Origin of the sequence: Hallella bergensis DSM 17361 (genome assembly GCF_000160535.1) — a bacterium.
In the GTDB taxonomy this organism is placed as follows: Bacteria; Bacteroidota; Bacteroidia; order Bacteroidales; family Bacteroidaceae; genus Prevotella; species Prevotella bergensis.
In genome coordinates this window covers 882,059-939,729 of record NZ_GG704780.1, presented here as the reverse complement: position 1 = coordinate 939,729, position 57,671 = coordinate 882,059, and the positions used below count along the sequence as shown (strand labels likewise).

Annotated in this window: 37 protein-coding genes (1 of these 37 cut by a window edge); 17 read left to right on the top strand and 20 right to left on the bottom strand. The window is 50.5% G+C overall.

Features of this window, described 5'->3' with window-relative positions; all coding sequences use genetic code 11:
• The 4 genes in view from HMPREF0645_RS03520 to HMPREF0645_RS03505 are tightly spaced (at most 20 nt apart) and all read left to right on the top strand, a layout consistent with a single transcriptional unit that may run on beyond the window.
• Positions 1-177, top strand: the end of a protein-coding gene (locus HMPREF0645_RS03520) for a SusC/RagA family TonB-linked outer membrane protein (protein WP_007173485.1). Its footprint begins 2,955 nt before the window's first position; 177 of the gene's 3,132 nt are visible here — the last part of the coding sequence; its start codon lies off the left edge, out of view; its stop codon occupies positions 175-177.
• Positions 178-187: 10 nt separating this feature from the next.
• Positions 188-2,029: a RagB/SusD family nutrient uptake outer membrane protein gene (locus tag HMPREF0645_RS03515; RefSeq protein ID WP_044123172.1), complete on the top strand. Its 1,842-nt coding sequence runs from the start codon at positions 188-190 to the stop codon at positions 2,027-2,029.
• Between the two features lie 20 nt (positions 2,030-2,049).
• Positions 2,050-4,815 carry a SusC/RagA family TonB-linked outer membrane protein gene (locus HMPREF0645_RS03510; RefSeq protein ID WP_245543992.1) on the top strand — a complete coding sequence of 922 codons (2,766 nt, stop codon included), beginning with the start codon at positions 2,050-2,052 and terminating at the stop codon, positions 4,813-4,815.
• A gap of 19 nt (positions 4,816-4,834) precedes the next feature.
• Positions 4,835-6,517: a RagB/SusD family nutrient uptake outer membrane protein gene (locus HMPREF0645_RS03505; protein WP_007173482.1), complete on the top strand. Its 1,683-nt coding sequence runs from the start codon at positions 4,835-4,837 to the stop codon at positions 6,515-6,517.
• Positions 6,518-6,824: 307 nt separating this feature from the next.
• Here HMPREF0645_RS03505 and HMPREF0645_RS03500 read toward each other — a convergent pair whose 3' ends face one another.
• The 4 genes from HMPREF0645_RS03500 to HMPREF0645_RS03485 form a co-directional block, all read right to left on the bottom strand.
• Entirely contained in the window at positions 6,825-8,240 is a 1,416-nt protein-coding gene (locus HMPREF0645_RS03500) for a calcineurin-like phosphoesterase C-terminal domain-containing protein (RefSeq protein WP_007173481.1), read from the bottom strand.
• Positions 8,228-9,709: a SusD/RagB family nutrient-binding outer membrane lipoprotein gene (locus HMPREF0645_RS03495; RefSeq protein WP_007173480.1), complete on the bottom strand. Its 1,482-nt coding sequence runs from the start codon at positions 9,707-9,709 to the stop codon at positions 8,228-8,230. The genes HMPREF0645_RS03500 and HMPREF0645_RS03495 overlap by 13 nt, the downstream gene beginning before the upstream one ends.
• A gap of 11 nt (positions 9,710-9,720) precedes the next feature.
• Positions 9,721-12,921, bottom strand: coding sequence for a SusC/RagA family TonB-linked outer membrane protein (locus tag HMPREF0645_RS03490; protein ID WP_044123171.1), 3,201 nt, complete (start codon positions 12,919-12,921; stop codon positions 9,721-9,723).
• A 75-nt stretch (positions 12,922-12,996) separates the two neighbouring features.
• Positions 12,997-13,500: a hypothetical protein gene (locus tag HMPREF0645_RS03485; RefSeq protein ID WP_007173478.1), complete on the bottom strand. Its 504-nt coding sequence runs from the start codon at positions 13,498-13,500 to the stop codon at positions 12,997-12,999.
• A gap of 229 nt (positions 13,501-13,729) precedes the next feature.
• On the opposite strand from HMPREF0645_RS03485, the gene HMPREF0645_RS03480 reads away from it, so the two are divergent.
• The 11 genes from HMPREF0645_RS03480 (at position 13,730) to HMPREF0645_RS03425 (ending at position 29,143) form a co-directional block, all read left to right on the top strand.
• A complete protein-coding gene (locus HMPREF0645_RS03480; RefSeq protein ID WP_007173477.1) occupies positions 13,730-17,080 on the top strand; it encodes a hemoblobin-interacting domain-containing protein in 3,351 nt (1,116 codons plus the stop codon).
• Positions 17,081-18,497: 1,417 nt separating this feature from the next.
• Entirely contained in the window at positions 18,498-20,804 is a 2,307-nt protein-coding gene (locus HMPREF0645_RS12955) for a leucine-rich repeat domain-containing protein (RefSeq protein WP_169305448.1), read from the top strand.
• A 1-nt stretch (position 20,805) separates the two neighbouring features.
• A complete protein-coding gene (locus HMPREF0645_RS03465) occupies positions 20,806-21,048 on the top strand; it encodes a hypothetical protein (protein WP_007173472.1) in 243 nt (80 codons plus the stop codon).
• A gap of 1,028 nt (positions 21,049-22,076) precedes the next feature.
• Entirely contained in the window at positions 22,077-22,874 is a 798-nt protein-coding gene (locus HMPREF0645_RS03460; protein WP_245543991.1) for a threonine/serine exporter family protein, read from the top strand.
• 76 nt (positions 22,875-22,950) lie between these two features.
• Complete coding sequence (locus HMPREF0645_RS03455; RefSeq protein ID WP_007173469.1) at positions 22,951-23,448, top strand: threonine/serine exporter family protein; 498 nt, start codon at positions 22,951-22,953, stop codon at positions 23,446-23,448.
• Positions 23,449-23,462: 14 nt separating this feature from the next.
• The gene (locus tag HMPREF0645_RS03450) at positions 23,463-24,368 is read left to right on the top strand and encodes a LysR substrate-binding domain-containing protein (RefSeq protein ID WP_044123264.1); all 906 of its coding nucleotides are present in this window, start codon (positions 23,463-23,465) and stop codon (positions 24,366-24,368) included.
• A gap of 135 nt (positions 24,369-24,503) precedes the next feature.
• Complete coding sequence (locus HMPREF0645_RS03445) at positions 24,504-25,118, top strand: hypothetical protein (protein WP_007173467.1); 615 nt, start codon at positions 24,504-24,506, stop codon at positions 25,116-25,118.
• Between the two features lie 218 nt (positions 25,119-25,336).
• Positions 25,337-26,134, top strand: coding sequence for a PASTA domain-containing protein (locus HMPREF0645_RS03440; RefSeq protein WP_007173465.1), 798 nt, complete (start codon positions 25,337-25,339; stop codon positions 26,132-26,134).
• A complete protein-coding gene (locus HMPREF0645_RS03435) occupies positions 26,131-27,234 on the top strand; it encodes an RluA family pseudouridine synthase (RefSeq protein ID WP_007173464.1) in 1,104 nt (367 codons plus the stop codon). Before HMPREF0645_RS03440 ends, HMPREF0645_RS03435 begins: the two co-directional genes overlap by 4 nt.
• 48 nt (positions 27,235-27,282) lie before the next feature.
• Positions 27,283-28,284, top strand: coding sequence for a D-alanine--D-alanine ligase (locus HMPREF0645_RS03430; RefSeq protein WP_007173463.1), 1,002 nt, complete (start codon positions 27,283-27,285; stop codon positions 28,282-28,284).
• Between the two features lie 139 nt (positions 28,285-28,423).
• Positions 28,424-29,143, top strand: a complete 720-nt coding sequence (locus HMPREF0645_RS03425; protein ID WP_156777830.1) for a NigD1/NigD2 family lipoprotein — start codon at positions 28,424-28,426, stop codon at positions 29,141-29,143.
• Here the strand turns inward: HMPREF0645_RS03425 and HMPREF0645_RS03420 are convergent.
• The 9 genes from HMPREF0645_RS03420 to glpA form a co-directional block, all read right to left on the bottom strand.
• The gene (locus HMPREF0645_RS03420; protein ID WP_007173461.1) at positions 29,099-30,151 is read right to left on the bottom strand and encodes a threonine aldolase family protein; all 1,053 of its coding nucleotides are present in this window, start codon (positions 30,149-30,151) and stop codon (positions 29,099-29,101) included. The two genes, HMPREF0645_RS03425 and HMPREF0645_RS03420, sit on opposite strands and share 45 nt — an antisense overlap.
• 706 nt (positions 30,152-30,857) lie before the next feature.
• A complete protein-coding gene (locus tag HMPREF0645_RS03410) occupies positions 30,858-32,198 on the bottom strand; it encodes a porin (RefSeq protein WP_007173459.1) in 1,341 nt (446 codons plus the stop codon).
• Between the two features lie 37 nt (positions 32,199-32,235).
• Positions 32,236-33,927, bottom strand: coding sequence for a glycerophosphodiester phosphodiesterase family protein (locus HMPREF0645_RS03405; RefSeq protein ID WP_044123169.1), 1,692 nt, complete (start codon positions 33,925-33,927; stop codon positions 32,236-32,238).
• A gap of 232 nt (positions 33,928-34,159) precedes the next feature.
• Positions 34,160-35,560 (bottom strand): MFS transporter, encoded by a 1,401-nt coding sequence (locus tag HMPREF0645_RS03400; RefSeq protein ID WP_007173457.1) that lies wholly within the window; start codon positions 35,558-35,560, stop codon positions 34,160-34,162.
• A gap of 23 nt (positions 35,561-35,583) precedes the next feature.
• Entirely contained in the window at positions 35,584-36,555 is a 972-nt protein-coding gene (locus tag HMPREF0645_RS03395; protein ID WP_007173456.1) for a YncE family protein, read from the bottom strand.
• Positions 36,556-36,584: 29 nt separating this feature from the next.
• A complete protein-coding gene (locus HMPREF0645_RS03390; RefSeq protein WP_007173455.1) occupies positions 36,585-37,700 on the bottom strand; it encodes a porin in 1,116 nt (371 codons plus the stop codon).
• A 113-nt stretch (positions 37,701-37,813) separates the two neighbouring features.
• A complete protein-coding gene (gene glpC / locus HMPREF0645_RS03385) occupies positions 37,814-39,091 on the bottom strand; it encodes an anaerobic glycerol-3-phosphate dehydrogenase subunit GlpC (RefSeq protein ID WP_007173454.1) in 1,278 nt (425 codons plus the stop codon).
• A 71-nt stretch (positions 39,092-39,162) separates the two neighbouring features.
• Positions 39,163-40,404 carry a glycerol-3-phosphate dehydrogenase subunit GlpB gene (glpB, locus tag HMPREF0645_RS03380; protein WP_007173453.1) on the bottom strand — a complete coding sequence of 414 codons (1,242 nt, stop codon included), beginning with the start codon at positions 40,402-40,404 and terminating at the stop codon, positions 39,163-39,165.
• Positions 40,405-40,416: 12 nt separating this feature from the next.
• On the bottom strand, positions 40,417-42,006 hold the full coding sequence (glpA, locus tag HMPREF0645_RS03375) for an anaerobic glycerol-3-phosphate dehydrogenase subunit A (protein ID WP_007173452.1): 1,590 nt from the start codon (positions 42,004-42,006) through the stop codon (positions 40,417-40,419).
• 573 nt (positions 42,007-42,579) lie between these two features.
• On the opposite strand from glpA, the gene HMPREF0645_RS03370 reads away from it, so the two are divergent.
• The gene (locus HMPREF0645_RS03370; RefSeq protein WP_044123168.1) at positions 42,580-43,353 is read left to right on the top strand and encodes a DeoR/GlpR family DNA-binding transcription regulator; all 774 of its coding nucleotides are present in this window, start codon (positions 42,580-42,582) and stop codon (positions 43,351-43,353) included.
• A 39-nt stretch (positions 43,354-43,392) separates the two neighbouring features.
• Positions 43,393-44,598 carry a 1-acyl-sn-glycerol-3-phosphate acyltransferase gene (locus tag HMPREF0645_RS03365; RefSeq protein WP_007173449.1) on the top strand — a complete coding sequence of 402 codons (1,206 nt, stop codon included), beginning with the start codon at positions 43,393-43,395 and terminating at the stop codon, positions 44,596-44,598.
• 771 nt (positions 44,599-45,369) lie between these two features.
• On the opposite strand, the gene HMPREF0645_RS03360 is transcribed toward HMPREF0645_RS03365, so the two are convergent.
• The 7 genes from HMPREF0645_RS03360 to HMPREF0645_RS03335 form a co-directional block, all read right to left on the bottom strand.
• On the bottom strand, positions 45,370-48,813 hold the full coding sequence (locus HMPREF0645_RS03360; protein WP_044123167.1) for a GH92 family glycosyl hydrolase: 3,444 nt from the start codon (positions 48,811-48,813) through the stop codon (positions 45,370-45,372).
• A gap of 25 nt (positions 48,814-48,838) precedes the next feature.
• Entirely contained in the window at positions 48,839-48,961 is a 123-nt protein-coding gene (locus tag HMPREF0645_RS14320) for a hypothetical protein (RefSeq protein ID WP_272866889.1), read from the bottom strand.
• A 17-nt stretch (positions 48,962-48,978) separates the two neighbouring features.
• On the bottom strand, positions 48,979-50,610 hold the full coding sequence (locus HMPREF0645_RS03355) for a RagB/SusD family nutrient uptake outer membrane protein (protein WP_044123262.1): 1,632 nt from the start codon (positions 50,608-50,610) through the stop codon (positions 48,979-48,981).
• Between the two features lie 14 nt (positions 50,611-50,624).
• Positions 50,625-53,621, bottom strand: coding sequence for a SusC/RagA family TonB-linked outer membrane protein (locus HMPREF0645_RS03350; RefSeq protein ID WP_044123166.1), 2,997 nt, complete (start codon positions 53,619-53,621; stop codon positions 50,625-50,627).
• Positions 53,622-53,703: 82 nt separating this feature from the next.
• The gene (locus HMPREF0645_RS03345; protein WP_007173445.1) at positions 53,704-55,023 is read right to left on the bottom strand and encodes a glycoside hydrolase family 28 protein; all 1,320 of its coding nucleotides are present in this window, start codon (positions 55,021-55,023) and stop codon (positions 53,704-53,706) included.
• 957 nt (positions 55,024-55,980) lie between these two features.
• On the bottom strand, positions 55,981-56,676 hold the full coding sequence (locus HMPREF0645_RS03340; RefSeq protein WP_007173444.1) for an LrgB family protein: 696 nt from the start codon (positions 56,674-56,676) through the stop codon (positions 55,981-55,983).
• Positions 56,677-56,714: 38 nt separating this feature from the next.
• The gene (locus HMPREF0645_RS03335) at positions 56,715-57,146 is read right to left on the bottom strand and encodes a CidA/LrgA family protein (RefSeq protein WP_007173443.1); all 432 of its coding nucleotides are present in this window, start codon (positions 57,144-57,146) and stop codon (positions 56,715-56,717) included.
• Positions 57,147-57,671 lie beyond the last annotated feature (525 nt).

The following is a 57,671-nucleotide window of genomic DNA, read 5'->3' as shown; positions in this document are numbered from 1 at the left end:
TCTTTCCCCAAGAAGATGATTCGGCCGCTACACATCTCATCGCTCAGACTGGCGCTGTCGGGATACAACTTGTTGACTTTCGATAGTTTCAAGGTGACCGACCCGGAGGCCAACCCCAACGGAAAAGCCTATCCGCTGATTAAGATTGTTAACTTTGGAGTAAGAGTTGGATTTTAAAATTGGAATCATGAAAAGTTTAAAGAAAACACTATATAATGGTATTTTGGCTGTTGCCGCAATGACGCTGACAGTGGGATGCGAGGACTTGGCACTGGGGGAGAACTTCCTGCAGAAGCCGCCCAGCACAGACGTCACCATCGATACCATCTTTGGGAAGGCCGAATATGCACAGCGTGTGCTGTGGAAAAGCTACCAGTATCTGCCCTACGGCATGGAAACTCCGGGGTTCTGGACCCAGATGTGCATGAGTACCATCGAGGGACTGACTGATATCAATTATGACAACATTGGCTGGTCGGCTCTGTCGAACACCTATTACCCCGGCCTGTATAATGCGGCCGTGGAGAACGACACCAGAAAGAATTCCAACAGAACCAAGATGCAGTTCTCGCAGTCCGGCTTTTGGACCGGGGTGAGACACGCGTGGCTGTTTGTGCAAAACGTGGATCGGGTGCCCGATATGGACGCCGCCGAGAAGTCGCGCCTGACGGCAGAAGCCAAAATGATGGTGGCTGTGTTCTATGCCCACATGCTCAGGCATTATGGTGCCCTGCCCATCATAGACCATGCCCTGTCGGCAGAGGACGACAAGTTCCCCGCACGTGCAACCTTGCAGGAGACGGTCGACTTCATTGTCAAGCTGCTCGACGAGGCCATTGCCTGCAAGGAGTTCCCATGGAACATCGACGAAAGCGAGCGCGACAACTGGGACGGACGGATGACCAAGGCCGGTGCCATGGCACTGAAAACACGCGTCCTGCTGTTTGTGGCCAGTCCGCTGTTCAACGATGCCAAGCCCTTTGCCGAGGGAGAGGCCTCGGATAAGAAGATGACCTGGTTCGGAGGATATGACAAGGCTAGGTGGAAGCAAGCGGCCGACGCCTGCAAGGACTTTTTCGATGCCCTGAACGCCAACGGTTATTACAAGTTGGTGGAGGCCGGTGACAATGGCATTAGTGATGAGCGTAATGCCTATACCAGTGCCTACTTCGACCGCGGTAACACGGAGACGCTCATCGCCTGCCGCAGACAATACCTCGCCACGAAGAACAACAGTCAGTTTGACAAGGCCCTGCGCTGGGGAGCCTATTGTCCCACCAAGGAGTTTTTCGACATGTTCGAAATGAAGGACGGACGCAAATTCGACTGGAATAATGCCGAGATGAAGAAGAATCCGTTTAAGAACAGAGACCCGCGTCTTTATGAGAACATCATCTTGGACGGTGACAGATATAACGGGCGAAAGGCCGACATGGTGGACCAGAATCCCAAGGACAAAGCCAACTATCCCAAGGGCAAGGACTGGAAGCAGGGCAGAATGCACCAGCTGAGTCTGGCAACCGGATTGGCTTGCCGCAAATGGGGATTGGACAGAAACAACGAAGCCTACAGTCGTCCGGTGCAGTGGCCTATCATGAGAATGGCAGAGGTGTATCTGAACTATGCCGAGGCACTGAACGAATATCACGACGGCCCAACGCCCGAAGCCTACAAATATATCAATGCCGTGCGGGCGCGTGTCGGCATGCCGGGCTTGAAAAGCGGCATGACCAAGCAAGAGTTCAGGGAAGCTGTGTTGCACGAACGCGCTGTCGAGTTTGCTTACGAGGAGGTTAGGTTCTTCGACCTCATCAGGTGGAAGAAGTATGATGTGTTCGAAACGCCGCTTCACGGGCTGCATGTTTACCGGCACAAGAAGACCAAGGCCTATCTGATAGAGCCGTTCAAGCTCACCAAATACTCCCGCGTATGGTGGAAGAGCGGTTGGGAGCCGCGCATGTGTCTCAGCGCCTTCCCATCTAAAGAAGTGAACAAAGGATACGGACTCGTGCAGAATCCGGGATGGTAGTACAAAAAAACAATATCAACATGAAATACATAATATATATAGCGAGTCTGATGCTGCTGCCCGTACAGGCATCTGCGCAAGCCGACAGCATCCTGACGCAGAATGACAATACCATTGAATATGGGAAGAACGTCTCGGTCGATCTCAAGGAGTCAACCACCGCTACGGCTTTCACCACCCAAAAAGCGTTGTCGCACCGCAAGGGCATTAACCCCACCGACGTGTTGTACGGTTTGATTCCCGGACTCCAGGTTAGCCAGAATCAGGGCACTTCATGGGACACTTACGGAGCACTGAACGTAAGAGGTCAAAACACGCTCAATGCCAAGAAGCCCTTGGTGCTTGTCGACGGCTTCGAGCGCGACTTGGGACAGATTTCCGTGGACGAGATAGAGAAGATTACCGTGCTCAAGGATGCTCCCTCGACCGCGTTGTATGGCATGCGTGGTGCCAACGGGGTGATACTCGTTACGACAAAAAGAGGAGTTGAGGGTAAGACCAAGATCAATTTCTCTTATGAGTACAACATGGCCAAGCCTTTCAGAACCCCCGAGCTGGTGGATGGATACACTTATGCTCAGGCGCTGAACGAGGGCTTGCAAAACGACGGCTTCTCCCCCAGATACAGCGACAGGGAGCTGGCCGCATTCAAGGATGGCTCTATCCCCAGCGTCTATCCCAATGTCAATTGGTGGGACGAGGCGTTGAGAGACCACAGCAACGGCAACAATGCCGTGTTCTCGGTAACGGGCGGAGGTCGCTATGTGAAATATTTCACACAGCTGAACTATCTGAACGACAACGGTATATTGAAGCCCACGTCTGACAACGACGGCTATTCCACACAGTTTAAATATTCGAAGCTCAATATCCGAACCAATCTCGATATCGAGTTGACGAAGAATACGCAGGTGAAGCTCAACCTCTTTGGCACATTCTCCGAGCACAACAGACCCAATGCCCCTGTGCGCGACATCTTCCAGGCATTGTACACCGTGCCCGCCGGAGCCTTCCCAATCAAAAACGGACGCAACATTTGGGCGGGAACCACCGACTTCGAAAACAACCCCGTGGCCATGATCTCGGGCACTGGATACGCGCGGTCGCAAAGGCGCAACTTCTATGCCGACATGACTCTCACGCGTCGTTTGGACGCGATACTCCAAGGCCTGTCTGCCAGCGTGAGCGTAGGACTGGACAACAGTGCCTCATACTGGGACTCCAACGCGCGAAAGTATGGCTATGAGCAAACCACGTATGACTGGGAAAAGAAGGAACTTTCTTTCAAGAACCTGCGCAACGAAACCGCACTGAGCGCAAGCCACTCGGTGGGCGCCTCTCAAAACCACTTCTACTTCAACGCTTCTGCCAACTACAAGAACCGTTGGGGAGACCACGCCCTGAGCAGCATGCTCAACTACAGCATGGACAAACTCACGGCCAAGGGACAAAACAATTCGTATGCGTTCATAGACATGGCTGCACAGGCGCACTACAGTTACAAGCAACGCTATATAGCCGACGTGGTTCTCTCTGGTACGGCATCGAGCATTCTCAAGCCCGGGCACAGATGGGGCGTGTTTCCTGCCTTCGGAGCCGGCTGGCTCATTTCAGAAGAGAGCTTTGCCAAATGCAACCTGATCGACCTGCTCAAGCTGAGGGCAAGTTATGGCATCTCGGGAAGGGCAGACTTTGACAACGACTTGTTTGTCGACATGTATGGCAAGGGCGAGAACTTCTTCTTCGGCAAGGCACCCCAGGGTGCTTCCGGCCTGAAGGTAAGTCAGATTGGCATTGCAGACCTGACCTATGAGAAGTCGCACAAATTCAACATCGGTTTCGACCTCAGAGCCTTTGGCAAGTTGTCCGTGGCCATGGATTATTTCTATGACCACCGCACCGACATCCTTGTCGGAGCAGGCGGCACGGTTTCGTCTCTCTTCGGCTTGCCCGTGCCCAAGGAAAACGCGGGGATTGTAGACAACCGAGGCTTTGAAACCGATATACATTGGACTGATTTCTCAGGCGACTTGAAGTATTCCGTTGGTGGTACCTTTAGCTTTGTCCGAAACAAAATCATCGAGCAAAACGAGGAGTACAGACCTTATGAATATCTCAGGCGGACAAACGGCAGAATGGGACAGCTGCGGGGATATGTCGTAGAGGGAATATACCAGGATCAGGCAGACATTGACAACAGAAAAGTGAAGCAAACCCTATCCGAGGTTCGCCCCGGAGACCTGAAATACAAGGACCTCAACAATGACGGCGTGATCGATGCCTTCGACCAGCAGGCTTTGGGCTACAGCAAATTCCCGGAAATCTACTATTCCATGGACTTGAACGTGGAATACAAGGGTTTTGGTGCGTTTGCCCTGTTCCAGGGAATCGGCAATGTGAGCGTGCTGACCAACACGCCGAGCGTTTACCATCCGCTGTATTCCAACAGAACGATATCTACCGAATATTACAACAACCGGTGGACACCCGAAAACAAAAATGCCATCTACCCGAGGCTCACTTCCAAAGGTTCTGTCAACAATTATGCCAACAACTCTCTGTGGGTGAAGAGCGGAGCCTATCTCAAGCTGCGCACGCTCGAACTCTATTATAAGTTCAATGCCCAACAACTGAAACCGCTTAAATACGTTAGCGGTGCCAAGGTGTATGTCAGGGGTTACGACCTCCTGTGCTTTGATGGCATCAAAATCATGGACCCGGAGAATATGGGAATGGGACATCCCTCGATGACAAGATGTGCCATTGGTTTCGACTTAACGTTTTAATCCTTAAAAAAGAAGAACAATGAAGTATATAAAAATATTGATGATAGCTTTGGGCTTCGGCAGTCTCCTTGCAGGTTGCGACTTTTTGGACACCGGGGAGTCCACCTATTATGACAAGAACGAGACGCTTTATGAGCCCTCCAGGGTTTCTCAGCTCTGCACCCAGGTGTACAGCTATCTGCCCAATGGACTGTCTGGTATTTCCGGAGCCATGCACGATGCGGCCACCGACGATGCGGTTCATGTGTACCAGACGGCAGCAATCCAGCGGTTTGTGAACGGCACTTGGTCGCCCAACTACACCGTGGACGATGTCTTCGCCGAATACTACAAGGCCATACACGATGCCAACTTCTATTTGGAGAATTGTGTGGGTCTCACTTTTGAAGATTGGAAAAACTCCGACGGATTCCAAGACACCTATAAGAGTTATCTCAACTATCAGTATGAGGTGCGGTTCCTGCGCGCATTCTACTATTTTGAATTGGTGAAGCGCTATGGCAGTGTGCCGTTGATCACCAAAACCCTGACCAAGCAAGAGGCCAACCAAGTCAGCCCGAGCAGCGTCGAGGACATCTTTAAGTTTATCATCAACGAATGTACAGAGGTGGCCACATTCTTGCCCGACAAGGTGACCTCCTTGCCCGGCGCCAAAGCCAACATGCAGCGGGTAAGCAAGGGTGTGGCACTGGCTCTGAAATCGAGAGCCACGCTCTATTGGGCAAGTCCGCTCTTCAACAAGGATAACGATGAAACCAGGTGGAAAGCTGCTGCCGAGGCCTCCAACGAGCTGATCAGCAAGGCTTCCGACTTCGGCTATGCCCTTGATGCGAACTACAGGAATTTGTTCGGAGCCACCAACAACCAAAGTCCGGAGATGATTTTGTGCCGGCCAGAGGGAAAAGGTACGCGCTTCGAAGCGGCAAACTATCCTATGGGTGTGAAAAACGGATCGGGTAACACCTGTCCTACCGAAAACCTTGTAAGTGCTTACGAGATGAAAGACGGGAGTCGCTTTGACTGGAACAACCCGGCTCACGCGGCAGACCCCTATTCCGGCAGAGACCCGCGCATGAAGATGACTATCGTGCACAACGGCATGAAATGGCCGCAAAAGGTTGCCGTCGAGACGTTCGTTGGCGGCAAAAACGGGCAACCGCTGCTCAATGCCACCACAACAGGATATTATCTCAAGAAATACCTGAACAACCAGGTGACGTTCGAAACCGGAAAGACCACCAACAGCTTCGACCACAACTGGGTCATCTTCCGCTATGCGGAGATACTGCTCAACTATGCCGAGGCCGCCTGTCATGCCTACGGCCCCGACGTGGTGCCTGCCGGTCATGCACTCAGTGCCTTGCAGGCAGTCAATAGGGTGAGGGCGCGCAAGGACGTGAACATGCCCGCCTTTCCGAAGGGAATGTCGAAGGCCGACTTCCTGGCACGCTTGGAGAACGAGCGCCGTGTGGAATTTGCTTTCGAAGACCATCGTTTCTGGGATCTGCGCCGGTGGAAAGAACTTCAGCAGATGAAGGACATCTACAAGGTCAACATCCGCAAGAAGTCAGACGGCACCATGACTTATGCCAAAGACAAGCTGGTGTCCTACGATCTCTCAGACAAGCTCTATTTCTATCCCTTTTCCAATGCGGAGAGATACAAGAACAAGAACTTGCACCAAAACCCGGACTGGGAATGATTTTAATTCACAATTCACAATTTTCAATTCACAATTAGGCTAACGCGGTGAGGTTTTGCAGATATTCTAATATTGTTTGCGTAGCAAACGTAAGGATTTTCTGCGATGAGCGTTTTGTCCATGAAAAGATATTCTCGAGATATTCTAAGATTCGGCGAAGCCGAGTGGAGGAGTTTATAATTCACAATTCACAATTATTCGCAAGCTCATCAACTCGTCACAATTGGCAATTGGTGAAAAAAAGTTAGAGGCGTGGTTTTACCACGCCTCTAAACATATGCCAGTTCGTAATGACATCAGCAGGCTATCATTTTAGGAGTACAGAGTCTTTGTACACGTTTCCGTATGGGTCGATTGCCTCCATTTTGATCGCCCTGGCCGTATTGCTTGGCTTACAGGAGAAGAAGTGATTACTGCGTATGGGCGTATAGTCGGCCGTGGCTAAGCGACCGTCCAAAAACTGCAGGTATTCCGGTGCAAAGCTGTAGAACTGGTTCATTCCACCCATCAGCTTTCCGTCCTCATACCATCGCAGCTGCCAGCGAGAGTCATAATTCCAAATCTTGCAGCATACGGCGTTGGGACGTTCGGCTATCTGCCCCGGCTTATAAATCTGAAACTGTTTTTCCAACGGCCAGCCTGTCGACTTGTACACCTGTTGCCACTCTTTGCCGTCTGCAAGAATCAGCTTATATCCATTTGGTGTGCCGTCGCCGCTGTAGTTGCTTGTCCACCAGTAGCCACACATGGTTCCAAGATTATATTCCCAGATGTCATTGCCCACATAGGTCACGTCGTTGATATGGGTATGCCCGGTAAAGAAGCTCGCGCGGAAGGGCTTGCGTGCCAGCATGGTTTTCAGCTCCTCAGCTCCGTCTACCAGCAGTTTCGTGCCCCCGGGTCGGCATATAGGTGCATGCGCTACGATGAACACATTGTTGTCTTGTTGGAACACGACGTTCAGCAACGTTTTCAGCCATTCCATCTGATGCCCTTGCTGAATGCTGTAAGTGTATCGCTTGTGGCCTTCAAACTTGATATCGTTCAGCACTACATAATAGGTATCTCCGAACTGAAAGGCGTAGTATGTAGGGCCGAAGTCGTCTTCATAGGGAGCGGCATAGTTTGCGCCGCTGCCGGGTGTCACATATTTATCGTAGTCGTGGTTGCCTATCACGGGATAAAGGGGTATGCCTAACTTTTGGGCATATTGCTTGATAAGTTTGTTTTTGCCATACACATCCCATGTGAGGTCGCCGGCCACGAACATGGCCTGCTGTCGGTCGGCATATTCTTTCAGTACTTGCTGCATGTCTGTCAGCGTTTCGTTGAAGAAGCGGCCAACATCGTGATCGGTGTCCAACTGCGGGTCGGAGGATGCTATCATGAGAGTCTTGTCGCTGTTGCCCTTCATCGGGTACAGCTCGAAGTCGTGGCTTTCTTCAGCCTCCCCGATTCGTTGGTAAAACTGAGGCACGCCTGAGGAGTAATCTGCCACATATCCCTTGGGCGTTATCAGATATACAAACTTAGCGTCCTCGGGAGCATCCAATTTGTACGACCCGTCGCTTTTTGTATAAGTAAAGTGAAGACCGTCGGTAACGATGATGTCGGCCATGGGTGTCTTGCCTGTTCTCACGTGGCCGGTAACGACTTTGCCCGATAGAAGAGCAAAGCATCCAGCCATTGCCAATGTAGCTGTCAAGCGTTTTATTCCCACCATAACTTTGTATTTGTATTGTCAGTACCCCCTTGCGCCTGTATTGCGGCGTCATATTGTTGTTTGTTCACAGCCTGCTCGGCTTCAGGATAATAGAATCGCGACGGAATCTGGCTTGCACCCCCGGGATTGCGGTTGTCCATGGGCATTTTCTGTTTGGGCAGTCCTGTGCGCTTAAAGTCGTACCACCCCTCGTAGCCCACGAGGAAGTTGGCCAGCCACTTCTCTTTCATAATCATCTCCAGCGACTTGCTGCTTTGATATTTGTTTTGAGGATTGTTCAGATAGCTTTGGATGTCTGAATCGCCAATCTGCCATTGCCTCATGGAGAGCGTGATGCCCTCTGTATAGAGTTTTCCGGCATCACCGACAGCCCATTTCCGTGCAATCGCTTCTGCCTGGAGAAACTTCACCTCGGCGGCATTCATCACCACCGCATAGACTGCGTCGGGGCGGGTAAATATCTTTCCGAGTTCCGAGAGATTGTTTTGGGTGATGTTCAGTTCTTGCAGCGTTGTGCTCGAGCATCCGTTGGGCACGCCGTCATATATCGGTTTGCCGGAGGCCGCCGAATTTGGGGTAGGTTGAAACCAGACGTGCTTTCGTGGGTCATTGTGGGCATTCATCGCATCAGCCAATTCCTTGCTCATACGTATCACCTCGAACTCCCCTGAACGGAGGTTGAAAATGGGACATCTGTTGGAGGCATCGGAGAGAAACTTCAGCTGGAAGTTGTCTTCGTTCGATTCCATCAGTGGCTTCGACATGCAGTCCGCAATTTGTGTCTTGACATCAAAAACCCGGACATCGTGCATGCGATTGCTGATGCGGATGAGATAACGCAGGCGGAGGGAATTGGCCAATTTGCGCCACTTCATCCGGTTGCCCTCGTATATGATGTCGGAGGGCAGCTGATCTTTGCTGGTTGCCAAGAGGACATCGGCGCGTTGAAGCAACCTGATGATACCCTCCTCACCGGTATAGATGTCTTGTTGTTCGTCATATTTGGGATAGACATTTTTGCTTCCTTGCATGGCCTCGCTGTAGGGCACGTTGCCCCAGTGGTCTGTCAGCTGTGAGCTGCAAAAAGCTTTCAGAATATATCCGATGGCCTCGGCGGAGGGCTGTTCCTGTTTTTTGGCCATGTTGATCATGTCGTCAATGTTCACCAAATTCTGGTAGAGCGAGTTCCAAAGATATTCCGCTGTACCAAACGAATACTGGGCAATCTCGTTGTAGTTGGTCTTGCCAATTTGGTGTGCCAGCAAGGCCCCGTTGTTGAAATCGAATTGTCCGAACGTAATGGAGCGTAGCTGCGCATTGAGTTGCAAGGAGAAATTTCCTGAAGTAGGAACATTGTTGTCTCGGTTGATGTTATCAAAATCGTCTGTACACGAGCCTGTTACTGTGCTCGCTACGATAAGCACCGCAGCGGATAGGGTGGATATGCTGTTTTTGATATGTAGTTTCATACGTTATAAAATTAGAGGGTTACGTGAATAGAGAAACCGATGCTTCGCGTTGACGGATACGACATTTCCTCCACGCCCGGTGTGATTCTGCCGTTTTTATAGTCTACAACTTCCGGGTCTACGGTGTTCTGTCCTTTCGTCCACATCCAGGGATTGCGAACCACGATATCAACACCGAGTTGACGGATGGGCGTTGATCGGAACCAAACAGACGGGAAGGTGTAGCCGAAGCTCAGTTCGCGCAACTTGATGAACGTTGCGGGGAATGTCAACTGCGTCTCATGGAAGCGACGATACAGGTTGCGGTAATAGTCGCGTGGCGACACTTGTTTGGTGTTCTGTATGTACGATTGTGTGGCCTTATCATAGACCTTACCGTCGACAACCATTTTTTCGGGGCGTCGGTCTTCTGTGTCTTTCAACACGCCCGACTCCATACACATGCCGTATGTCCTGCTCACGAACTCGCCACCCTGATGCCAGTCGAACAGGAATTGCAGGTTGAAATCTTTATATGTTATTTTGTTCCACCACCCCAGGATAAAGTCGGGGTTGTAGTTGCCCAGCTTCACGAGTGTCGGGTCGGGCACGGGCAGACCACTGTTGTCCACGATGATGCTTCCATCCTCGGTATGCTTGAATCCGGTGCCGTAGATGTCGCCCATGTGTCCGCCCTCCTTGGCAATGGCATAGACCTTGGAGTCCACGCCGTCATAGGGTGAGCTCCAGGAGTAGACATATTGGTCGTAGCCTTCCGCAAGCTTTTCCACCTTGCCCACGTTGCGCGAGAAGTTGAACCTGCTTTGCCATGTCAGGGAGTTTCCCATCTGCAACGGAACGAGTGAGAGCGTGGCCTCGATACCCTGATTGCGTATTTCGCCGGCATTGACATAACGGGTGGTGTAGCCTGTGGTGGCCGAAATGGGCAGCACAACAATCTGATTGCTGTTAAGTGTGTTGTAGTAAGTGAGGTTCAGTCCTATTCTGCTGTTCAGGAGCGATATGTCGCTGCCAATCTCCCAGGAGTGCATGCGCTCTGGCTTCAGGTCGGCATCTCTCAATGTTGTTGGCAGCACCATACTGGCGACAGATCCGTATTTTGTCGCATAGGCATAGGCTTTTTCCAATCGGTAGGGGTCGGTGTCACTGCCTACCTCTGCATAGCCTGCACGGATGTTCCAATAGTTGATGGCCTTGGGAAGTTTAATCATATCGCTCAGCACCGCGCTGAGGCTGACGGAGGGATAGAAATAGGAGTTGTGTCCCGACCCGTCGGTTCGGGTAAGCGCACTCGACCAGTCGTTGCGTCCCGTGATGTTGAGAAAGAGAATGTCCTTGTAGGATAGCTGCCCGGTGAAAAGCACGCTGTTGATTTGCTTTTTAGAATCTCTCTCAATGTAGTTGACAATGCCCGATGCGTTGCCCAGATTGTAGACTCCGGGTACCGACAGTCCGTTGGCAAAGCCGTAATCGTATCGGTTTTTCTGAACCATGCTGTTCAAGCCTCCTGTCAGATCCAGCGAAAGAACGGGCGACAGGGTTGTGGTGTATTGCAACAGCACGTCGCTGTTCCATTCCGAGAAATATACATTTTCACGCTTATAGGCACCCGTTGGGAAACGCTGGGTGCTGTAGGCACGCTTGCCCTGCCTCAGCTCGTTGGAATAGTCGATACCCGTGCGTGCCGTCAGCGTAAGGTTGGGCAGCAGGTCATAGCTGAGCATGATGTTGCCATACATGCGGTTTTTGTCAAAGCCGTTGGTGTTCTCATACATGATGAGGAAGGGGTTGTCGTTCCATCCGCTGTTCGTGTGAAACTGCTTCAGTCCTTCGTATCCCCGTTGCCAATATTCGCGTTCAGCATCAATATTCATGTTGCGCGCACACCAGGCAAACATATACATTGGGTTTTCTGGCCCATAGCCTGTGCTCGGCCGGTTGTTGCTGTGCTCATTGATATAGTTTACGACGGCTCTGGCATGAAAGCGGTCGGTAAAGTCGTAGGTTGTGTTGAGACTGAACGTGTTGCGCTTCAGGTCCACATTGGGGATGGCCCCCTTGCTGTAGAGGTTGGTGTAAGAGAGTCGGTAGCTCCCCCTGTTGTTGTTCGCACTGAGTGCGATGTTTGTGTTTTGCGTCACACCGGTTTCGAAGAAATCTCTCACGTTATCCGGATGTGGTACAAGTGGAGTGGGAGTGATTTCTGCCCCGTTGCGTGCCAGCACGTCGCCACCACGCAGCTGTTCACCGTTGGGACCCGTAGAGGGGGAGTCGTACTGTGGAACCAACGATCCGTCCATCTCCCTGCCCCATGACATGTCCTGATGATCCTGGCCACCCCGGCCATTGGCACCATCCCAATATTCGAATATGCCGTTCAGTCCCTGGCTGTATTTGTCTTGGTATTTGGGCAGTCGGGATACGTTTTCAAAAGTAGTGGTACTGTTGAATTCTACCTTGAATTTGTCTTTGCCGCCACCGTTCTTGGTTGTGATCAGGATAACCCCGTTGGCAGCGCGCGAACCATATAAAGCTGCAGCGTTGGCCCCTTTCAGCACCGTTACGCTGGCAATGTCGTCGGCATTCAGCGATCCGGCTCCGTTACCATAGTCTATTTGCTGTGGTGTTCCGGCAAGAAGAGAGTAGTTGTTGTTTTCGATAGGCACGCCGTCGACAACAAACAGTGGTTGGTTGTTGGTGCTGAGTGAACTCTCTCCGCGTATCACCACCCGGCTGGTGCTGCCTGCACCGCTGTTGCCTGCCGTAATCTGTACGCCCGCCACCTTACCGGTCAGCTGGTTGAGCACGTTCGTCTCATTGCCCACTTTCAGGTCCTGATTGTCTACTTGTTGGGTGGAGTATCCGAGCGAACGTCGGTTGCGCTTGATGTTCAGTGCGGTTACCACCACCTCGTCCATTTGCTGCAGGTCTTCCGACAGCTTGATGTTCAGCGTTTGGTCTTGGCTGCCCACTTTCTTTTTCACAGGAATAAATCCTACGTAAGTAAATAGTATTGTGGAACGAGCAGGAGCTTGGATGGTATAATTCCCATCAATGTTTGTAATGGCTTTGACAGACGTTCCCACCACCTGCGCGGTCGCGCCGATGATGGGGTCCTTCCCATCGGTAATCTGCCCGGTAACGGTTACGTTCTGTGCCCGACCCGACAACAGGCAGACCACAAAACCAAGCAACATAAATAATCTTCTCATTTCTGTATAAACTAAGAATTAATGAATAGACAATAAAAAAGGACTGAACCTTGAGGTTTCAGCCCTCGTATGATGTTACGATTTCAATACAACGTTGTTAAACAGCTCGATCAGTTTTTTGTAATCCTTGCGGTTGGCGTACAGAGTTTCTTCAAACGCCTCACTGTTGTCATCATAGAATGCCGAGATGGCCACCCTTGTCACTCTTTCGAGTGTTTCACTTGCCATTTTTCTTTGGTTTTGGTTGTTCCTTACAACTTTCATTAGGTTCTTGTGAATGTTTTTCACGGCATTGTAAATGTTCACCTTGCGCGTCACGGTGCGCTGGAGCGTCTCGCCCGGTATCATATTCTCGCGCACGAACGTACAGTCTTTCAGCTTGTCTTCAAAATAGGCCGACAGCTTGCTCTCTATTTCGTCGGTCTCTATATGCTGAAGCTCTTCGGAGGGAGGTGTCGACAGCACTTCGTAGAATTCAAAACGGAGAGCTTCTGCTTCTTTGCCATTCTTGCCTGCGGCAAAGGTATGAAGGTTGAAGGCAACTATCAGAGTTGACAATACAAATAATACTTTTCTCATTTTTTCCTATTTTTGATGTTCGGTGCAAATTTAGACATTACGTATTTCTAAGTTGTTTCAGGCGAATGAAGATGAAATGACAACACTGTTATCAGCTGTTTGAACAACCCTTTCGTGTGATCCTTGTCTCGGAATCACTTCTGCTTTTTTCATGGCTTTGTCATTACTGCTTAATAGCAGTGTTACATGGTGATGATAATTTTGCAGTACAATTTTAAAAATAACAACGATGAGAGAATTTTACAAAGGAGTAGTACTGCTACTCGCTGTTTTGTTAAGGTTTCAAGCTTATGCTCCTGCAAAACTTGTCGACACCAAGACGATGGGGATGAGCGAAACGATGAACTTCACGGTACCGACAGAGGGTGTCCGATCTGTTAGGTGGCTGTCGCCCCATGGTTTCAAAATTATGTCAGGACAAGGCACGGGAACCATCATGTTGCAATCGTCATTTCTGGCGCAGGACGGGAAGCTGAGTGCCGTCCGCCTTTTTGAGGATGGGCACAACGACACACTTTCTTACGCCATACAAGTCTATAGAAAGGTGGATAAGGTCGAGGACCATACCATCAGCGAGGGACAGGAAATCTTTCTCGCCGGAGCCATGCGGACCAAGGCTGACATCTATTATGAACAGACCGGCGAGCGTGATGGGAGACCACTCTATACGGCCCACAGGCTCACGGTGCTTCCTCCAGACCACGTCGAATATTCACAACCGGTTCTGCAGACCGTGACGGCCAATTCAGTATGGGTTACCTGGCGCACCAGCACCCTGCAACCCTCGAAGGTGAGCTATGGCATACAACCACTGGATAAGGAAGCGGAGGGAACAGCCGAGAAAATGGGTGTAAACTACTACTGGCACTCGGTGGAACTCAAGGGCTTGCAGCCCAACACCACCTACAGCTATAAAATAACTGCCGGAGGCTCGCCGGAAACCTATCGCTTCCACACGCCCCCGGTTATCGGCAGCAAGCAGAAAATGCGCATCCTGCTTATGGGCGATCATCAGATCAAGTCGAGAAGCGGATACGAATGGCTCTTCCAGGCTGCGAAGAGAAAGGTGGAAGAACGCTATGGCGACGTTGCCGAGAACATACAGATGATTATGAATGTCGGCGACCAGGTGGATGCCGGCACGCTGCAACAATACGAGCAAATACATGTCTACAAGTCGAAGCTCCTGTCGCCCTATCTCCCCACGATGACGGTGGTGGGAAATCATGAGACCTATAGCGACCCAGGCATGAAAAACTATGCGGCACACTATCACTACGAGAATCTTTCGTATCGGGGAGTAACAAGCGGCACGGAGAATTACTATGCCTATCAGGTCGGACGGGTGCTTTTTGTATGCCTGAGCACTGAGCACGCCGGAAACGCGCAAAAGTCCTGGGTGAAAAAGGTGGCTGATGAGGCCAAGGCTGACGAAACGGTGGACTTCATCATCAGCGTGAACCACAGACCCATTCAGGCAGAACAATACATCGGCGACATCTCTGCATGGGTGCGCAACGAGGCTGTGCCCATCCTGAACACCACGGGCAAACACGTGCTTAACTTTGGCGGGCATCATCACCTCTATCATCGCGGACAGAAGCCGGAGGCGCCGCTCTACCACATCATCAACGGCGGAGCATCCTGGAACCAACTCTGGGGAATGTCGTCTGAGCAAGATTTTGACGATGTGCAGAAGACCATCGACTATTGGGGCTACCAGATATTGGAGTTTACCTACGACGATGAGCCAAAGATGACGGCAGAATGTTACGCCATCGGCAACAAGGATATCGTGAGGGATAATCTCCTTATTGATACGTTCCATCGTCAGTACGGTCAGCCTGCGCCACAAAAGCCCAGCCTGGCACCTGTAGACGAGACGGTAACGCTGCCCTATACGTTCAAGGGAAGTCCATATGTTTCAGCGGGAAAGGACTCGCTCAACACCGTGGAATATCAAATCTCCACAACCGAGGACTTCTCGTCGATTGTCGTTGACAACATCCGCGACGTAGAAAACCTCTACGGTTCCACCCATTCGCCGCTCCACATCCCCCTCGATATCAACGAAAACGTGGACATCACACAGCTCACCATTCCGGAGAATGGCATTAAGAACGGCGTGAACTATGTCCGGGTGCGCTACCGCGATGCAAACCTGGAGTGGTCTGAATGGTCCGACGTTCAGAAATTCACGGTCAAGGGTAGCATCGATGGCGACCCCGTGATCACGATGGATGTGAAGCGCGTTGATGTGGGCCAGGAATTCACCGTGAGCTACAACTATGCGCCGGTGGGCAAGAATGCCTGGATAGGGATTTTCCGCAAGGGTCAGGTGCCCGGTCCCATCCCGTCTGTTACATGGGCGTATACCACAGGTGTGAGCGGCACGCTGAAGTTTACCCTGTCCAGTGCCGATGAGTATTTCGCGGTGTTGTTCCGGGACGGAGGATATAAGGAGGCTGCGCCAAGAATCAAATTCTTTGTGGGCGCAGAGCTGAAATACAACATCGACAAGAAGGTCTATAAAGAAGGAGAACCTGTTCGTGTGACCTATACGAATGCACCCGCTCTGAGAGACGACTGGTTTGGCGTCTACAGAATGGGCGAAACGCCGGGCAACGGAACGGACCTGAGCGACTCGTGGTCATACGTTGACCGGGGAGTGTCCGACGGACTCATCACGCTCGCTACCGGCAGTGGCTTTGCCTACAGTCTGCCCAAGGGATATTATTTCATCTCCTATTTCAGCCGTGGCAAATATTTCGAGCCGTTTGAACGGCAGTACTTCTCAGTGGGCAGCGAGATATCCTCTGTTGCATCGCACAAGGACAACTACTTGCCCGGCGATGACATCAAAATAGACTATGCCGACGGACCAGGTACGCCGAAAGACTGGATCGGTTTCTACCGTGAGGGAAAGCAGGTGGGAATTGACGAACTCGACGGCTTTTTCTACACCTACAGTGCCACTGATGGTACGATTACGATCCCCGCAGGCAAGCTCCCCGTAGGCAACTATGACGTGTCTCTCTACATCAACGACAGTTATGATGCGGTTTCAAACACCATCCATCTGTCCATTGCGAAAGCACCACTGTTGACATTAGAGTCGTACAACGATGGACGGATAGCCATGAGCTTTGAGGACAGCAAGGCATGGCGAGACTCGATCAGCAGTATCTTGGTGGACGGCAGAGAGATGCCCGTCGGCAGTTACTCCATAGACAATGGGCACCTCGTCATTAGTGCGCCGGAGCTTGGCAGCAACGCGTCTGTGGTTGTCATTAAGGCCAAGGGATGGCAGGACAACACCTTGGCGCTCTCGACAACTGGTATCAGGTCAACTGAGCAGCAGAGCAGTTGGCAATACGATGCTGCGACCCGCACGCTCTCCCTTGATGCGGTGCACGAAGGAACCCTACGCGTCATCTCGGCCGATGGAAGATTGTTGACAGAGCGACGGGTCAGGACAGGCGCCAACCGGATATCCCTCGAGGGTATGGCCAGGCAAATGGTTATCGTCTCATGGCTTGACCAGAACGGAAAACCCCTAAATATCAAAATACGACTCTAAGCCCAAAGTGCTCATACTTCTCCATGTGTTCTCGGCGGAAACAGGATATCCTGTTTCCATCGAGAACACTTTTTTTAATCCCTTGCGACCCCAATTTTGAAACAAATATGAGGTTTGTTTTTTTGACAACCACCCCTCTATTTTTCGATTATTTGAAAACACCACCCTCTCCGCTCCGAAATTCGAGAAATTCGCGTAATTCGTAGTGCCCTAACAATCAGCCGTTTAGTAAGCCGCCCTTCGTGGCATCCGTTTCAACATCTGCGATTGACTATCGAATCGCAGTACGGTTAAAGCTTATTCATCCGATGATTGAGCCTTCGCCGCGTGGCCTTCAAGTCCAAGTCGCATCATCATTGCGTATCAATCACAACACACTTGAGGTTTTCCACTCATCCAGGTTGGTTTTTACCGCAGAAACATGGCGCATTTTTCGCTGGATGACCTGAAAGTCATCACCGGTTTTTTTGTCATACGATTTTACATTTTTGAGAAGCAGCAAAGAGGGAAGAATGAAGAGTTAAGAGAGAAGAGTGAAGTATCAGCGCGCAGCCAATTATGAATTATGAATTGTGAATTATGAATTATAACCTCCTCTCGGCTTCGCCGAATCTTAGAATATCTGGAGAATATCTTTTCATGGACAAAGAGCTCATCGCAAAATATATTTGCGTTTGCTGCGCAAACAATATTAGAATATCACCAATACCTCTGTCTATCCGGGTCTAAATCATTACATTTCGTAGGGGCGTGATTTATCACGTTCCGCCTCACATACGAGTGAAGCCAAACGCAAGCGGAGCGTGATGAATCACGCCCCTACGATTTCTGAATTACACCGCGCCAGCTAATTGTGAATTGAAAATTGTGACGAGTTGATGAGCTTGCGAATAATTGTGAATTAGGTTATAGGTTAAATGAACGAAAAAAAAGCAGGGAAAAGTTTTGTTGGGTCAATACTTTAGCGTATCTTTGTCTCGAATTATGAAAATTAATCAGGGAATGCATCAAATAGGTCTTACACAGGTATTTGCACGCAGACAACATGATGCGCATGTTGACGTGGTAGCGTTAAGAAACGTTGCTACTCGTCCCGATTTCTTCACTTTAGTTCACAAAAACATGTTCCGCGCACTGCCCTTTACCCTTTTGGCGGGCATAAATTCGTACACATGACTTATGCTGTAAGTCATGTGTAGCATCGTGAGCGCACTATCCAACTGTATAAAATACAACAACATAATTATTATTTAAGTTTATGAGAAAAGAATACAACAACAAGACAAAGCTTCGCAGCGCATGGTTTGCGTTTGTGTTGCTGATGATAACAGCTCTGCCTATCACCGCGCAGAACGTGGGCGAAAGGTTCCAAGTCGATATCCTTTGGTATGAGGTGGTGGATGCCACGAACCATACAGTGAAAGTGACATACGCAAGCGAAAGGGCGGCAACTCCAGAAGCCAAAAGATTAGAGCCAACAAGTGCCGAGGATAATCTCACTATCGCTCCCGATTTGCACGGCTACAACAGTACGCTGGAGATAGATGCAGTGATGAATGGCAATAAAGTTCGAACAATAAAAGACGAACGTGCTTACGAATTATATTCAGGAGAGATTTACACCATTACTATTCCAGAAAAGGTCAACTATAATGGCAAGGACTGGACAGTCACAGCCATCGGCTCCAATGCATTCATCAATGAAAGAAGAATCACAAAAATGGTACTTCCTGAAACGATAGAAGCCATTGAGGATGCTGCTTTTTATCAGAGTGGAGTAATGACATTGAATTTTCCAGCCAATCTTAAGACCATCGGTTGGCGCGCCTTCTATAAGAGCAATTTGGCGCCTTTTGAGTTGAAGCCCAGAAAAAGGCCCACCCCCGTAAAGAAGTTTGATAGTAAAAATATGCCGATTGATATTCCAGGCTCAACTGCCATAGGTCCCCAAGCCTTTGAGGGATGTTTTTCAACGTCAAAATTTGAGTGTTCAAATATAACATTCGTTGGCTATCAGGCTTTCAAAGGATGCAAATTTGATATAACAACACCCATTCCTGCAACAGCGAAGATTGGTGAAGCAACCACAGCAGATGCCACAATTAAAGCGATGTATAAGAATCTCGACCCTGCCGTTACAGACTATCGTTCGGGCGTGGAATCCTTTACAGAATTCACCGGCAAAGTAAGTATGGCTGAAGGTCCGACAACCATCCCTACAGGCATGTTTGAAAAAGCGTTTGAAAGCTTAGATCCATTTGTCATTCCTTCTTCTGTGACTTCCATAGACGAAAGAGCTTTCGCAAAAACGGGTATCAAAAGTTTCAACGACTTGTCTGTAGTAACGAAAATAGGCGCAAGGGCTTTCGAAAATGGCGTTATGTCAGGTGATTTTGTAATTGGAGAGCAAGTTGAGGAAGTAGGCGATGGTGCCTTTGCAGGAAATAGCAACCTGACAGGATTTACCTTGAAGGGCAGTGCCAACTGCAAGATTGGTGCGGGAATTCTTGAAGGCTGTCCTGGATTGGAATATATAGACATGCGAAACATGAAACAGGTATCTGGCAATGAAGACTACCTCAAAAATTTGTCGCGAGCATTTAACACCGATACCAATCCGAACAAGACTATCACGGCAGGATTGCCAACTCACACCGTTGTTTATCTTCCCGATGCAGCGGACATCACCTTTGCAGCAGGTCAGGACGTGAACTTTGTCAAGTTTGACGGTACATGTACCAAGCTGAGCTTGCAGGATCGTGCAGAATATGAGTTCCCTTATGTTATCAAAGCAAGTCAAGCGGTTTACAACAAATGCAATATGACTACTAAAAAAGTCAATATACCGCGTGGGTACAATAATAAACCATTAGATTTTTACCTTTATAATGAAGATAACAACTCACTGACCTCTTACCGCGACTTCTCTAAGTTTGCTGATGGCAAGCACTGCTTCACCATTTTCCTGCCATACGCTGTGAAATTACCAGACGGCATAAGCGCATACAAGTTGGACTATCAGTACAATAAAGATTATTTCACATACGAGCCAGACCTAGAAAACTTTCCAGATTATCCTAACGGTTACCCATTAGATTCAGGTACAGAATTCTATGTTTTCCAGCCAATAGAAAAAGGCAGCACGCTCGAGGCAAACAAACCTTATCTCCTGCGCATCACGAATGCAAACAGCAACAACTCTAACTCTAAGGCATTTACGGCAAACAACGTGGATATAGCTAAGTCACCAACTGATAAGTTTGAAAGAGCAGGAGGACGTTTAAAGCCTATTGGCTTCGACGCCACCAAGCCTGGGCAGTCCTTCAGTTTCCGTGGCAGTACTGAAAAGTTTCCTTTTGAGATTTATGGTGAAGATTATAATAAACAACCTTATGTGCTGGACATAGCAGAGAAGAATACCATAGAAGGAAAGAAGGAGATTGATGTATGGAGACAAATGAAGAATGGTAAGCCTGAAGGTTATCCTATACCTCCATTCCGTGGTTTTGTTTATCTTATCCCGGGAACTTCAGGTGCCAAGCGGTTCATGGTGCTTTCGGAAAGCAAGCCTACGGGCATTAGTAATGTGACAACAGATGCCGATGCACAACAAGACGTACAGCGCATATACACCATGGACGGTCGCTATGTAGGCACCAACTTCGACAGTCTGCCATCGGGCATATATATCATGAAGGGTAAGAAAACATTAAAGACGAAATAAAATGAATAGACAAGATAAGAATATAAGCAACGCTGCCGGCGACAGGCGCACCTACCTCTCGCCACGCACCGAAATCATTAAAATGGCTACAAGCAACCTTATAATGGGAAGTGCTATCGAAATACCAATAGACAGTCCTGGAGCCCTTGATGCCAATGGAAAGAAGTGGCAGGGCGATTTCGACTCGTGGGACGAAGAAAATACCTGGGATGACTCAGAAACATTTGGTACCTATGGGTGGTAAAGCCCGCGGGCGGAAGCCATGACAAAAAAGTTTGGGAGGGAAACTGATCGTTTCCCTCCCAAACTTTTTTTTTAATTCATAATTCAAAATTCATAATTCATAATTTGGCTGCGCGGTGTAATTCAAATTCGTTGCCACACGTAGGGGCGTGATTCATCACGCTCCGATTGCGTTTGGCATCATTCGTGTTTTGTGGCGGAGCGTGATAAATCACGCCCCTACGAATTGTAACGATTTAGGCTCGGATAGGCAGAGGTATTGGTGATATTCTTATATTGTTTGCGCAGCAAACGCAAATATATTTTGCGATGAGCCTTTTTGTTTAAAAAAGATATTCTCCGTATATTCTAAGATACCGCATAGCGGTGCGGAGGAGTTTTCAATTCAAAATTCATAATTCTTAATTCACAATTTGGCTGCGCGTTGCTAATTCATAATTATTCGCAAGCTCATCAACTCGTCATAATTCATAATTGGCTGCGCGCTGATTCTTCACTCTTCCCTCTTAACTCTTATCTCTTCTTTCTTCATTCTTCTCTTCCCCAATCGCTGCTATCTATAATTGCAACAGCCGGAGGTTGCAATTTTGATTGTAAGGTAAGGCGGCGGGCAGGGGGAGCGGAAGGACGACGGGTTGGTTTTCGATATCAAGCATGAGTTGAAAGTTGACGTATCGGCTTGATAGCGAGGAGGAGAGCGAGTTGGCGCGGAGATGCGCGCGGTGGACATGCGCCAAGGCAGAAAGGACATGGGGGAGGGGAAGAGCGCTTTTCGGGGTAGGGGCTTTGGCGATTGCAGGTATAGGAACATTGCGTAGCCAAGGCGATGTGTGTTGTGACGACTGGCGTAACTTTGCAGTGTCAAAACAATAAAAATTAAATTCAAAGTTATTATGGGAAGTCAAGCCGTTATTTGGAGTGCAGTAGTCATTGTTCTTTTTGTGTTTTTCGTTTTACACGAGGCTGTGAAAATGCGCAAGCACGCAGGCAACAAAAAGATTTTTGAGATCTCCGATGAGTATGATATGTATGACTGGGAAGACTAATTGTATGCCGGTGAACACCTTGAATCCTGTTCATGCGTGCCTGTTTTTGGCCGATTACGCAGCTTGGCTCTATGGCTGTGGGGCCACATGCACACGTATTGAGAAAAACGTGAACCGTATGGTGGGGGCGTGGAATCTGAATCTCGAGCTGATGATCATGCCGGGAAGTATTCATCTCACCCATACTGACACTAATACGGGTCAGACGCAGGTATATATTAAAAAGGTGCCCCATACGGGTATCAGTTTCTACAAAAACACACAACTGAGCAAGCTGAGTTGGAACATCGCCGATGGGCGGGTGACTCAGGAGGGGGCACAGCGCGAGTTTGACCGTATCATCTCGGCGCCGCCCACCAACAAATGGCTCGTGTTGCTGCTGGCCTCGCTGGCCAACATGTCGTTCTGCCGGCTGTTTGGAGGCGACGGGGTGGCCATGACCGTTGTGTTTGTGGCCACGTTTGCGGGCTTTCGTTTCAAGCAAGTGCTGCTCGACGAGCACATCGATGACAAGGTGGTGTTTATCCTGTGTGCCTTTTTCTCAGCGGTGATCGGTGCGGCAGGCTATGTGTTTGACTTGGGTTCCACACCCGAGGTGGCTCTGGGCACATCTGTGCTTTATCTCATTCCGGGCATCCCCTATATCAACAGCATCAGCGATATGATTCGAGGACAGTATCTCGTGTCCTTCAGCCGATTTATGAATGCCATGATACTGACATTCTGTTTGTCCGTGGGACTGGCTGCGGGCATCCTGTTGATGAATCTCCGCATGTTTTAAATGGGACTGTTATAAGTCAGGCAAGAGGCCGTGTGAGAATCATCGCGGCGACAATTGAAAAAGAAGTGTTATCATCATGATGTTTATTCTTAGTATTTTACAGGATGCTTTCTTTGGCGCGTTGGCCGGTATAGGTTTTGCGAGCATCAGCAATCCACCACGCAACGCCTATCCCTATTGCGCACTCATATCCGGCACGGGGCATGGGGTGAGATATGTTCTGATGAACAATGGCTATCACCAGGAGAGCCTGATTGTAGCCAGTTTTGTGGCAGCATTGGTCATCGGTTTTATGGCCGTAGGGTTGGCCAATAAGGCCAAGTGCCCGCCCGAAACCTTTTCGTTTCCTTCGTTGCTCCCCATGATTCCCGGGATGTATGCCTATCGCACGGTGGAAGGAATGGTGATGTGTTTGTCTACGCAGGACGAGGAGTTATTCAACCATTATTTGTACCTTTGCACATCCAATGGGTTCACCTGTGTGTTTGATATTCTCGGAATGGTGCTGGGCGTCACCTTGCCCATCTTTATTCTCAGCAGGATGTCTTATCGCGTGACCCGTAATATGTATTGATGACGGTTGTGACTATGGAGTTAAGGCAGATCAGGTATTTTCTTAAATTGGCGGAGCTTCTGAACTTTTCGGAAGCTTCGAAGGCATTGTTTATTACCCAGAGTACACTTTCGCAGCAAATCAGGCAGTTGGAGCAGGAATTTGATACCGTGCTGTTCGACCGGAACAGTCATGGAGTATCGCTCACCGAGGCCGGGATGCAGCTGCGCCGCTATGCGCGATGCGTGGTGAACGAAGCCGACGCCTGCGTGCAGAAAATGGAAGATTTGAAAAACATGCTGGCCGGCGAGCTCAACATTGGCGTGACGTTCTCCTTCAGTCCGTTGCTCACCGAAACCGTACTGGAGTTTATGAAGCGCTATCCCAACGTGAGGCTGAACGTGTATTACAAGACGATGGGCGAGCTGATGGACATGCTACAGCAGCGGGAGGTGGACTTTGTGCTCGCGTTCAAGCCAACGGTCATGAACGACAAGATCGAGAGTCACGTCTTGTTTGGTAACCGGCTGTCGGTGGTGGTGAGCGACACCCATCCGCTGGCCAAGCGGAAGTCGATCACAACCGATGACCTGATGATGTATGACCTGGCCCTTCCGGCGCGTGGATTGCAGGCCCGCAACACGTTTGACGAAACGATAGGCATGGCCGGGCACCCCAAGGTGAGAATCGAGTTGAACGATGTGAGCATCTTGTTGAAGCTCGTTAGGCAGAGTAAGCTCATCACCGTGCTGGCCGAGGCCTCCATCCACGACGAGGACGGACTGGTGGCCATACCCATACAGATTGCCAACGATGGCATGGAAGGATGTATCCACCAGCTCAGGCAGGCCTATGTGAAGAACTCCGCCCGCGAGTTTTATCGCCTTTTAAGTCAGTCGAGAGCCATCCTGAAGTATTCCTCGTTGGTCAACCTGCTGTGAGGAATGCAATTGCACAGCTACGGTGCGATTCAAGAGAAAATGCGGAAATCGGGAAATAATTTTGGATTGTCATGATATTGTGTTAATTTTGCAACCATTCAAACCGTATCATTTGTTTGTAAACAAGGAATAAGAATGGGAATATTATCAAAATTATTCAGAAATAAATCGCAGGAAGAAAAGACCGGTGGCATGCAAGACTACATGACCTTGGTGCGTGTATACTTCCAGGCTGCGCTTGCCGCCCGACTGGGCATTACCAACCTGGCTATGCTGCCCGACCTCAGGATGTTCAAGACCACACTGCGCGTGCCCACCCGCAACAACAAGCTCGGCGTGGGGGAGATGGCACATTGCAAGAAGATGATGAAGGAAATCTATGCTTGCGACGACAATTTTTTTAAAGAGATAGACCAGAGTGTGCGCAAGAACTGCAAGAAGATAACCGACGCTCAGGTTTACCTGATACAGTTTCAGAATTTTTCGCAGGAATTGATGATGGTTATCAGCAACCTCATGAAGTTCAAGTTGCGCATACCTTCCATTTTCAAGAAGGCCCTATACACCATGACGGAGAAGACCGTGGACGACATCTTTACGAAAAACAACTTCAGCGATGCGGGTGTCATCAAGTCGGTGATGGGCATTCGCAAGTATAACCAGCGGTTGGGTTTCTCCCAAAAGTGGATCACCGACTTTGTTTATCAGGTGATGCTTTTGGCCAAAAAGGAGCCCCGTGCCGGTCAATAACGTCGGTCGTCAGGACGAGGATGCCCGCGCAAGCGTAGCAGGCGGGTTATCCCGATTTGAATCCTGATGACGCTCATCATTCCTTTAAAAAATAGGGTCTGTCCTTTGCTGTTAGACGGATTTGCATTATCTTTGCAGAAATCAAGCCTTGCCTGAGCAAATCAAGTTGACTTGTAGGCTTTTGGCATGTGCTGTTTTGACAGATAAATATCATGTAGATGACAATATCGGAATTCTTTGGCAAGTTCAGGAATTGGTCGCTGTGGGGCAATCTGATGGCCATGGCGCTCACGGTGCTGCTGCTTGTCGTGGGAGCCAAGTACGGTTTGGACCTCTATACCCATCATGGCGAGTCGATAGCCATCCCGAAACTTTTGCACAAGAATATTGCCGGAGCGGAGCGAATCGCAGACCATCTTCGTTTAAGAATAGAGGTTGCCGACACGGGTTACGTGAGGGAGTTGCCTCCGGGATGCGTGCTCGAGCAGTCACCCGCGGCAGGAGAACGCGTGAAATCGGGGCACGTTATCTATGTGACCATCAATGCCACGGAGTCGCCTACCATCAAGTTACCCGATATTGTAGACAACAGTTCGATGCGCGAAGCCATGGCCAAACTCACGGCCATGGGATTCAAGTTGAACGCTCCCCAGTTCGTAACGGGTGAGAAAGACTGGGTGTACGGCGTGCTGATGAATGGCAAGCACGTGGTGTATGGCGACCGTATTCCCGTGGATGCCAAGCTGACGATCCAGGTGGGCAATGGTATTCGTGATGCCAGTGATTCGGTGAACTATGTCGACCCGGTTTATCCCTTTGAAGATGATTTTGTCGAGAGCAACGAGGCAGATGGTTTCGAGGAGGTAACCGAGTCGCCGACCGAGCGTGAGAAGACACCCTACGAGACGACTTCGCCGAATGCGAGGGAGGCCAAGCCGCATGCAGAGACAGCTCAACCCAAAGCTACGAGACCCAGCCCAAATCCTGTGCCTAAATCCGAAACAACCCAACCATGACAGACGCAGCAGAAGAACTTGACTTCTTCGGTGAAGATGAAGACTTGGAGAACGACACGCTGGAGCGTGCTCCTGTCGATGGTCAGCTCTATGAGCACTGGAAAGTGCAGGTGGATGCTGGTCAGGCTCCGCTGCGCATAGACAAGTTTCTGGCTGAGCGAATGCAGCATTCCAGTCGCAACCGCATACAGACGGCTGCCGATGCAGGGTGTATTTTTGTGAACGACAGGCCCGTGAAGAGCAACTATAAAGTTCGTCCGCTTGATGTCATCACCCTCATGCTTGGTCGCCCGAAGCACGATTCAACGATCCACGCCGAAGATATCCCACTCGACATTGTCTATGAGGACCGTGATCTCATGGTGGTAAACAAAAAAGCGGGCATGGTGGTGCATCCCGGAGCAGGCAACTTTAACGGTACGCTGATCAATGCCGTGGCCTGGCATCTGCGCGATTTGGACACCTTTGATCCCAACGATCCCAATGTGGGATTGGTGCATCGCATTGACAAGGACACCAGTGGGCTGCTCGTCGTGGCCAAGACTGCCGATGCGAAGACCGCATTGGGCAAGCAGTTCTACAACAAGACCACACACCGCTCCTACCATGCATTGGTATGGGGTAACCCTGTGGCCGACGAGGGAAGAATCGAGGGCAATATCGGTCGTGACCCCAAAGATCGGCTGCGCATGAAGGTGTTTCCCCCGGATTCGGGCATTGGCAAGGCGGCCGTCACCCATTATCGGGTGCTGGAGCGGTTCGGATATGTGACCCTTGTGCAATGCGTGCTCGAAACGGGGCGCACGCATCAGATTCGCGCCCACATGAAACACATGGGCCATCCGCTGTTCTGCGATGAGCGATATGGGGGCTGCGAGATCTTGCGCGGGCAGCGCAGCACCACGTACAAGGCCTTTGTCCAGAATTGTTTCAAGCTCTGTCCGCGCCAGGCTTTGCATGCCAAGACACTCGGCTTTGTACACCCCCGCACGGGCGAACAGATGGATTTCGACTCGGAATGGCCTGCCGATTTCGCGGCATTGATAAGTAAATGGAGAACCTATGTCAAGGGAACGACACAGGACACCTTTGCAGGATGAATGTCCTGATACATGAATATGACCCAAAAGAACAAAACGCTATAACTTATGAAAGATTTAAAGAGAAACATTGCCATCGTTTGTGGCGGCGACTCCCCAGAGCATGATGTCTCCATTCGCTCTGCACAGGGACTCTATTCCTTTTTTGACAAGGACCGCTACAACATCTATATTGTCGATGTGAGAGGGCAGGACTGGCACGTGGCCTTCGATGATGGTGATATAGCCAAGATAGACCGCAACGACTTTTCGTTCATCGGACAGGACGGCAAGGCTGTCGTGTTCGATTATGCCTACATCACCATCCATGGCACGCCGGGCGAGAACGGCATCATGCAGGGATATTTCGACCTGATCCATCTGCCCTATTCCACAAGCGGAGTCCTCGTGGAGTCGATGACATTCGATAAGTATGTGCTCAACAACTACCTTCGTGCATTCGGTGTGAACGTGGCCGACAGCATCCTACTTCGGCGCGACGAGGCCTACGACGAGGCTGCCGTGGAGGCTCGGTTGGGCATGCCCGTCTTTGTCAAGCCGTCTGCCAATGGGTCGAGTTTCGGCGTTTCCAAGGTGAAATGTGCCGACCAACTGGCTCCGGCGTTGCGCACAGCTTTCATGGAAAGTGATGAGGTGATGATCGAAGGCTTTCTCGAGGGAACCGAAATCTCGGTGGGATGCTATAAGACACGAGAGAAATCCGTGGTATTTCCGGCTACCGAGGTGGTGACAAAGAACGAATTTTTTGATTACGATGCCAAATATAATGGGCAGGTGAAGGAGATAACCCCGGCGCGCCTGTCACCGGAAACCACCAAGAGAGTGGCTGAGGAGACCAGTCGCATCTACGACATCCTGCGCTGCAACGGCATCATCCGCATTGATTACATTATATCAAAGGATGACGAGGGCAACGATAAGATCAATATGTTGGAAATCAACACCACGCCGGGCATGACCGAAACGAGCTTTATTCCGCAGCAGGTGCGTGCCGCAGGACTCGACATCAAGGATGTGTTGAGCGACATCGTGGAGAATCAGTTTGATTGATCTATTGTTTAATGAATCAAGAATCATGTTTAATTGGCCACGCGGTGTGACCATCGGTGCATGGTGGGTAACACAAGTGTGCGTGCCCAATGATAAATTAAGAGTTAAGAATTAAGAATTAAGAATTTTGAATTAAGAATTGAAAACCTGGTCTTCCCTGTTTGTGATGATAGCTCTCGCATGGGCGTTGGGAGCGTGTACGGTTGACGAATACGAGTCGGGCGACGGTCACTACTCCTATTTGCGGGCAGATTTTGCCATGGTTCACACGTCATCCTCAGGCAAAATCAACCACATGTTGACCGATGGGGGAGAATCCGTGGTGTTTGAAGCCCCCTGGACGGCGAGCTGGGCAACCAAGGCCGACAGCGTGTACCGGGCATTGGTCTATTATGATGTCTCCACCAATCGTTATCTATCGTCCGCCCCTGTCATTGTCACACCTCCGGCTCGGCTCTCTCCGGGCATCACCGTGCCTACCGATCCGCTTACCATAGAGTCTACCTGGGTAAGCGGAGGATTCTTCAACATCGCCTTTGCGGTGAAGGCAGGGCGCACCGACAGCGTAGGAATCGTTCGGAAAATGGGTTTGATATTTGACAACCATGCGTCGGCCAGAGGCAGTCGCCGAACTGTCGACATCCGCATTTTCCATGCTCAAAACGGTATTCCGGAATACTACACGGTTCGTGGTTACATGAGCATGCCCCTGGCCAACGCATGGCAAGGGGCAGTCATCCGGCTCAGGGCGAACACCTACGAGGGCGAGAAAACCTACGTCAGTCAAGTTCCAGTGTCCCCTTCACATGCTTCTTCAGCTCCTGTCGGTTTCCTCTTCCGACATCACAATTGTCCTTAGTTCCTCCACTTCTTCTTCTGTCGTGGCCCAACTGGTCACGAATCGGCAGCTGGTGTGACTCCTGTCATACTTGCCCCACACCGTGAAATGCACGTGTTTGGCCAGGCGAGCCATCTCGTCGTTGTGGAGAATGACAAACTGCTGGTTGGTGGGCGAGTCGATCAGAAACCGATATCCCTTCTTCTTGAAAATCTTTTTCATCTTCATGGCCATCTTGATGGCATGCCGCGAGATGTCGAAATATAGATTGTCGGTAAAGAGCGCGTCAAACTGCAGACCGATGGTGCGCCCCTTGGCCACCAATGCCCCGTGCTGCTTGATGATGTTGAAAAAGTGCGGATGAGCATTGTTGTGGGTGAAAACCACGGCTTCTCCGCAGAGCGCACCTACCTTGGTGCCGCCGATGTAGAACGCATCGCAGTGCTTGGCCAGATAGGGCAGGGTGATGTCGTTTTCCTCAGCCATGAGCCCGTAGCCCAATCGGGCACCGTCTACGTAGAGTGGCAGGTCGTATTTGCGGCACACCTGATACACGCTGTCGAGTTCTCTGGCCGTGTAGAGTGTGCCCAGTTCGGTGGGAAAAGTGATGTAGACCATGCCCGGATAGACGCAGTGCTCGGCATTGCCGTCGTGCAGAAATTCATCCATGTAGTTGTCGAGGTCTTGGGCATCCATCTTCCCGTCACGCCCTTTTATGGTAATTACCTTGTGCTCGGTAAACTCGATGGCGCCTGCTTCGTGCGTGTTGATGTGACCCGTGTCCACCGACACCACGCCCTCATACGTGTGGAGCAGCGAGTCGATCACCGTCGCATTGGTCTGTGTACCACCCACGAGAAACCAGATTTGTGCATCGGGACAGCCGCAGGCCGCCTTGATTTTCGACCTCGCGCTGTCCGACCATAGGTCGTAGCCGTAGGTTCGGCTCTTCGTGTCGTTGGTCTCCACGAGACGCTTCAGGATGTTGGGGTGCGCTCCATTGTTGTAGTCTGATTCAAATGACAACATATTTTTTCAGTTTTATGGGTACAAAGATAACGAAAATAGCAGATAGTGCAAATATTGTTTTAAATAATTGTGCCTTTGAATTGATGAAACTGAGTGTTTGTATTTATCTTGACAAACACCCCTAAATGCTTGGCGTATTTTAAAGTTACATTGCTCTCGTCCGAAATTCGGGAAATATACGATGTTTCGTAGTTGCCTGATAGTCAACATCTTTTATAAATTTGCCGTCAAGGGTCATCTTTTCCCACTTGCCGTTGCATATCGAATGGCAGTGCGGATAAAGTTTAATCGCACCGCGTTTGAAGCTCAACCGCGTAGCCGTTAAGCCCATACCACACCGCGAGGAGATAGCCACCGCAAAACCTTGTGCGTTTTCAGGTTGCGCGAGCGGAAAACTGGGCCAGAAACATGGCGCGTTTTTCTCTGGATGCCTAAAAAATAATCACTGGAAAATAGTAATTTATTTTTATAGGCACAAACTGTGCTTTTGCCTGTTAACATCCCGGCTTCAAATGTTTTGGAACGCTTAGCCCCACGCACCTTACTGCTGTTGAGGCTACGGGGGAAAGTTTAAGACCATGTTGAGCATGTGCCCATTGATCAAGTCATCAAGACTGCCGTCATGCAAAAGTCGGATTCAAGCAGAAAATCCCAGCCAACTGTATGCTGACTGGGATTTTCCTATGAAGCTAACTGTGTGTGCGGATCAGAAAACAAACTGCATGCGAGCTTGCACCGCATGGAAGTTGCGATCGTTGGACAGGTAGTCCTTGTGGAGGTTGTGGTACGTGTAATCGAGCATCACCTGGACAAACCGGTTGAAGCTGTAGTTGGCGCCGATAGTCCATGAGCGCACAGATCCACCGCCAATGCTGGTCGACTTGTAGGGATAATCCTGCATGTATCCGTCAGGATAATATTGGTTGCGGGCTACCGAGAAATATTCGCCCTTGTTGATGTCGTTAAGCCCGGTGTAGTTGAAGCGTGCCACAATTTCCAGTGAGCGGCCCGAGAGTCCCCGGAGCACGCCCTCGTTTTTGTCGAACGAATAGGGATTGCCGAAAACCAGGAAGCCAGCTTCTACGTATCCACCTTGGAAACTGTTAGCCTTGAGCGGGTTGGCCGCCATCCAGGCATCGAGCGTTCCCCATGTGTCGATGTTGTTGTTGCTGGCCTCGAACAAGGTTTCTGAGTCGCGCTTCTTGGTGATGCGCTTCCACATATACTCGCCCCTGACAAACATGTTTCGGTTGTGGTATAGTGCCTCTGCTCCTGCATCGAGCACGTTTTCTGCCCACGGAAGCTCGCAGGACACAAACTGCATGTCCTCGTCGACGTAGGTCTCGAGGGTCTGTCCCAACGACAGACTCTTCTTCAGCACGTTGTTTTCCGTCACGCCGCCACCAACATGCTGGTAGCGGATGTTGGCACCGACAGATAGCGTTTGATCCTCATCGATGAGAGGGCGCACCTGGTAACGTCCCGACAGCACAATGCCGTTGAAGCCAGCCTCCAGTTTGTTATACTGGTCCTCGGTGAATATGCCTTGGTAGGCCATGAAGCGATCGTTGGTGTACTTATAGGTAACCCCCAGTTCACGCCCCTCACCCAGTGCGTTGGATGCACCCGGACGGGAGATAAAGTGGTAGCTCCCCAGCGATGTGTTGCGTGCCATGGAGCCTGCGGGGTCGTTGTAGTAGCCGGCCTTGATGGCATGTCGGCCGCCGTTGGGCTGTGGGGTGGCATACTCAAGGAATATGTTTTTCTGGCTAAACTTCCCACCACCGAAGCCAAAGTCGGCGTAGAACTTCCAGTTCTCGTAAGTGAGCGATGTGCGTATGCGCGCATCGGTGATGGAAGCCCCGCTCTGCAGTGGGGTGAAGTCGGAATGATAGTACGCGGCATCTGCCATGAAACGTGCGCCGACGGTGAAGTGCAAGTCTTCGTTCTTGTTGTCAATGGTGACGGATGGCTTTGTGTCGAAGTCTTGGGCTGAAAGCGACAGGGCGCAGGATGCCAAGACTGAAAGCATAATATATTTTTTCATACAACTGTAATGCTAAATATTATTGATGATATTTTGATTAATAGCCGAGCTCACGGAGAACGTCCTGTGCCTCAGGCACGAATGACGGAGCCTGTGAGTTGTCGTACTTCTTTCCGGGATGGAACGGGTTTTCGAGGGTCGCGCTGCAACGGAAGCCGTTCTCTATCATATATTTCAGCGAGATCTCGGAGTGGTTGGTGAAATAGCCGTCCATATAGACCGGGTGAGTCTGTGGCTCCTTGAAGGTGGTGTACTTCGTGGGCTGCACCGTCACGTTCAGGATATCGTCGAACTGCGTGGGATTCTTTCCCCAGAAGTTAACGTAGTAGCCCATGTATTTGGTCATCTGGGCGTAGGAGTCGAACGAGTAAGGATGGTTCAGCATTTGCGCGCGGCGGATGAGGCAAACCTGCCAAGGATAGTTGAGCTCATCATAGTTGTTGGGTGCACCGGCGATAGACGGGCCCATGATATGTGCTCCCTTGGCAAGCGCATAGTTGATGAAGTCGGCATAGCCCTTGGGGTCTGTATACTTGATGTCGGTAGCGCCCTTACCCGTCCACATCAGGAAGCACATGGGGATTCGGCCTTTGTAGACATCATAGGCACGCTGCAGCGCGTCGAACGAGAATGTTTGCAGAATAACCTTGCCGTTGGTGTTGCCCACGTTTACCTTGCCGTCGACATAGAAAGGAGTGTTCTCTGCTTCTGGTTTCGTGATGATGTTCCAGCCCCATTCGTTCAGGATGTTGTAAACCCGAATCTCAATATCCTTGGGGTTAAGCCACGACTCCTTGAACTCTGGGTATATGCCGGGGCGGTTTCCGTTGTCCTTGGGGTCTTTCACATAAGCGTTCTTGAAATCGTACTCGATGAAGTCCATATACTTGGAGGCCTTGCTTCCCTTGACGGAGGGGTCATCGCATTTGACAGCGGGCACGGCAGCCTTGTAGATCTCGGCAAGTGTCATATTCTTGAACTCATCCTTGATGCGGAAAGGCAGCACGCGGCGGTTGGCGGCATCGCGCTTGAGCATATTGCCCATGGCATAGTTAATCTGGTCTTGTAGGGCCGATACATATTGGCCGTCAGCATACCGCACAGATGGCACGCCGGCTGCGTCGTAAATCATCTTGCCGTAGTTTTGGGCGGCAAAGGCGGGGCGGGCTTCCTCCCATGAACTTTCGTTGAACCACTTGCCGGCATCGAGCATGAGCAGCTCAGCGTAATAGTACGACAAGGTGTAGTTTGGGCGGAAGTCGGCCACATCGCGCTGGTACTGATCCTCGATGTCTTGCTCAGAGAAATGCTGCGAGCCATCGGCATTGCGGAAGCTGCGATAGAAGTCCTTTCTGCTGGAGGGAATTTGCTCGGAGAAAAGCTCGGACACGTTGGTGGTGCGCTTGAGATTCTCGTCGTGGTTGGCCAACACTACGCCGTCCTTGGTAACCTGTAGGTCGCTTTCCAGGTAGTCTGCGCCCATATTGCGAGCCCATCGCCAGGAAGCCTCGGTTTCCTCGGGTGCCCAGAACGTGGTTCCGCGGTGGGCAACAGTAGCATACAAGGGAACGTAATCCCTTACCTTGGCCATCTCCGGAGAGATGACATTGACCTGAACTCTCTTGGCATCAGCGTTCACATCAGTGAACTGCTGGTTGTCGTCGCACGATGAAACGATTGCAGCCAGCGCAATGCCCATAGTGCCAAGTTGGAAAAGTTTTGTTGTCATAAAATTTAGATTAAAGTCTCGCAGACATCCTGCCCCTTGCATGCGTGAGCGCGAATATGGGATAAGGACGGAGTCTGGATAGGCAAACTTATGAAAGAGTCTAAGCAATCGGTATATAAAGCACAGGCCAGGATTCCGGAAACTTATACAGCCGTATCTGAGCGTTGCCGCTGCATGATAGGCAGCCGTCCGCGAGACTTTGGTGAACAATTAAATAAATTATAGGTTTATATTATGAGTTAGCGTCTTTCTTGTTTTGATGAACCAAGTACTGCTCACGCTTGTAAGTCAGCCCCATGAAGAAGATAGACAATACGCACGCTGCAATAAGTAGGGCAAATGTCCAGCCCCAGCCAGCCGACTCGGCTACATAGCCGATGACAACGTTGGCCAGCAAGGCCGTACCCAGCACATATCCCATGAAGCCCGTGAGTCCGGCTGCTGTTCCTGCAGCGTTCTTCGGTGCCAGGTCGAGCGCTTGCACGCCAATAAGCATCACGGGGCCGTAGATGAAGAATCCGATTCCGATGAGACAGAACATCACAATGTTGATATTGGTGAAGTTTTGCCAATAGATCAAGATGAGCACAGCCACAATGACCATGAAGATAATCGTGGGTATGGCACGTCGGCCGTTGAACACCTTGTCGGATAGCCAGCCGCAGATCAGCGTCCCCGGGATGGCAGCCATCTCGTAGGCGAAGTATGCCCATCCGGCATTCTTGATGTCGATGCCTTGCTCGGTCAGGATAGCGGGAGCCCAGTCAAGACAGCCATACCTGACCATGTAGACAAAGGCATTGGCAATGGCGATGTACCATAGGAACCTGTTGTTCAGCACCGTACGGAATATCTCCTTGGTGGAAAGCACGCTCTCTGACTTCTCGTCGTAGGTGGCGGCATAGTCATTTCTCCATTTCTCTATGGGTGGCAGGCCACACGACTGTGGGGTGTCGCGAATGAGGACATAGGCTATTAGCGCGATGAGCAGGGCTACGCATGCGGGGAACAAGAATGTGCCGATGAGGAAATACCGCTGCTCGTCGGCACCGTAGAACCAAGAGCCAAACCACAAGGCGCCGTAGACCGCCATTGGCCCGACAAGGGCACCGCCAACGTTGTGGGCGCAGTTCCACACGGCCATCCATGTGCCCCTCTCCTTAATGGAGAACCAATGGGTCATCACACGTCCGCAGGGAGGCCATCCCATGCCGTTGAACCAACCCACTAAAAAGTTGAGGGCGGCCATCACCGCAATGGCGAGAGGCTTGTTTTCAGCCCCGAAGCATTGAATCGGGACGATCATGAACATCATTGAGATGGCGGCAAGGCACAATCCCAAAGGCAGGAACCGACGGGCATTGCTGCGGTCGGAAACACTGGCCATGATGAATTTGGAGAACCCATACGCGATGGCGTTCATGGAAAGCACAACCCCCAGTTCGCCTTTCTCGAAGCCGAATGGAGCCAGCATCGGAATGGCCATGGAGAAGTTCTTCCTTACGATGTAAAATCCAGCATAGCCGATGAAGATTCCAAGGAATACTTGCTGGCGTAATTTTTTGTACTTTGCGTCTGCCTCGGGACCAGTTTGCTCTGCTTTATGAGCAGGAGGCATTAAAAATTTCCACATGTTTTTATATAATTAGGTAGATCCTATTTAATTTTCTCGTAGATATAAAGCTCGTGAACTTCTTTTGTGTACCCTTCTTTTTCAAATGGGCCTTGAGACATGCCAAGGATGATTTGTGTTCCTCGGTTGTTTAAAACCACTAAGTCGTCGTTCGTTGGGTCAATGGAGATTCCTTCAATCTCACCGGCACGGCGGAAATCAACCATTTCACGGAAAAGCTTAAGTGTTCCGGCCTTGGCCCCGCCGGCAACAAGTCCCGTACGTGTTACCACTTTGCCGTTTTGATCCAATTTGACAGAGAAAGGAGTGTCCTTCACCACTTCCGTCCCCTGTACTAAACCAGTGAAAGGCACCTCGTTGATATCCGCAACATAAATATTATCGGCAATATGGTATGTCGACTCCCCATCATCGGCAGTAAACAGCATTTTACCATCTGCGATAAATATGCCCTGCGTCCAATAGGGAGTGGGGCGGCACTGCATTTTTGTGTAGTATTTGCCTGTTTCGAGACTATAGCAATATACATAGCGGCTATCCACCCAGTCGGACATCCAGATCATGTTTTTTTCCCTATCGACAGCTAATCCGGAAACTTCAACTTGTCCAGACTCTGGAGACCATGGGATGTCGCGTTTCCATTGCAGGGTCTTCGCATCGTATACCGAAATAACAATATTAAATCCGCGTCCGTATTCAAACAACTCCGCGCCTGCGTAAATTTCTCCGTTAAACACATCGATATCTCCGAAGTGATTAACCTTTTTGGGATCTTTAAAAGGCTTGTCGTTTTTCAACAGAAGGTTGCCTTCCTTGTCGTACTTGTATAAAGCTTTTGTGTTGGAAACGTAATAATAGTTTTCGTCAATCGCGATACCTTGCCGTCCCTCCACGGGAATGACCTTTTTTAAGCGGTATTCTTCTCCTATATGTTGTGCGAACAGGGAGGATAGAGGCATGACAGCCAGCGCAATGGAGATGATAATCTTTTTCATGTTATTAAAATTTAAAATGGATTTAACGATTAGAATTTAAACATACCCATCAGTTGAACCTGGTCATACCCATCCTTTCCAATGGCCTTTGCAGCCTTGTCAGTGTAGAAACCATGTTGGTAGTTTAATTGAATCTTAAAGTTTGAAAAGGGTTGGTATGTGAGACCGGCTAAAATGCGGTCATAGTTATTAGAAGTGGCATCGAGCACTTTGTCCCTATACATATCATAGCGCACTACAGGCAGGAACTCCCCACAGTTGGTTTGAAAATGATAGCCGGTAATAGCGTAAGCTCCACGTTCGTCAAAGGTTTTCTTCTCCCCTTTCAAAAGGCCGTATTCCGCGCGTGCGAGAAAGCCGTTCGGGTTGTTATACCATGCTCCCAAAATCAGCCTGTTCATATCTTTATAGGTTTTGGTGCCTTCGCCCCACCCATAGGAAGCCTTCAAGCTAAAATATTTCACGGGACGAACTGTGATAGCGGCGGCTACATCCTTCGACTTATTCGGATCGTCCTTAGAGGGAAGTGACCCATTGGTAAGCGACAAGTCATATCTTAAATAGTTGAACCCTTCCGAGGAGCGGAACAGGTCTCCCGTAATCATGATACCCAAGTCACGTCCGTAATCCACAATATTGTACTCATGCGGATTCCTGCAAACCATGCGGTAGCAAATATTCGAAAAGTCTACTGTCTCCAAAATGGAGGGAGAGTTGTCATAATTCTCATAACCGAGGGGTAGGTAGTATTGGCCGGCCCTAACCTTAAAAGCAGGACTGAACGTATAGGTCGCAAATGCGTCCATGACTTGAATATTCTTTTGGCCATTCCCATTTGTTGACCCTGCGATGCCGTTAAAAGCTTCAAGCTGAAGTCTGAAAGCTAACTTTGAGGTTAAAGCTGCGTCGGCAATCAGACGAAGTCTTTTAGCCTGAAAAGAAGAAGATCCTTCGCCGGCCGTGCTATAGTTCCAGCCAGTTTGCAAGTATCCCGAGATTTTTACAGCCTTTGCAATCTCTTTGGCGATGTCCGTTTTTTGCACAGAAGCACTCTCTTCGGCATTGTTTTCTACAACCGTAGTCTCTGCGGCGGGCAAGTTGAGGCATGAGCCAGCCATGAGCATTGTAATTACAAGATGTTTCATAATAGTTTTGAATTAGGTAATCATCATTGATAAATATTAAAAGAATTAGGTTTATATTTCTTCTCACGCCCCGTGCCCCGCGATATGGCAGTAGCAGGGCAGGTGTTGCGTGATTAGGATTCAGGCTGATGGCTTGTGGTTTGGTTTAGCATCTGTGTCTTTTCCACATCCAGTGCGTCAGCGAGGATGCTTATGGGATTCATGACAGGGTATGGTGTAGACATCTCAATTTGCCATTTGCAGGTCTCGCAGTCGGTTACTACATAATCTGGGTGGGCTCTTTCGATGTGTTCGAAAAGCGTGGATCCGATTTTCTGCGACCGCTCGTAATTCTCACGTTTGAAGCCATACGTTCCGGCTATGCCGCAGCAAATGCTTTCAAGCACGGTGAGCTCTACGCCTGGTATCATCCGCAGCAGCTCCGTACTATACATGACCCATCCCATCCGCTCCATGTGGCATGCGGTGTGATAAGCCAGCCGGGCATGATAGTCGTTGCGGAAAGCCAGCCTTATCTTGCCTTTGTCCACAAGCGTGAAGATAAATCTCGTAGCCAGGAGGAGACTTTGCCGCACATCGCTATTGTCAATATCCAGTAGCTCCGGATATTCATCGCGCATCGTGAACGTGCATGTTGAGCTTGTGGTCAGGATAGCCTCATCGTGGTTGTCGATTGCCTTGCGTATGGAGGCCATGTTCGTTAGCCCCTGTTTTCTGGCCTGCCCCGACAACCCGTTGGCAATGAGAGCAACTCCGCAGCATTTCTCTTTCTCGAGGAGATGCACGCCATAGTTGCAGGCGTTCAGGATCTTCACCAGATCTTTGCCAAGCTGCGGGAAGTTATAATTAACATAGCAACCGTGGAAATAGCTGACAAAGCGATTGAACTGCGATTGCTTGTCCTGTGCCTCGCGGACAAACCAAGTCTCGAATTTCTGGTTGGCGTAGGCAGGGAACGTGCGGTGCTTGTCTATTTTCATCACCGAGTGCAGCAAGGCTTTGGTGGGTTTGAGACCCAGTGAGAAATTGACTATTGGCGACACCATAGTGGCCATAGTGCCTACAAAGTCGGTATTGGCCAGCATTCTGTCCCTAAGTCCCGGAATGTGCTTGGAGTATTTGATTCTCGCCGCCTGTATTAGGTCGCCAATATGCACACCGGAGGGGCATGCTATTTCACACCGCTTACAGTTGAGACACATCTTTAGCGTGTCATCGGCGATTTTCGGATCTTTCATCCGGTAGCGCTCCAAGTCTGGTCCCGACAGCTTAGGCCCGAGATATTTAGGCTCTACGGCGGAGACCGGACAGTATGCGGTGCATATCGTGCACTTCAGGCACTGTTCCAGATTATGCTGGCTGATGTTGTTTGCTTGGATTTCCTTTTTCATCCACCTAATATTGTTTAAGGGCGCATTTCATGGGTTTTGCGCCAGTCGTACATTCTGTTGTAGGGTTTTTCTTATGATACGTCAATGATATTTTGAGCCGTTTGCAGAGCCGTGAGCATGTCCACGCCTTCCCTGTCTGCCGCCCTGACACTGTCTTTCCCACTGAGAACACTGCCTATGGCATAGAGGTTAGGTATGGTTTTGCCATCCTTGGACGTATGAAAGGTATCATCTGTGTGTACGCCAAATCTCATATATGGCTGTTTCTCGTAGAAGTCTTCAACATGCCAGGCTTGGCGGTTGGTGTCGGCATCAACGTCAAGTCCGAAGATCGGCTCGCTCACGTGGGTATAGTTGGATGTCAAACCACCGCTGAGGAAGGTGCCAGTAGCCAGTACGAAATGGTCTGCGGCAAGCATAGGGTCTTCAATCTTGTCGGTGACGATGTTTTCGAGACAGTCGGTGATGGTGCCGCGCAGCACGGTATTGTTGTCCAAAATCATGCCACCGAGATTTCTTAGCCGCTGTTTCAAGGCCTTTTGCATCAATACCCCTGGCACTGACGGTGGGATGGTGGAACTAAAGACAACAGGCTTGTGAACCAGTTTCTGCAACTTGTTGGCAGCATTTGGGTCGTCATAGCCGAAGATAGCAGGCATCAGGATGACGCTCTCTTTGATATCCAATGCGTTGATGGCTTGTGCCATAGCCTCAATACCCTTCCCCCTCTCCAGCCTTCTGGCCAGGTTGGTAGCTCTCATCTCCGACGTGCTTTCCCTTGCATACTCCAGTTCTGCTGTTGTTATGGTTAGGGTTCTTGTCCTGATGCCCATGGCGGATAGGCTATCTTGGACAAACGCCGTAGGGAAGTCGAGGAATCCCATGGGGCATACAATCGCTGCCGATTCCCATGGTTTTGAGTCTGTTGTTGGAAAAACGACCATCCCGTCAAGTGAAAGCCATGTGGGCATCAGCATACCCACGGGTGTGAGACGGAAATGATTTGCCGACACGTCGCCCTTGAAGGCCAGTCCGGCTTGGTTGAGCAGCCTCTTTGCATCCTCTGCTTTCGCTGGGAAATCTTTCACTTTCCGATAAGGATGGGAATGCGGAAGCCGCTGTACTGCTTCGGTCGGAGAGCTAACCACCTGCCCGTCCTCGTCGTAGCCCAACAGGTCGAAGCTGCCCGAAGAGAAGTGCAGGCTGCTCTCTCCCGCAGACACGAGGAGAACGTGCTGCCCCTCCTCCGCCAGCTTAATGGCGCAGGTATAGCCGGCGAGACCGCCCCCGATAACAATGGTATTGAATTTCATCAGATAGAGTTTTTATTTTACAGCATGGCCGAGGCCATACAATCCGCTATATATATAAGAGGAGAGCTGTGCTTCCTTTAGTGTGTCGCCCCATGCTACGGGCTTCATCCCCTTCCATCTTTCCTGCATGCTTTCTGCCAAGTCATGGCGTGCATCTGTTGCAGCCGACCTCTTCATGCCGCACAGCACGCCGGCTGCGCGCAACACGCATAGTTGTCCTTGGCACGTGCCCATGCTCACACGGGTACGCCGTCTTAGGTTTTTCAGGTTTAGGGTGTGCATCTCGTTCACTGCGAACTGCATTTCTCCCACCGTCACATGCTCACACTCGCAAACCAAGGCTCGACTTTCCGGCGTGTCCAATTCTGCGCATGGAGTCATGCTTCCATGGCGCCCCTCGGCAATTTGATATACCAGATCCCCGTCCTTGTCAGAAAAGTTCTCTGAGCCTGGCAGGGGAGTGTCGGCGGTCTTGCATTTCTCATCAATGCCCAGTTTCTTGCAAACCAGGTCGGTAGCCATTTCGGCCATCATGCGGTAGGTCATCATCTTTCCGCCTGTAATGGTAATCAGGCCAGCTAACCCGTCGCGCGTCTCATGATCCAGCAATACGATTCCTCGGCTGGTTTTCCTGCCGGTTGGGTCGTTGTCGGCTGCCACGAGGGGACGCACACCGGCGTAGGCTCGCAGAATGCGTGTTGAGGCCAAAGCCGGAGCCAGCTTCATGCCTTCTGTAATCAGGGTCTCAACCTCCTCAGGTGTAATGGTCAAATGGTCTATCTCGTCATAGGCGACGCGGTCGCTGGTCGTTCCAATTACGCATACAGCATCGTCGGGCACGAGAATGTCGGCGTTGTCAGGCTTGCGGCAACGATTGATTACCATGTTGTTGACGCGGTGCCCAAAGATGAGCAGTGTGCCCTTCGCCGGAAACATATTCACTGTTACGCCGGCCTTCTTGGCGAGCAAATGCCCCCAGATACCCGCGGCGTTGACCACCAATGGGGCATGTGCTGTCATGGCCTCGCCCGTATGGCAATCTTTTATCTCTACGCCCGTTACCCGGCCACTCTCCAGGATAAAGCCCGTCACCTCATGATAGTTCAACACGGTGGCGCCATGCTGCCGGGCGTCTATCAGGTTTGCCATGGTAAGCCTAAAAGGGTCGATAGATGCGTCGGGCACTCTTACGGCTCCTATTAAATCCGGATTGACAGACGGCTCAAGGTGCCGGGCCTCCGTTGGGTCGATGATGTCGGCACGGATGCCCGCCGTCCGGCAGGCATCTACGAACTTGGCCTGGTAGGCGAGGTCGTCCTCGGGCAGCGTAATGAACAGCCCGTCGGTTTCCTCGACGCAATGGCGTGCGATCTTACGCAATATCATGTTCTCTGTGATGCATTCCTTCGCCGATTCGAAGTCTGTCACGGCATAGCGTGCCCCGCTGTGCATCAGGCCGTGGTTTCTACCGGTAGCTCCGTTCGTGAAATCCTGCTTTTCCACCAGCAAGACTTTCAGACCGCGCATCGCGCAATCTCTTGCCACGCCCGCGCCAGTAATGCCTCCGCCTATGACTATAACGTCCGCTTCAAATTCCTTCATATTAGGGTTTGTAATTAGGTGTTTGCGTCGGGAGAAACCCATCTCGATGCAATTTTGATGAGAATCAACCAGCCGTAGTTTCGATATTATATGCTATTCGCTTTAAAACGTAACAAAGGTAAGCCCTTGTTGACTTATATTCGTGTTTTGTTATCATATATTAACTAAATTAAGGTTAAATCGAAACTTTGCAATATTAAACCGAAACATCACGGGGCCGATTTCAATACTGTTCAGCCATCAAAAACTCATATCTTCTCTTTTTTCACATATTATATTTATGTTGTATCCGTAGTTTGTTAGTGTGGTCTTCCATGATGCCTAAGGCTCTCCCTTACCGCTTTGGCACGACTCCTAACACGCTACCCAACTTTGACCTCGATGCAAATCGCTGTGCTTGCGATATTTGCCAAGGATTACGGCTATGAAGCCCGGCCTATTGTTAATAATATGTTAAAGCTGCCCGGCTCGTATCCCAAACAACGACATTTGCTTATATTTGTACAAAATTAATCTGGTGTATATCTTTGCCAAGTCTGTTGCAAGGAAAATTATCCCGTAAAAAAGACCACGATGACAAAGGAAGAAAGGCGCGATGTCATATTGGAGCAGTTTATCAAGCAAGACGTTCTCCAAGTCTCGGATTTGGCTGAGCAGCTCAACGTCTCGCCTGTCACTATCCGAAAGGATCTTACCGCCTTGGAGAAAGAGGGTAAGCTCTACCGTAGCCATGGCCGGGCTATAGCCATCAACCCCTTTGCTGTCAACCGCTCGGTCAACGAGAAAGAGCTTCTCAATATGGAGGAGAAACATAGAATAGGTATGGAGGCAGCGAAGCTCATTGAATACAACGACTCCATTATCATCGCCTCTGGCACCACCATACACGCTTTCTCCAAATGTATCAAGCCCAAGCACAGGCTCATGGTTGTCTCGGCCGCGCTGCCCGCATCTATCGACCTGTCACAGATTGATGGTATAGATGTCGTGCAACTGGGCGGAAACCTGCGGCAGAGTAGCTTGTCGGTGGTGGGCCAATACAGCGAGAGTTTGCTATACGACACCTCGTTTAGCAAGCTATTCCTCGGCGTCGATGGCATTGACTTTGATTACGGCATCTCCACCACCGATCTCAATGAGGCTCTTCTAAACCGACAGATGATAGAAGCGGCGCAACGCACCATCGTGCTGGCCGACTCTTCCAAGTTTGGAAGGCGGGGCTTTGCCAAAATATGCGACATGGAGACCGTAGACACCATCATTACCGACTCAGACCTGCGAGCGGCAGACCGCGACCGCATCGAGGAACTGGGCATTGAGCTGATTATTGCCGAAATAGGTCTATGACCAAATAAAAGACTCGCACTAACAACAAACAAAAAGATTATGAATATTCCCGAAGAATTTGATTCCATTCGTCCTATCGTCCCTGAGGAACTGCCCGAAGTGTACGACCGGCTGCTGGCAGACCCGCAGTTTAGGCAAGTTGCAGGCTATATGTTCCCAGAGGTTACCTTTGAGGACCTCTCTCAGAGAATATTGCAATGCAAGACCAACCTGGAGTTCCAGAAGGCAATATGCTACCCTGTTCTCCAAAAACTCATCAGAGAGCGGAGCTGGGGCTGCAGCGTCGATGCCACCAGCATCAATATCAAGCATCGCTACACGTTCGTGAGCAACCACCGTGACATCGTGCTCGACTCGGCATTCCTCGACAAACTGTTGCTCGACGTGGGCTTTGAGACTACGTGCGAGATTGCCATCGGAGACAACCTGCTCACCATTCCATGGGTCAAGGACTTGGTGCGCATCAATAAGTCGTTTACCGTAGAGCGCACCCTGCACTCCATAGAGATGTACCGGGCCAGCAAGCGCATGTCGGAATACATGCACTTTGCTATCAAGGAGAAAAACGAGAACGTGTGGATTGCCCAGCGTGAAGGCCGCGCCAAGGACTCCAACGACCTCACCCAGCCCGCCATACTCAAGATGATGGTTATGGGCGGAGAGGGAAGTCTCATTGACAGACTGGCCTCACTCCATATTGTTCCCCTGGCCATCTCCTACGAGTTCGATCCCTGCGACTATCTCAAGGCAAGAGAATTCCAGTTCAAGCGCGATGTGCCATTCTGGAAAAAAACGGCGCAGGACGACATCGAGAGCATGATGGTCGGTATTAAGGGATTCAAGGGGCACATCAAATACCATTGCGCACCCTGCATTAACGAATGGCTTGGGAGCCTGAAGCACGACATGCCGAAGAGCCAGCTCTTCGACACCATTGCGGCCTACATCGACCAGCAGATTCATTCCAATTACAGACTCTTCGCCAACAACTATGTGGCTCACGATCTCTTGCAGGGCAACAAAGACTATTCGAGCATGTACACGCCCCAGCAGCGCAGCTCCTTCGAGCAATACATCATGGCGCAGATAGACAAAATAGACATGGAGAATAAGGACACCGACTTCCTGCGCGAGCGTATGCTGACCATGTATGCCTATCCCGTGAGAAACCACAAGGCTGCAACAGAAGGTACCGGCAGCCGTTTTAAGGCTCTCAAGAGCCATTTCGGCTTCGGGAAATCCTGATAGGAAGGCGTATGGGCGCACGGTATTGACCTATAGCTTGGCAACTGACAACTATTGAAAGGGCAGTCCCGGAGGGGCTGCCTTTTTCCTGACTTCGTCACTCAAAGCTACTCGTTTTGTAATGAACAAAAGCGGCTATAACAAATTTTTATTGATGGATGGCGAAGTGAGCGTCGCCAATCAACTATGACCGTGTTGCCGACGACGCTAAGGTGACACGATGACGAAGTCAGGAAAAAGGCAAACAGTAGACAGAAAAACTGAAAAATAAAATCATCGTCTTGTTTTTATATTCCATGCCGAGGTGCTGCTCCTCAAAAAGTTTACACGGAAACGCCAAAAAAAGAAGGAGCTAAACTTCTGCTAACCAGCGGGGATGAGGTGTAAAAAAGAATAACCATTTTCCGACGATTTTTTTTCGGGCAACCAGCGCAAAAAGCGCCATGTTTCGGCGGCCATGACCAGCCGAAACGACGCGAGAAATTCCCAACAGCTGCGGTCAGGGTTCTTTGGCGCTGCGTTGGCGGCCTAACGATCGTGCGGAAACGGCCTCGTCGCATGGCGATAAGGCCGTTGTCGTCCTGCCGTTTGCTATCTTATCGCAAGCGACAAAATGGGAGGCATGAGGCGGTGGTTTTATAACGCCCAGTTTTTCAATGTTTTATAAAATTCCTCCTATTTCCCGTATTTCGGACAGCCGGAAGTTTTTTTCTGAATCATCGAAGCACGGCGGGGTGTTTGTCAATAAAATTCCCAACTGCCGCAACCCAGTTATTCCATCGTGTCTGGTGGCAGGTCCTCCTTGTTTGTCCCCCACGACTGGTTGGGTTGCGCGCCCATCGTGAAGCACAGGGTTCCGCCTTGGCGAATCATGTCGTGGGTGATATAGGTCTTGGTGTATGGTTGCCCATTCCACGTGGCACTTTGGATATACATGTTGTCGTCGGAAACGCCGGGGGCCTCGATGGTGAGACGCCCAATTCGGGCACGCTTGAACGACGGCGTACCGATAATATAATAAGGTGTGGCCGGGCAAACGGGATAGAAGCCCAGGGCCGAAAAGATATACCACGCACTCATCTGCCCTGCGTCATCGTTGCCGGAGAGTCCGCCGGGCACGTCAAGATATTCGGTGTTGAGAATGCGGTGCACGATTTGTTGCGTCTTCCATGGCTGTCCGGCCCAAGCATACATGTAGGCCGTTTGATGGCAGGGTTCGTTGCCATGCCAATAGAAGCCACGCTCCGCCTCGGTTTCCCGCAGGGGAGAGGTGGTCAGCCCGAAGAGACTGTCTAATTTGGCAACAAAGGCAGACCGTCCGCCCATCGCCTCCATGAGTCCGTAAACGTCGTGGGGAACATAGAAGGAATAGTGAATCACGGCACCCTCTGTGATGAACGGCACCCGACCGGTGATATCCCGGTTGTTGAGCCATTGGCCGCTCTGATAGCGCCCGTCGGCCCATCTCGTTTGCGGATTCAGGACGTTGCGCCAGTTTCTTGCGCGCTTCATCAGGGCGCGGTAGTCATTGGTTTTGCCCAAGGCCTTGGCCAGTTGGGCCACGCAGAAGTCGTTGTAGGCATATTCGAGGGTGCGCGACACCTGCTCATGGGTGTGGAAAGCCTCCATCACCGAGTCTTCCATGGGAATATAACCGTATTTAAGATAACTTTTCAAGGCGCGCCGACCCATGCCGTTTTGATATTCCGCCAAAGTCTTGGGACTTTTAAAAGCATTTTTGCGCAACCCCTGATAAGCCACCGCAACATCAAAATGGCGATTGCCCTTCACATAGGCATCGGCAACAACCGATGTGGCATGGTCGCCGATCATGGCTGAGGTGTACGAGTTCCAGCAAGGGAAGATGGGCATCCAGCCGCCTTGCGTATACATCGTCGTCAGACTCTGCATCATCTGGCTGGTGCGGTCGGGGTCGATGATGTTGAGCAGCGGGAGTTGGGCGCGGTAGATGTCCCACATCGAGAAGTCGGAATACGTCTGCCGGTCAGCATCGCCTTGGGACGGAAACCAGCACACCTTGTCGGCCGCACTGGCGTGCTCACCCTTGGCAAACTGGGGAGCGTGGCCGTCGCGGTCGCTGATCACGCGGGGCAGAAACGATGCGCGATAGAGTGCGCCGTCAAACAGGTTTACCTTGTTGTCATCGTCCGACTCCACCGCTATGGTTTGCAGTCGCCGCTGCCAAATGCTGTCCAAGGCCAGTCGGGTGGTCAGAAAATCCCACCCGGGAATTTCCTTCGCGTTGCCCATGGCTCCCATCAAATCGTTGAAACTGCAGGCAGCCTTGGCCAAAACGGTTTCGCCGGCACGCACGTCAAAGGTGACAAAGGCCACCGAATCGCTCACGCCGCAGGCTTTGAACGGACGCTGGAATTGCACCACAAACCAACCGCTGAACCCTGCTCGCTCACCCCAACCCTGATAGATGCGGTGCACGGGGTTGTAGCCCCAGATGCAATTCCTGGCCGAATCCACCGTGACAAAGCCCTCTCCCTCATCGCTGTTGGGATTGACCACAACGTGCATCTCGCCCGCCTGTTCGGCTGTGAAGCGAAACAGCGCACTGCGGCTGCGCCCCGTCATTTCGGCATACAGGTGCTCCCGCGGCAGTTTCACGGCATAATAATACGGATGCGACACCTCTTCGTCGTGCGAGAACGGGGTGGCTCGCCGCGTGGCTTTCAGGCGCAGGGAGTCCATCATCGGCATCAGGGTAAACGAACCATAGTCCTGCGTGCATCCGCCCACCAACCAATGGCTGCCACGAAAGCCCTGGAAGAGGGAATCGCGATAATAATAGGGTGCAACGCATTTCTGCTCAGTGTCTTGCGTCTGGGGTGTCCAATACGTGTGACCATGGGGCTCCAGCACGGCCGGAAGGGTTTGTCCATGCTCTTCCGAGCCCTTGCCATAACGCCCCACCGAAGGGGTAACCGCGTAGTCGGTACCCACCATGGTGTTGATGGCACGCGTGCGATCCATCCACTTCTGCTTATCGAGATAATGCTGAGCATGCGCCTTCACGTCGTCCCACAGATGCCAGTTGGTGTTTCTCCCGGTCCGCAGCGCAGGCTGCAGTCCGCTTAGGGTCAGCGGTTTCTCGTTGAGGAAAAAGCCCACCACCCAGTTTGTTGCACTTTTGCAGAAAACCAACTGAAGGTTGGCAGCCATCGGCACGATTTCGTCGAGCTTCCCGTGGATGCCATCTGGGGCAGTGGGCAGGGTTGGAGTGGCTTTCAGGAGGGCGAGCAAGCGGTAGAGCGCCGTGTCATGACCAAAGCGCAGGTGAGCCGCCGGGCGACCTTGGGCCATGGCCTCATCGGCTTTGTCGACAAAATCCTGCCAGAGATTCGCCGCACATTGCGCGGGACTGTCACGGCTTGCAGCGCCCCGACCGTTCTGGTGGAACATCTTGGCGCAGTTCCAGACATACAGGGCGTGCATCTCCTCATCGGTGAACGCGTCGAAGAGGTTGATGTCCAGCCCCTCGATATCCTGCATATCCGAGGCGATGGTAAACAGTTCGGACATGAGTCGTTGTGCATCTTCCAACCGCGAAGGGTTCTTAAAAAGGTTGGCCGCAAAGCGATTAGCCGAAATGCCCAAGGGAATATTGGTTTCGCGCTGCAACAGTTTCAGGTCGGGAGAATCGTAACTCAGGTAGCGCATCTCGGCAGAATCGGCCACGGTCGTGATGTGCAGGGAGGGCTGTTGCGCCTTGAGTTCGTCGGCAAAAGCCTCCATACTCTTCATGCATCGGTCCACAATGCTCGAATGCGCCTCCACGCTCGCACCCCCGCGGAATATCATCGGAAAGTTGTGGAGCATGCGCCGCGCGATGCCGCGATGTTGTTTGGCCCCCAAGGAGGTGAGTTTTCCGCCGTTGCCGCGGGCATTCTCCCACACCTTTTGCAACCGAACGCGCACACTTCTACCCCTTGGGGTTAGGTTCGATTTGTCCGAAAACTGCTGCAACACCCACTCGTAGCGGCTGTCGTGGGGAAGCCATCGCGAGCCGTGTCGGCCATAATGACTGATGTAGAGCGGTGTGTAACCCTCGGGGATGTCTGCAAAAGCATTCGTCTGAGGGTCGGGATAGGCATAGTAGACACCCCCCATCTGCTCGGGAGTTTTCTGTGCGAACGCGACGAGGGCGAAGAGAAGGGTAAGGAAAAGGGCTGATGTCTTTTTCATTTGATGGGTTGTTGCAAGCATGTTGTTATTTGATCCAATCCGCCGGAACATTGTCGACATTCACCGTGATGTACCAGTCGATACCCAGCGGATTGTTTTCCATTTTCATCACCAAGGGCATAAATGGGCAGACCAACGGCCTGCCCATTTGAATTTCACAATCTATCAATAGCCTGGGTTCTGCTTCCAATTTGGATTAACATCAAGCTGATTGGCTTTGTGCAAGGGGAAGATTCTGCGCCTCTTGTCAAAGTTGGCGTTTGGGAATCCCTTTTTGTGGAAGCCGTATTCATCCTCGAAGTGCCCGAAACGAATCATATCCATGCGACGAAGGTTCTCGTCGAAAAACTCGCGCCCACGCTCCTCATAGAGTTCATTCAGCGAAGGGGTGTGGTCGATGGTCGGTGCATGGACATAAGACCGAATCTCGTTGAAGAGCGACTGTGCCGTCTGGCCTTTGGTTGCCGACGCCCCACGCACGATGGCTTCTGCCTTGATGAGTAGTATATCGGCATAGCGGATCAGGGGAAGGTCGTTGCTTTGGTTGCGCCCGTTCTTATAATCGCTGTTCACAACGAACCACTTGACACTACGGTTACCCTGTCGCCAACCCTCTAAATTGTCGCCCACATCGAGTGTTGCGTCCTGATTGACAAGTGTGATATCACGGGTAAGGACAAGGGGATTGCCCGCCCGATCCAAGCAAACCTGACTTGTCGGAAGTAAAGTAACGGGGTCGTAGACATGAACGGTTCCGTTGAGGATGTGAAGATTGCGCTCATCGCCCGGCAGATTGAATCGTCCTGCACACTCCGGTGTCATCGTGATATAGGCTCCACCGGAGTTGGACATCTTCTCACCAAAATAGCTTGGGTTGAGGCTCTTGATGTCCTTGTACGACCGCGAGCGCCCATATTGCATACCAACAGCATTCAAGGTGTGGTAAGGCATGGCATAAATGAAGTCCTTTATCTCCCCACTTTCCACCAATTCCGTGTTGTTGGGGCCGAATTTAAAACGATAGGCAACCGGCCCCAGCTCGAATTTGCCGGAGGAAATAATCTTGTCGCAGACCTTCACACAGTCGTTTAGCTTCTCGTTGGAGTAGTTGTCCGCATCATATTGGTCGACCGAGGCCGCCGTATAAACAGGCCAGTTGATATACAAACGAGCCAACAGCCCATAGGCCATGTATTTGTTGGGCTTGCCATAGTTATTGCCCGTTGTTTCCTCGGGAAGCGTCTCGGCTATATCCAACAACTCAGACTCGATCCACTTAGCTACTTCTGCCCGTGGCTGACGACTGGAAATGTCAACTCCTTTCTCCTTGGCATACGCCTCATCCACAATAGGAGCATCGCCAAAACAGTCCATCTCAATAAAGGTGAAGTATGCACGGATGGCGCGCGCAGATGCAATATACTTGGCATCAGCATTCGAATAGATCACTTCGTTGGCCTTCACCACCCCCTCGCCAAGGACGTTCATCCAGTCCATGGTGGCACATTCGGCATTGAAATTGTGCAGACTGGTGTTGGAATAAGCATAGCCATCCACCCAGTTTCCACTGTACGACACCGCTGTATACTCGTCGCTTGAGAGTGCCATGGCTTCCATATAGCGGCGCCCAAAGCAGTCGCGCATCTGGTAATATACACCGGCCATCTTCGACTCGACAGCCTCTTTGCTGCCCGGATATTCTATATATTGAGACTCGACATCCACATTCAAGTCTGTACATCCCACGGCAAGCATGGCCAGACATGCCGAGAACAGGTATTTTATAGTTGTTTTCATCATCGTTATAGTTGTTAGAAGTTGATTTTAGCACCCACAATCATCGATCGTGTGTGAGGATAATTGCTCCAACGATAATCCACTCCCGGATCAATACCACCCAAGTTGATTTCCGGGTCGAGACCCTTGTAGCCTGTGATGGTAAAGACATTGTTACAGGTGGCATACAGTTGAATGCTCTGCAGCCAGCCACCCAACTTGTTGAAGGTATAGCCGAGGGTAAGCGTTTGCAGGCGAACATAGCTGCCGTTCTCTATGAAGCGGTCTGAAGGAATGTTCGAAAGGTTGTCTGTTTTAGGTCGGTCGGTGATAAATTCCTTCAAGACGTTCTTGCCGCCGGAGAAGAAATCGGGTGCGGTATAGTGGGCACGCATACCATTATAGATGTCGTTGCCAAACACACCGGTGAAGAACATGTTCAGGCTCCAGTTCTTATAGGTGAACATATTGTTCCAACCCGCATTGAGTTTGGGTTGTGCACAGCCGGTGATCGTACGATCCTTGTACTCGGGAGAGTTGGTCACCTCGCCCGTTCGCGCACCCGTTTCGGCATCACGCACATAGTAGGTAGACTTGCCTGCATCGTCATAGCCTGCAAATTCGTAGGTATAGAACGTCCCGAGAGGCTCGCCCTCGATAATGCGCTGGGTGTAGCCGTTGGCTGACACGCCTGCAACCATGGGGTCGGCCTGCGAAAAAGTGGAGGTCATGTACTTGTCGTTGGACAACCTATCCACCTTATTTTTGTTGTGTGAGAGGTTCAACCCGGTGTTCCAAGAGAAATCCTTGCCGCGGATGACATCAACATTGACCGAGAACTCAACCCCCTGGTTGGTAATCTCGCCCACGTTGGCATTAATCCAACCAAACGGATAGATAAACGAAGAAACGGGATAACTCCAAATCAAGTCTTTGGTTTTCTTGTTGTACCACTCAACGGAGCCATTGATACGACCGCCCAAAAAGGCATAATCGAGACCAATATTGAACATGCCCGTAGACTCCCACTTCAGGTCGGGGTTGGCCAATTTGGTGGCCACCAGCGTTGCCCAGGTGTTGCCGTCATAAGTAAACACCTGACCGTTGCCACCGTAGGTTTTCACTGCCGTGTAAGCACCAAAGCCCAATGCATTACCACTGACCCCATAACCCAAACGGAGTTTCAGATTAGAGAGCACGTCTTGGTTCTTCATGAAGTCTTCTTCCGTGATGTTCCAAGCGGCACTAACAGACGGGAAGGTGCCCCACTTATGTCCGGAGCCGAACACCGACGAGCCGTCGCGACGCAGGGTAGCCTGAAGCATGTACTTGCTATTGTAAGAATAGCTGGCACGCCCATAGAAGGAAATGTTTCTTACTTTTTCCTTTACTCCGCTTTCCACGCCGGGAATACCGTCTATGGCGCCAGCGTAAGTCAGGTTGTTCCATTTCAGGTTGTCGTCAAAGAAGTTATGCACGGTCAGTCCAAAGCCATCATTGCTCACCTTTTCTTCCCAGGAATATCCTGCCATGAGCGCCAGCTTATGCACCTTGGCCAAGGTCTTTTCAAAGTTCATGTAGGTTTCAAAAGTGTGCTCGTCACCAAAATAGGTGTTCCGGGTTGCGCGTCCTTTCAGGTCTGCCACTCCGTCCAATTGGGTTTTGCGACTGTCATACGCACTATAGGTGCGTTGCCGGTTGTTATACGAATAGTTGGTGCTCCAAGTCAATCCGTCGACAATGCGAAGCGTGGCCTTGCCAATAAACTGTATGCGTTTCCACATGAACTCAGACGTATCTTCGTTGATGAGCGACACCGGGTTGTAGTTCTTGCTGCCCATTCCCTCTACCCATGAGCCGTCTGCGTTGGTCACGGCATTGGTCGGGTTGAAATAGTTCATGGCATCGAGCACTGAAGCACCCTCGTTACCCATCTTCACACCCTGGTGTTTGCCATACATGGCATTGACACCCACCGACAAATCCAAATGGTCTTTCAGCACGCTGGAGGTGATGAGCGAACGCACATTCAGCCTGTCCATGCCAGAACTTTTGATGACACCTTCACGATTGGTGTAGTTCAGGCTGGCCATATAAGATGTTTTCTTCGACCCGCCGTTGATAGACAGGCTGTGGTTATGGCTGATACCAGTGCGCAAAACCTCCTTTTGCCAGTCGGTGCTTGACCCGCCATCATAGGCATAGTCTATGTTGTTGGCCTTGACATATCCGCGAATATCATCGGCAGTTGCCATGTCGAGCGTCTTGAGCACCTGGTCAAAAGCCACATATCCGGCATAGCTCACATTGGTTCTTTCCTGCCCCTTCTTCCCGCTTTTGGTGGTAATGATAATCACACCGTTGGCTGCCTTCGACCCATAGATGGCCGTGGCCGTGGCATCGCGCAGCACATCGATGCTCTCAATATCATCGGGAGCCACCATGGAAATGTCTACACCGGGAATACCATCGATGACATAGTAGGGCGACATGGCCTCGCCGGGACGCAACGAGCTGGCGCCACGGAGCGTGATGCTCGCCCCACCATTGGGGTCGCCGTTCGATGTGACAATCAATCCCGGCACCTTGCCTTGGAGCATTTGCCCGGGGTCGGTAAACACACCTTTGTTAAGATCCTCGGCCTTGACCGTAGTAATGGACGACGTGACGTCCTTGCGGCGCATCGTGCCATAGCCCACCACCACCACTTCGTTCAGTGTCTTGTTGTCCTCTGCAAGGCTCACGCTCTGTCCCGGCGTGATGATTTGGTCCTCATAGCCCACGTATGACACTTTCAGTCGGGCATTCTTGCGCGTGGTGGTCAGCGTGTAGCGCCCGTTCACATCGGTCACGGTGCCATTGCCCGTGCCCTGTTCTATCACCGTTACGCCGATGAGCGGCTCACCTTTGGCGTCGGTAATCACACCACTCGTCTGGCTCTGTGCCATCATCGCGACGTTGCACAGCAACAGAGAGGCCGTGAGCACAATCGTGCGCGCCTCTTGTCGAATTAGATTTCGTACTTTGAACATGAATATTTGTTTTAGAAAATATATTCGGCTTGTATTGGGTGCAAAGATAACACCCGCTTGTTTCATTCCAGTTTCATCCGGGCTACTTCATCATTTCCACATCGAGCACGCAGTCGGTTGCCCGCTGCGACCATACGTCCGGTCGCCCTTTCACAAACGACTGCCCTTTACAGGGTCGCAGGTCTATCTGGGGATTGGGGTAATGAGTAACCCGAACGGGGCGAATCCTGACATTATTAAAATACACGTTATTCACCTTGCCCACAACATCTCCCCCGACAAAGCAACCGTTCTCCGAGGTGGCGAAGATGTTGCTGAAGTAGATGCGACTCACCTCGCCGCAGCGCCCCTCGGTCTCGCCCTCCGGAAACCTCCAGTTAGCATCCTTATGGTTGCCGTCGGCACGTGGATAACTCGTCACGTAGATGGGTTCGGCCTTACCCCACCACACATCGCTCCACAGCCGCAAGTCCATGATGATGTTGGAGAACGACACATCGGTCACCGTTCCCTCATCCCTGTTCTGGATACCCAGACCACGGTTGCTGCGGGTGATGATGCAGTTGTCGATGGTCACATTATATATAGAGTCCATGTTTTCCGACCCGATCTTGATGGCGCACGAGCGCGATGTCATCGTGCAGTTGGTCACGGTGATGTCGTGGGTAGGCCCATACTCCTGGTATTCGCGGCGGTTTTTCAGGCAAATGCAGTCGTCGCCCGACGTGATGTAACAGTTGGAAATGCGCACATGGCGCGAATGGTCGATGTCGATGCCGTCACCATTGCGTATCTTCAGATTGTTCAGAAGACTGATGCCCTCGATCACCGCATCCTCGCACCCGATAAGATGCACCGTCCAATAAGCTCCCTCCTTAATGGTCAGGTCGCTAATGCGCAGGTTGCGCACCCCGATGAGCGTGAGCACATGTGGGCGCGGATCGAAAGTGGTGGTGGGCTTCAGCTCGTAGGAATCGTGCAGTTCCCTGCCCATAAAGCTCACGCCGTTGCCATGAATCGTGCCACGCCCGCCAATGCGCAGATTCTCGATGTCCTTGGCCCAAAGCCACATCATGCCCTCGCCCCTGTTTTTGCCAAAAGCACTCAGCTGATAGATGCGCTCGTCGGGATTGGCCTTGAGCGTGGCGTTCACGTCCAGATAAAGCTCAATGTTCGATTTCAACTCCACCGGTCCGGCCAGAAACGTTCGTCCCACCGGGAAATAAACCCGTCCTCCCCCGTCGGCCGAACATTGGTCAATGGCACGTTGGATGGCCGCCGCATCGTCGGCAACTCCATTGCCCACCGCACCATAGTCCACCACATTATATATCTTCGGTTGTGCCAAAGCCACTTGCAAGGGCAGCAACGTCAGGATTAAGAAAGTTTTGATTTGTTGCATCAGATGTTCGTTTGGTTTGCAAATATAATAATATTTTACTACTTGATGAATTTTTTAAAAACATAATTGCAACTCGGCCACCCCGAGCGCATCTGAATCTCTCGGCGAGGGCCAATCTTTCCGTTTCATGCACTCTTCCCTCTTCCCTCTTCTCTTTTCCCTCTTCCCTCTTCTCTCTTCTCTCTTCTCTCTTCCCTCTTCATTCTTCCCTCTTCATTCTTCCCTCTTCATTCTTCCCTCTTCATTCTTCCCTCTTCATTCTTCCCTCTTCATTCTTCCCTCTTCTCTCATCCCTCTTCCCTCTAAAAAAGGATTCAAAGATTTTGACAAACAGCCTTCTATATTTCGTTGATTTCAAAACAAAAGCCCCTGTGGTCTGAAATTTGAGAAATTCGCGTAATTCGTAGTTTGCTATGAATCAGACGTTTAGCAAAACAGCCCTCGACAGTCTGATTTTTTCGTCTGCGATTGCATCGTGAATGGCGGTGCGATTAGGTTTTAACCGCACGGCGACTCGGCTGTCGCCGCATCGCCACGAAAGCCCAACCGCGCGGCCGTTAAGGCCCAACCGCCGTACAACGTCAGAATTTGCGCCGTGCCGACCGAAAATATTCGTCGTGAGCATGGCGCATTTTCTTCTGGTTGTCCCGAAAATCTCGACACGGTTATGGTGAAGTTTTATTGACAGCATGGTTTGTTCGGCACATCAACGAAGCCGGCATGATGCTCCCGGGTCGAGTGGCTGAATTTCAAAATCATGGTCTATTTTTCCTGAAAATGTAACATTTTAACGCTTTAGTAACATCTATCTTGTTTTTTATACTTAATTTCGCATTTGTAAGGAATAAACGGGGAGCATTCCCCATTTTTTAATTTACCCTCAAATTCGCAATTAAGCCCTTGAACGTCCTTATTGCGTTTACACGTCCTCTCATTCATCAAAAAAACAAATAGTTATCAGATACAACCCAGCAGTTGGAGAATGGCAGGGGTAAACATAGCCGTAAGGATACCATTGAGCGTAATGCCCAGACTCGCAAACGCTCCATGCTTGCTGCTCCACTCCATAGCTGTAGAGGCTCCCACTGCATGTGAAGCAGTTCCCATGGATATGCTCCGGGCAATAGGGCTATACACACGGCCCAGAGCCAGAGTGCGATAACCGAAGACAGCACCTATAAGACCTGTGACGATCACGATGGCTGCCGTCAGTGAGGGGATTCCACCCAACGACCCAGTAACCTCCATTGCAATAGGCGTGGTAACCGACTTGCTGGCCAAAGATACGATAATGATCTGCGGTGCACCCAGAAACTTGGCCGTGAGCACCACACTAACTATGCCCACAAGACAGCCCACAAGTTGGGAAATGAGAATAGGCAACCACAACTGCCTGATGGCATGAAGCTGCTGATAGAGTGGTACACCGAGAGCCACAATAGCAGGCTTGAGCCAAAAGTCGATAAGCGTACCGGTGGTCTTATATGTTTGAAATGATACACCCGTGACCTTGAGATAGCAGATAATGAGCACTATAGTGATGAGAATGGGATTGAGAAGTACCCAATGGGTACGCACCTGCATATAGCGAGTGAAATAAAACACCGCAAAGGTGAGGGCCAGAAGCACATATTGATTTGACAGAATATCCATAAACAACTGTGGAAGTGTATATTATAGTAAAGAAATACTCAGGCTTGATCTTTCTTCTCTTTACAGCGGTCACATCCTTCACCGTGGTGTCGGTGTAACCAGTGATGACGCTGCTCAAAGTGGATCACATAACGTTCGCTCTTGATCACGCTCTGATGCACATGTCCCGTCACCACCAGCACCAAGATGGTGCTCACCACCGTAGCCACGGCAATGGGCAGAAGTTGAGCACCAATAATGTCGAGATACAGCATGATAGCAACACCAGGTGGTACAAAAAAGAAACCAAGATTGGAAATCAAAAACTGAGAAAGATTTTTCACCCAACTCATTTTGACCCATTTCATTTTGAGAAAAAAGGTAAGAAGGAGCATGCCTATAATGCTCGAAGGAAGCTTGATACCGGTGAGCCATACGATCAGTTCGCCCAAGGCCAGACATCCAAAAATAATAAAAAATTGACGTGCCATGAATATTTGTTATCCTCATACGATATGCACTTTGGCACCTCGCAGCATATAGAAATGCACTGCAAAATTACAACAACACCTTAGACTATACAAATTTTAAGGGTAAAATATATATTGTAACTTTATTTAATAGATATGTGTCAAGCAGGTTAATGTAAAAGCAATCCATTTTTATCCTCGACAAAATAAGGAAGACCTCTGTTTTAATTAGTGTTTACTGAATAATTTATAATTTTTTGAAATACAATTAATTACATCGATTTATCTTTGGTTGTTTAACATAAAACTTGTACTTTTACAGTGTTAAATCATAAGTGAGATGAAGTATACTTCACATTTGAAACAGTTATCTGTCGATGTGTTCCGTTCATCTTTTGATGAGCTTGACAAGAATAATCGCTGAGTAGAATTAGGCGATCTTCTTCCTTGGACAGAACTGGAAAAGGTATACCTCAAATCCGCAGCTAAGCCCAATAAAAGAAAGGGGAAGTAATGGAAAGGAAAATAACACTATCAAAGGAAGAT

Coding starts and splice junctions, on each gene's coding strand:
- HMPREF0645_RS03515 (WP_044123172.1), top strand. CDS start 188: ATGAAAAGTTTAAAGAAAACACTATATAATGGTATTTTGGCTGTTGCC.
- HMPREF0645_RS03510 (WP_245543992.1), top strand. CDS start 2,050: ATGAAATACATAATATATATAGCGAGTCTGATGCTGCTGCCCGTACAG.
- HMPREF0645_RS03505 (WP_007173482.1), top strand. CDS start 4,835: ATGAAGTATATAAAAATATTGATGATAGCTTTGGGCTTCGGCAGTCTC.
- HMPREF0645_RS03500 (WP_007173481.1), bottom strand. CDS start 8,240: ATGGTGGGAATAAAACGCTTGACAGCTACATTGGCAATGGCTGGATGC.
- HMPREF0645_RS03495 (WP_007173480.1), bottom strand. CDS start 9,709: ATGAAACTACATATCAAAAACAGCATATCCACCCTATCCGCTGCGGTG.
- HMPREF0645_RS03490 (WP_044123171.1), bottom strand. CDS start 12,921: ATGAGAAGATTATTTATGTTGCTTGGTTTTGTGGTCTGCCTGTTGTCG.
- HMPREF0645_RS03485 (WP_007173478.1), bottom strand. CDS start 13,500: ATGAGAAAAGTATTATTTGTATTGTCAACTCTGATAGTTGCCTTCAAC.
- HMPREF0645_RS03480 (WP_007173477.1), top strand. CDS start 13,730: ATGAGAGAATTTTACAAAGGAGTAGTACTGCTACTCGCTGTTTTGTTA.
- HMPREF0645_RS03465 (WP_007173472.1), top strand. CDS start 20,806: ATGAATAGACAAGATAAGAATATAAGCAACGCTGCCGGCGACAGGCGC.
- HMPREF0645_RS03460 (WP_245543991.1), top strand. CDS start 22,077: ATGACTGGGAAGACTAATTGTATGCCGGTGAACACCTTGAATCCTGTT.
- HMPREF0645_RS03455 (WP_007173469.1), top strand. CDS start 22,951: ATGATGTTTATTCTTAGTATTTTACAGGATGCTTTCTTTGGCGCGTTG.
- HMPREF0645_RS03450 (WP_044123264.1), top strand. CDS start 23,463: ATGGAGTTAAGGCAGATCAGGTATTTTCTTAAATTGGCGGAGCTTCTG.
- HMPREF0645_RS03445 (WP_007173467.1), top strand. CDS start 24,504: ATGGGAATATTATCAAAATTATTCAGAAATAAATCGCAGGAAGAAAAG.
- HMPREF0645_RS03440 (WP_007173465.1), top strand. CDS start 25,337: ATGACAATATCGGAATTCTTTGGCAAGTTCAGGAATTGGTCGCTGTGG.
- HMPREF0645_RS03435 (WP_007173464.1), top strand. CDS start 26,131: ATGACAGACGCAGCAGAAGAACTTGACTTCTTCGGTGAAGATGAAGAC.
- HMPREF0645_RS03430 (WP_007173463.1), top strand. CDS start 27,283: ATGAAAGATTTAAAGAGAAACATTGCCATCGTTTGTGGCGGCGACTCC.
- HMPREF0645_RS03420 (WP_007173461.1), bottom strand. CDS start 30,151: ATGTTGTCATTTGAATCAGACTACAACAATGGAGCGCACCCCAACATC.
- HMPREF0645_RS03410 (WP_007173459.1), bottom strand. CDS start 32,198: ATGAAAAAATATATTATGCTTTCAGTCTTGGCATCCTGCGCCCTGTCG.
- HMPREF0645_RS03405 (WP_044123169.1), bottom strand. CDS start 33,927: ATGACAACAAAACTTTTCCAACTTGGCACTATGGGCATTGCGCTGGCT.
- HMPREF0645_RS03400 (WP_007173457.1), bottom strand. CDS start 35,560: ATGTGGAAATTTTTAATGCCTCCTGCTCATAAAGCAGAGCAAACTGGT.
- HMPREF0645_RS03395 (WP_007173456.1), bottom strand. CDS start 36,555: ATGAAAAAGATTATCATCTCCATTGCGCTGGCTGTCATGCCTCTATCC.
- HMPREF0645_RS03390 (WP_007173455.1), bottom strand. CDS start 37,700: ATGAAACATCTTGTAATTACAATGCTCATGGCTGGCTCATGCCTCAAC.
- glpC (WP_007173454.1), bottom strand. CDS start 39,091: ATGAAAAAGGAAATCCAAGCAAACAACATCAGCCAGCATAATCTGGAA.
- glpB (WP_007173453.1), bottom strand. CDS start 40,404: ATGAAATTCAATACCATTGTTATCGGGGGCGGTCTCGCCGGCTATACC.
- glpA (WP_007173452.1), bottom strand. CDS start 42,006: ATGAAGGAATTTGAAGCGGACGTTATAGTCATAGGCGGAGGCATTACT.
- HMPREF0645_RS03370 (WP_044123168.1), top strand. CDS start 42,580: ATGACAAAGGAAGAAAGGCGCGATGTCATATTGGAGCAGTTTATCAAG.
- HMPREF0645_RS03365 (WP_007173449.1), top strand. CDS start 43,393: ATGAATATTCCCGAAGAATTTGATTCCATTCGTCCTATCGTCCCTGAG.
- HMPREF0645_RS03360 (WP_044123167.1), bottom strand. CDS start 48,813: ATGAAAAAGACATCAGCCCTTTTCCTTACCCTTCTCTTCGCCCTCGTC.
- HMPREF0645_RS14320 (WP_272866889.1), bottom strand. CDS start 48,961: ATGGGCAGGCCGTTGGTCTGCCCATTTATGCCCTTGGTGATGAAAATG.
- HMPREF0645_RS03355 (WP_044123262.1), bottom strand. CDS start 50,610: ATGAAAACAACTATAAAATACCTGTTCTCGGCATGTCTGGCCATGCTT.
- HMPREF0645_RS03350 (WP_044123166.1), bottom strand. CDS start 53,621: ATGTTCAAAGTACGAAATCTAATTCGACAAGAGGCGCGCACGATTGTG.
- HMPREF0645_RS03345 (WP_007173445.1), bottom strand. CDS start 55,023: ATGCAACAAATCAAAACTTTCTTAATCCTGACGTTGCTGCCCTTGCAA.
- HMPREF0645_RS03340 (WP_007173444.1), bottom strand. CDS start 56,676: ATGGATATTCTGTCAAATCAATATGTGCTTCTGGCCCTCACCTTTGCG.
- HMPREF0645_RS03335 (WP_007173443.1), bottom strand. CDS start 57,146: ATGGCACGTCAATTTTTTATTATTTTTGGATGTCTGGCCTTGGGCGAA.